A 56,662-nucleotide genomic window follows, 5' to 3' on the forward strand; every position below is an offset into this window, starting at 1 on the left:
GTCGATGCCATGACCGGCCAGGACGCGGCCAACACCGCCAAGGCGTTCGGTGATGCGCTGCCGCTGACCGGCGTGATCCTGACCAAGGTCGACGGTGATGCCCGTGGCGGTGCCGCGCTGTCGGTCCGTGCCATCACTGGCAAGCCGATCAAGTTCATCGGTATGGGCGAGAAGAGCGAAGCGCTCGAGCCGTTCCATCCCGAGCGTATTGCCTCGCGGATCCTCGGCATGGGCGACGTGCTCAGCCTCATCGAGCAGGCCGAGCAGACCCTCGACAAGGACAAGGCCGACAAACTGGCCAAGAAGCTGAAGAAGGGCAAGGGCTTCGACCTCGAAGACTTCCGCGATCAGCTGCAACAAATGAAGAACATGGGCGGCCTCGGCGGCCTCATGGACAAACTGCCGAGCATCGGTGGCGTGAACCTGGCGCAGATGGGCAATGCCCAGGGCGCGGCTGAAAAGCAGTTCAAGCAGATGGAAGCCATCATCAACTCCATGACCCCGGCCGAGCGCCGCGACCCTGAGCTGATCAGCGGTTCGCGCAAACGCCGCATCGCCATGGGGTCCGGTACCCAGGTGCAGGACATCGGTCGCTTGATCAAGCAGCACAAGCAGATGCAGAAGATGATGAAGAAATTCTCCGCCAAGGGCGGGATGGCCAAGATGATGCGCGGCATGGGCGGTATGTTGCCCGGCGGCGGCATGCCGAAAATGTAAAGAATCTGCGCCGGCTGTCATGCCGGTGTTGCCCCGCACGGATGCGGGGATCTCCAGCAAACCCGTGCTGCACGGGAGCTGACCTGCCGTTTTTCATGACGGCTCTATGGCAAATCTTGATCGCATGGCGCCAGGCGCCGGAAAAAGACATTTGCAAAAGTCCGGATATTCCTTAGAATATGCGGCCTTTCGGGCACCTATGCCCGCTGTGCATTTAGATTTGCAGCACCGACTACAGGAACGATGTTCACATGCTAACAATCCGTCTTGCCCTTGGCGGCTCCAAAAAGCGCCCGTTTTACCACCTGACCGTAACCGACAGCCGCAACCCGCGTGACGGTTCCCACAAGGAGCAGGTTGGTTTCTTCAACCCTGTTGCCCGTGGTCAGGAAGTTCGTCTGTCCGTGAACCAAGAGCGCGTAGCCTACTGGCTGAGCGTTGGTGCACAACCTTCTGAGCGTGTTGCTCAGTTGTTGAAGGAATCGGCTAAGGCTGCGGCCTGAGCAATATGAACGCGACGCCAAAAGATGCTGATGATTTGATCGTTGTCGGCAAAATCTATTCTGTTCATGGCGTTCGCGGCGAAGTGAAGGTGTATTCCTTTACTGATCCGATCAAAAACCTGTTGGACTACAAAACCTGGACGCTCAAGCGCGAAGGTAGCGTGAAACAGGTTGAGCTGGTCAGCGGACGTGGGAACGACAAGTTCCTGGTCGCAAAGCTCAAGGATCTCGATGATCGTGAAGAAGCGCGTCTTCTGGCCGGTTTTGAGATCTGCGTGCCACGCAACCTGTTCCCTGAACTGACCGACGGCGAGTACTACTGGTACCAGCTGGTGGGTCTGAAGGTCATCGACCACCTCGGGCAATTGCTCGGGAAAATCGATCACCTGCTCGAGACCGGTTCGAACGATGTCATGGTGGTCAAGCCTTGCGTCGGCAGCCTGGATGATCGCGAACGCCTGTTGCCCTATACCGAGCAATGCGTGTTGGCCGTCGACCTTGCAGCAGGCGAGATGAAGGTGGAATGGGATGCGGATTTCTAAACGTGGCTAATTTGCGCGTTGAAGTCATCACGTTGTTTCCCGAGATGTTTTCCGCCATCAGCGAGTACGGCATAACCAGCCGCGCGGTGAAACAGGAGCTGTTGCAGCTTACCTGTTGGAATCCGCGGGACTACACCACGGATCGGCATCACACTGTGGACGATCGCCCGTTTGGCGGTGGTCCGGGCATGGTGATGAAGATCAAGCCCCTGGAAGACGCTCTGGTTCAGGCCAGAACCGCAGCCGGGGAGGGCGCGAAGGTGATTTACCTGTCGCCCCAAGGCCGTCAGCTGACTCAGTCGGCGGTACGCGAGCTGGCAAATTCGGATGCATTGATCCTGATTGCCGGCCGTTATGAAGGCATTGACGAGCGTTTTATTGAAGCTCATGTCGATGAAGAGTGGTCGATTGGCGACTATGTACTGTCTGGCGGCGAGCTGCCGGCGATGGTCCTGATCGATGCGGTTACACGACTGCTGCCTGGAGCTTTAGGGCATGCAGATTCCGCCGAGGAAGATTCCTTTACGGATGGTCTGCTGGATTGCCCGCACTACACCCGACCGGAGGTGTATGCGGATCAGCGTGTTCCCGACGTGTTGCTAAGTGGCAACCACGCGCACATCCGGCGTTGGCGTTTACAGCAGTCCCTTGGTCGGACCTATGAACGACGCGCCGATCTTCTGGAAAGCCGCTCGCTTTCTGGAGAAGAGAAGAAGCTGCTCGAGGAATATATCCGCGAGCGGGACGATAGTTCACAACGTATCGATGGTAAGTCCGACGACTTGCCTTAGGAGCACAGCATGACTAACAAAATCATTCTTGCACTCGAAGCAGAGCAGATGACCAAAGAAATCCCTACCTTTGCCCCGGGCGACACCATTGTCGTTCAGGTGAAAGTGAAGGAAGGCGACCGTTCGCGTCTGCAAGCGTTCGAAGGCGTTGTTATCGCCAAGCGTAACCGCGGCGTAAACAGTGCATTCACCGTTCGTAAAATCTCCAACGGTGTTGGCGTAGAGCGTACTTTCCAGACCTACAGCCCGCAAATCGACAGCATGGCTGTCAAGCGTCGCGGTGACGTACGTAAAGCCAAGCTGTACTACCTGCGTGACCTGTCCGGTAAAGCAGCTCGCATCAAGGAAAAACTGGCTTAAGTCCAGCTTCCGATGCAAAAAAAGCAGCCTGCGGGCTGCTTTTTTGTTGCCTGCGATTTGGTCTTTGAGCACCCTGCATCTCATCATTTCCATTTCGATGCCGCGTACGCACGCATCCCTCATGAGTTTTTATGCCAGCCATTGATCACCCGCTGATAGACCAGTTTCTCGACGCCCTATGGCTGGAGAAGGGGCTGTCCGACAACACCCGCGATGCCTATCGCAGCGACTTGGCGCTGTTCAATGGCTGGTTGCAGGAACAAGGCCTGGAGCTGGCCAATGCCGGGCGAGAGTTGATCCTCGATCACCTGGCGTGGCGCCTGGAGCAGAACTACAAGCCGCGCTCGACCGCACGGTTTCTCTCGGGTTTGCGTGGGTTTTATCGTTATTTACTGCGGGAAAAGCTGATTGCGGTGGATCCGACCTTGCGCGTGGAGATGCCGCAGCTGGGGCGACCGTTACCCAAGTCCCTGTCTGAAGCTGATGTAGAGGCGCTGCTGGCGGCGCCGGATCTCAGCGAAGCCATCGGTCAGCGCGACCGGGCCATGCTGGAGGTTTTGTACGCATGCGGCCTGCGGGTCACCGAGCTGATCAGTCTCACGCTGGAGCAGGTCAACCTGCGTCAAGGCGTGCTGCGGGTGATGGGCAAAGGCAGCAAGGAGCGTCTGGTGCCCATGGGCGAAGAGGCAATCGTCTGGGTCGAGCGCTACATGCGCGATGCGCGTCATGAACTGCTGGGCGGGCGCCCCAGCGACGTGCTGTTTCCCAGCCTGCGCGGCGAGCAGATGACCCGCCAGACCTTCTGGCACCGCATCAAGCACCAGGCCAAGGTGGCCGGGATCGGCAAGTCACTGTCCCCACACACCTTGCGCCATGCCTTCGCCACGCACCTGCTCAACCACGGCGCCGACTTGCGTGTGGTGCAGATGCTGCTGGGCCACAGCGACCTGTCCACCACTCAGATCTACACCCATGTGGCTCGGGCGCGGTTGCAGGATCTGCACGCCAAGCATCACCCCCGAGGCTGAATGAAGATCCCTGGATTGATGAGTACCCGATAGCCCATGTGGGAGTTGTGGTGAGCGCCAGATATGGGAACCCACGCCAGCACACAGAAAAAAAAGGCATCCATATGCCTTGTATCACCGGCATTCGGCCATGCGGGCCTTATGTGGTAGGCTTTGCCGGTTTGCACAGTGGGCGGTTGGAACCCGAATCTGCCGGTCGGCGTTCCCCGTCCCATTTGTCCGTCTCAGGAGCTCCCATGCGTTTGATCCAGATGTTCACCGCCGCCGCCATTGCGTTGGCCAGTACTGTTGCCATCGCCGACGACGCGGCCGACAAGGCTATCCGCAAGAGCCTGGAAAACCTTCAGATGGAGGTGCCGATCGAAACCATCACCGCCAGCCCCATGTCCGGCCTGTATGAAGTCAAGCTCCAGGGCAGCCGCGTGCTCTACGCCAGCGCCGACGGTCAGTACATCGTCCAGGGCAATCTGTTCGAGCTCAAGGATGGCAAGCCGGTCAACCTCACCGAGAAGACCGAACGCCAGGGCATTTCCAAGCTGATCAACGGCATTCCTGTTGCCGAAACCGTGGTTTACCCGGCGGTCGGCGAAACCAAGTCCCACATCACCGTTTTCACCGACACCACCTGCCCGTATTGCCACAAGCTGCACGCCGAAGTGCCGGAGCTGAACAAGCGCGGCATCGAAGTGCGCTATGTGGCGTTTCCGCGCCAGGGCCTGGGTTCACCGGGTGATGAGCAGTTGCAGGCGGTCTGGTGCTCCAAGGACAAAAAAGCGGCCATGGACAAGATGGTCGATGGCAAGGAAATCAAGGCCGCCAAGTGCGAAAACCCGGTTTCCAAGCAGTTCGCCCTCGGTCAGTCCATCGGTGTGAACGGTACGCCGGCCATCGTTTTGGCGGACGGCCAGGTGATTCCGGGCTACCAGCCGGCGCCACAAGTCGCCAAACTGGCCCTTGGTGCCAAATGATCATGGGCAGTGCGTTTATGAAGATCACGGCTCGGCGAAAACCTTCGTCGGGCCGTTAAACACAAAGTCGCGTTGCTGCGCGGCTGTATTTCACGGCCGACCTTGCGTCGGCCGTTTCATGGGGAGTCAAGAGTGAATCCGGTCAAAGTAGGCATCTGTGGGTTAGGTACCGTCGGTGGCGGCACCTTCAACGTACTTCAGCGCAACGCCGAGGAAATTGCTCGTCGTGCCGGGCGTGGAATCGAAGTGGCACAAATTGCCATGCGCACGCCAAAGCCTCAGTTCCAGACGACCGGTATTGCGATTACCAACGATGTCTTCGAAGTGGCCACGAACCCTGAGATCGACATCGTCATAGAGCTGATGGGCGGCTATACCGTTGCCCGCGAGCTGGTACTCAAGGCCATCGAGAATGGCAAGCATGTGGTCACCGCGAACAAGGCGCTTATCGCTGTTCACGGTAATGAGATTTTCGCCAAGGCGCGGGAAAAGGGCGTGATCGTTGCGTTCGAAGCCGCCGTGGCCGGTGGCATTCCGGTGATCAAGGCGATCCGCGAAGGCCTTTCGGCCAACCGCATCAACTGGGTCGCCGGGATCATCAACGGCACCGGGAACTTCATTCTCACCGAGATGCGCGAAAAGGGTCGCACCTTCGAAGACGTGCTCGCCGAGGCCCAGGCCCTGGGTTACGCAGAAGCCGATCCGACCTTTGACGTGGAAGGCATCGACGCGGCGCACAAGCTGACGATCCTGGCGTCTATCGCCTTTGGTATTCCGCTGCAATTCGACAAGGCCTACACCGAAGGCATCACCAAGCTGACCACCGCTGACGTGAACTACGCTGAAGCCTTGGGCTACCGCATCAAACACCTGGGCGTAGCCCGTAGCACGGCCAGTGGCATTGAGCTGCGCGTGCACCCGACCTTGATCCCGGCCGATCGCCTGATCGCCAACGTCAACGGCGTGATGAACGCTGTGATGGTCAACGGCGACGCCGCGGGCTCCACGCTGTTCTACGGTGCTGGCGCCGGCATGGAACCGACCGCTTCCTCGGTGGTGGCCGACCTGGTGGATGTGGTGCGTGCGATGACCTCCGACCCGGAGAACCGTGTGCCGCACCTGGCTTTCCAGCCGGACTCGCTGTCGGATCATCCGATTCTTCCGATCGAAGCATGCGAAAGTGCCTACTACCTGCGTATCCAGGCCAAGGACCACCCAGGGGTACTGGCTCAGGTGGCGAGCATCCTTTCGGAGCGCGGCATCAACATCGAGTCGATCATGCAGAAGGAAGTCGAGGAGCACGATGGCCTGGTGCCGATGATCCTGCTGACCCACCGAGTGGTCGAGCAGCGCATCAACGACGCGATCACCGCGTTGGAGGCTCTCCAGGGCGTCGTCGGGCCGGTGGTCCGTATCCGCGTCGAGCATTTGAATTGAAGCAGCTACAAGCTCCAAGCTAAAAGCTGCAAGTTAAATCAATACAGCTGCAAGCCATGAGCTGCAAGCTACAAATAAAAGCCCGGCTGCTTTTAACTTGTAGCTTGCAGCTTGACGCTCGAAGCTCAAACCAAAGGTTTGCCCCCATGCGCTATATCAGCACCCGCGGCCAGGCACCGGCCCTGAATTTCGAAGATGTCCTGTTGGCCGGCCTGGCCACGGACGGCGGCCTCTATGTGCCGGAAAACCTGCCGCGTTTCACTCAGGAAGAGATCGCCTCCTGGGCCGGCTTGCCGTATCACGAGCTGGCCTTCCGGGTCATGCGCCCGTTTGTCACCGGCAGCATCCCGGACGCCGATTTCAAGAAAATCCTGGAAGAGACCTATGGCGTCTTTTCCCACAACGCCATCGCGCCGTTGCGTCAGCTCAACGGTAACGAATGGGTGATGGAGCTGTTCCACGGCCCGACCCTGGCTTTCAAGGACTTCGCCCTGCAATTGCTCGGTCGTCTGCTGGACTACGTGCTGCAAAAGCGTGGCGAGCGTGTCGTGATTGTCGGTGCCACTTCCGGCGATACCGGTTCGGCCGCCATCGAAGGCTGCAAGCATTGCGAGAACGTCGACATTTTCATCCTGCACCCGCACAACCGTGTCTCGGAAGTGCAGCGTCGGCAGATGACGACGATTTTCGGCGATAACATCCATAACATCGCCATCGAAGGCAACTTCGATGACTGCCAGGAAATGGTCAAGGCCAGTTTTGCCGACCAGAGCTTCCTCAAAGGTACGCGGCTGGTCGCAGTGAACTCGATCAACTGGGCGCGGATCATGGCCCAGATCGTTTATTACTTCCACGCGGCCCTGCAACTGGGCGGCCCGGCCCGTTCGGTATCGTTCTCGGTGCCTACGGGTAACTTCGGCGATATCTTTGCCGGTTATCTGGCGCGCAACATGGGGCTGCCGATCAACCAGTTGATCGTCGCCACCAACCGCAACGACATCCTGCACCGCTTCATGAGCGGCAACCAGTACGTCAAGGAAACCCTGCACGCTACGCTGTCGCCGTCCATGGACATCATGGTGTCGTCGAACTTCGAGCGCTTGCTGTTCGACCTGCACGGTCGCAATGGCGCGGCAATTGCCGGCCTGATGGACAGCTTCCGGCAGGGCGGTGGTTTCAGCGTCGAGCCTGAGCGCTGGACCGAAGCGCGCAAGCTGTTTGACTCTCTGGCGGTGGATGATGCGCAAACCTGCGAGACCATTGCCGAGGTGTTCGAGCAGAGCGGGGAATTGCTCGATCCGCATACGGCCATCGGTGTGAGAGCCGCTCGTGAGTGCCGTCGCAGTCTGGACATTCCGATGGTGATCCTGGGCACTGCTCATCCGGTCAAGTTTCCGGAAGCGGTGGAGAAGGCCGGTGTAGGAAAAGCGCTCGAACTACCTGCACATCTTTCTGATTTGTTTGAGCGAGATGAGCGTTGCACCGTGTTGCCCAATGACTTGAAAGCCGTGCAGGCCTTTGTCAGTCAGCATGGCAACCGCGGCAAGCCTCTCTGAGCGCTGAAACCTGTCACATTTTGAAGCCCGTCTCCTGACGGGCTTTCTTGTTTCTGCATGCCAAACTGATCGGGTTTTCGCCCTTGGAGGGACGGGCGAGTAATCTCGAAGGATATGCAGATGTTGTTTTTTATCAGACGCAAACCAGCCCTGGGCTGGATGATGGGCCTGGTCCTGGTGTATTGGGCACTGGGGGTGGACGCCGCACAGTTGGCGACCTACGAAACGCCACCGTTCGGCCCCGGCGAACGGTTGGTGCTGGATCCGCAGGAATTGAAATGGATCGAGCAAAACCCGCAGGTCATCGTGGCCTCGATGCAGTTTCCGTTGTACCTGTTCAAGAATGAGCATGGGCAGTGGAACGGCCTGAACAACGACATTCTCCAGCGTATTGCGCGCATGACAGGCCTTGAGTTTGTACATCGGGAGTCGTTCTCCCCTGAACAATTGCTGGCGATGCTGGAAAACGCAGAGGCCGACATGACGACCACGCTGGCGATGAACGACGAACGCAGGGATTTTCTGAGCTTCAGCCACGCCTTTGGCGGTTCCGGCTGGGTATTCGTCGGGCGCGACGGGGAGTCCGTCCCCGATTCGCTGGAGCAGCTCAATGGCAAGATCCTGGCATTGCCGGCACGGCATGCATTGGAGGCGCAGATCCGGCGCGACTACCCGGCCATCGAGTTGCGCACGGTCAAGACTTACGGGGAAGCGAGGGCCCTGGTGGAGAGCCGGGAGGCCCACGCCACCATTGAAAACGAAACCGGGGTGCACCTTTATCCGGCGGGACAATTGCGCGTAGGAAGAAGTCTGGAGGGCAAGTGGGAACCGGACTATCTGGCCGTGCGTCAGGATCTGCTCCCATTGCTGAGTATTCTGAACAAGGCGCTGGAAGCTTTTCCGGCCGAAGAAATGCGGGCGCTGCGTTCCAAATGGATGGCCGGTATCGCCCCTGGCCAGGCGCCATCGGTCTGGTTGCGGATTTCCCGTTGGGGTTATTGGTGTGTGACGGTGGTCGTGTTGTTCGCTCTGCTGTCCCTGCTCTGGAACCGCCGCCTGCAGACACAAATCGACCAGCGCCTCAAGGCCGAGGCTGTCCTCAATGATCAGTTGATGCTCCAGAGGGCCTTGATGGATGCCATCCCCGATCCGATCTTCATTCGTGACCTGGAAGGGCGCCTGATCATGTGCAACAAGAGTTACGAAGAGCAGTTCGCGACGCGCTTTGAAAAGTTGCGGGGGACCCGGCTGACGGATTCCGCGGTGTTCCCGCCGGCGACTGCCGAGCTGCTGCATGGAGAGGTCATGGAGCAACTGCGAACCGGCCAGTCCCGGTTCGTCGATCGTCAACTGATGTTCAGGAGTGGATTACGCAAAATCTATCATTGGTCGGTGCCTTTTTATGGGGCCGATGGGCAGTTGCGCGGTTTGCTGGGAGGCTGGATCGATGTCGGGCGCCGGTGGAACCGCGCTGAGCCATTGCTGGCTTGATGCAGGCTGCTCGTGAGGAAATGTCTTCAAGCGGTAGCTGTTGTTTGCCTGTCATATTGGACGCGCATGCTCGGTTGAACGACGTCGAGGTGTACCGGCTCGGTATGCGAACGAACTTTCTGCTGCGGCCCACGGTCATTTACTGTGAATACGCAGTTGTTTTCGGACTATTGAAGGGTGAGCGAATGGAAAGTATCAGCCTATTGCTGGGTGAGGCTTTGAGCCCGTATCAGGTGACGCTGACTCCCTCTGGCGCCAGGGGCGAGTGTCTGGTAACGCTGAAGAATGCCTCCGGGGCCATCATGGTCGAACGCATGTTCAACCAAGCGCAATTAACCGACAGACGCCAACTGACGGACGTGGTCGATGGCCTGCACCGCGACGTGCTGATTGCCGAGGGCCGGCTTGAGCCCTGTGTGATCGCGGCGCTGCGTAATCTGGCACGTGACAAGGTGATGGCTCTCCCGAATTGAACACTATTTCGTGGGAACCTTCCTACGTCCTGATGAGTCAGACCCTTTACCAGCAAGATCAAGCATTGTGCTCCGGTGCTTGTCGCTTGTTGTACGGACCTGAATGGTCACGTTTAACCCCGAGTTGTCTCCCCACTTCTCGGGGTTTCTTTTTGCCCGGCGTTTAAGGTTTTAGCGTGCTCTGGCGCTGAGCGATGCCGAACCCTTGTGGGAGCGAGCCTGCTCGCGATTGCGGTGTGTCAGTCAATATCAAGTCGACTGAACCGACGCTATCGCGAGCAGGCTCGCTCCCACAGTTGATCTTCAGTGGCCACAGACTTTCGTTCACCGCATCAAATGGCGCCGTCGATGCGCAGTTGGGCGATCTGCTGTGCATCGTAGCCAAGCTCGCCTAGCACTTGGGCATTGTGCTCACCCAGCGTCGGTCCCACCCATTCAGAGCTGCCCGGGGTGTCGGAGAGTTTCGGGACGATGCCCGGCATCTTGAACGCCTTGCCGTCCGGCAGCTTGGCCTGGAGAAACATTTCCCGGGCCAGGAACTGCGGATCGCTGAACATATCTTCGGCGCTGAAAATCCGGCTGGCCGGCACCCCCGCCTGGTTCAAATGCTCGATAACGGTATCGAGCGGGAGTGAATTGACCCAGCGATCAATGACCCCGTACAGCTCATCGCGGCGGCTGTCGCGCCCGTCATTGCTGGCCAGTTGCGGGTCATTGGCCAGATCCTCACGACCGATGACCTGCATGAAGCGCTTGAAGATCGCGTCGCCGTTGGCGCCAATCTGCACGTGCTTGCCATCAGCACTGGTGTGGATCGACGACGGGGTGATGCCGGGCATGATGTTGCCGGTGCGCTCACGGATGAAACCGAACACATCGAACTCCGGCACCATGCTTTCCATCATGGCGAAAATCGCCTCGTACAGCGCCACATCCACCACTTGCCCGGTTCCGCCGTTGACCTCGCGATGACGCAGCGCCATCAGTGCGCCAATCACGCCCCAGAGGGCGGCAATCGAATCGCCGATGGATATGCCGGTGCGCACCGGTGGCCGGTCTTCGAACCCGGTGATGTAACGCAGGCCGCCCATGGACTCGCCCACTGCGCCAAACCCGGGCTGATCTTTCATCGGACCGGTCTGACCGAAGCCCGAGAGCCGCACCATGACCAGTTTCGGGTTCAGCGCATGTAGGACTTCCCAACCCAGGCCGAGCTTTTCCAACACGCCGGGGCGAAAATTCTCGATCAGGATGTCGGCTTCGCCGATCAGCTTTTTCAGAATCGCCAGACCTTCGGGGTGCTTGAGGTTCAGGGTCAGGGATTTCTTGTTCCGCGCCTGGACGAACCACCACAAGGACGTGCCTTCATACAGCTTGCGCCATTTACGTAACGGGTCGCCGCCATCGGGCGATTCGACCTTGATCACTTCGGCACCGAATTCACCGCAGATCCGCGAGGCAAAAGGTCCGGCGATCAAGGTGCCGAGTTCGATGACTTTGACGCCCGCAAGGGGTTTGGCAGTAAGCGACATGACGGATCCTGTAGAACAAAGGCAGAACGAAAGAGCGTTTTATCATAGGCCGGCGTCAGTCGCCGCAGGTTGATGGTCGGCAATTCGTGGAATGCCCGCCTCATCGGTTAGACTTGCCGCCTTTCCTCGTATCAAGAAGCCCGTTCATGGCCCAGCCGTCCACGACCTATAAGTTTGAACTGAACCTCACCGACCTCGACCGCAGTGTGTACGAGAACGTGAAGCAGACCATCGCCCGTCATCCTTCGGAAACCGAAGAACGCATGACCGTGCGCCTGTTGGCCTACGCTTTCTGGTACAACGAGCTGCTGGCATTTGGCCGAGGTCTGTCGGATGTCGATGAACCTGCGCTGTGGGAAAAAAGCCTGGATGACCGTGTGCTGCACTGGATCGAAGTGGGCCAGCCCGACGCCGACCGCCTGACCTGGTGCTCACGCCGCACTGAACGCACCAGCCTGCTGGCCTACGGCAGCCTGCGAGTCTGGGAAGGCAAGGTGATCCCGGCGGTAAAGAACCTCAAGAACGTCAACATCGCCGCCGTGCCCCAGGAAGTGCTGGAGACGCTCGCTAAGGACATGCCCCGCGTGATCAAGTGGGATGTGATGATCAGCGAGGGGACGATTTTCGTGACCGATGATCGCGGCCAGCATGAAGTCCAGTTGCAATGGTTGCTGGGTGAGCGAGGCTGAGCCATTGACCCGGTATTGAGTGAGCCATTGTGGGAGCGGGCTTGCTCGCGAAGGCGGCAGATCAGTTTGCATTGATGTTGAATGTGCCGCCGCTTTCGCGAGCAAGCCCACTCCCACCCAAGCTTTCCTTGCCACAACCTTCACGATTTCCAGAGAAAACTTTGTCACCCCATGCGCATAGAACCCCGCCAGCTACCCGACACCCTGCCATTCCTCGGTGACTTGCCACCCCTGTTGACGCGCCTGTATGCGGCCCGTGGCGTGCAGTCCGAGGCTGAACTGGACAAGAGCCTGGCGCGCTTGATTCCTTATCAGCAACTCAAGGGTATCGACGCGGCCGTGGATCTGTTGGTGGTGGCGCTGGAGCAGCGCCAGCGCATCCTGATCGTCGGCGACTTCGATGCCGACGGGGCGACAGCCAGCACGGTGGGCATGTTGGGCCTGCGTTTGCTCGGTGCGGCCCATGTCGATTATCTGGTACCCAATCGCTTCGAGTATGGCTACGGACTGACCCCGGAAATTGTCGAGGTCGCCCTGACCCGTGAGCCGCAGTTGCTGATCACCGTGGACAACGGCATTTCCAGTGTCGAAGGTGTGGCAGCAGCGAAAGCGGCGGGGCTCAAGGTGCTGGTTACCGACCACCATTTGCCGGGCCTCGAACTGCCGGCGGCGGATGCCATCGTCAACCCGAACCAGCCGGGCTGTGAGTTCCCGAGCAAGGCATTGGCCGGTGTCGGTGTGATCTTTTATGTGCTGATGGCCTTGCGGGCGCGTCTGCGCAGCCTGGGCCGGTATGCCAGCAGCCCCCAGCCAAACATCGGCGAACTGCTGGATCTGGTGGCACTGGGCAGCGTGGCGGATGTGGTGCCTCTGGACGCCAACAACCGGATCCTGGTGCATCAGGGCCTGGAACGCATTCGTGCAGGGCGCGCCCGACCCGGCATCAAGGCGATCCTGGAAGTGGCCAGGCGCGATCATTCTCGTATCACTTCCACGGACCTCGGATTTATCCTCGGCCCGCGCCTGAACGCAGCCGGGCGTCTGGACGACATGAGCCTGGGCATCGAATGCCTGCTCACTGACGATCCGGCCTTGGCGCGGGAGATGGCGGCGCAACTGGACGGCATGAACCAGGATCGCAAATCCATCGAACAGGGCATGCAGCGTGAAGCGCTGGCCCAGCTCAAGGACTTGCCGGTGGAGTCCATGCCGTTCGGTCTATGTCTGTTCGATCCTCAGTGGCACCAGGGCGTTATCGGGATCCTCGCCTCGCGGATGAAGGAGCGGTATTTCCGCCCGACCATTGCTTTTGCCGATGCCGGAGACGGCCTGCTCAAGGGCTCGGGGCGCTCGGTGCCGGGTTTTCATATTCGTGATGCCCTGAGTGTGGTGGCGGCGCAACATCCAACGCTGATCAGCAAGTATGGCGGCCACGCCATGGCGGCGGGCCTGACGTTGGCGCAAGAGAATTTTCCACTGTTCGCCGAGGCGTTCGACGCTGAAGTGCGCCGCCAATTGCGCGAAGAAGACCTGACCGGACGCCTGTTGTCGGACGGCACCCTGGCGGTGGAAGAGTTTCACCTGGAGCTGGCTCGGGCGCTGCGTCACGCCGGGCCCTGGGGGCAGCATTTCCCGGAGCCGATGTTTCACGGTGTGTTCCAGTTGGTCGAGCAGCGCGTGGTGGGCGAACGGCACCTCAAGGTCGTCCTCAAGAGCGAATGCGGCTCGGTGAAACTCGACGGTATCGCCTTCGGCATCGACCGCGATATCTGGCCAAACCCCACCGTGCGCTGGGTGGAACTGGCCTACAAACTCGACCTCAACGAGTTTCGCGGCCAGGAAACGGTGCAGTTGATGATTGCCCATATCGAACCGCGGTAGACACGCCGCCATCTTGCGTTCGTACTCTGTGGCGAGGGAGCTTGCTCCCGCTGGACGCGCCAGCGTCCCCTTGCGATGTGATGGCTGCAATGCCGGGGCTGCTTCGCAGCCCAGCGGGAGCAAGCTCCCTCGCCACAGGGGTACACCATTGCGTCACACCGTCGATTTTTAAGTTCTGAACCCTCCCGCCTCCCAGGTTGTCGACTAGGCTCTAAGCACTGCTTGATAGCCCTTGTGACGTCTTGTCGGATTTCTTTGCCCGCGGGGGCGGGTGTTGCACCTTTTGTCACTCGTCGACTTTTCAAACAGAACCCTGGAGCCTGCCCACTGATTCGAGAGGTGCCCCATGAGTCTGCTGCTGGAACCCTATACCCTTCGTCAATTGACCCTGCCCAATCGCATCGCGGTGTCGCCGATGTGCCAGTATTCGAGCGCCGATGGCCTGGCCAATGACTGGCACCTGGTACACCTCGGCAGCCGCGCCGTGGGCGGTGCCGGCCTGGTGTTCACCGAAGCCACTGCCGTCACTGCCGACGGTCGCATTACTGATCAGGACCTGGGGTTGTGGAACGATGAACAGATCGGCCCCCTGCAACGCATCACCCGCTTCATCACCGCCCAAGGGGCCGTGCCCGGCATTCAACTGGCCCACGCCGGACGCAAGGCCAGCACCTGGCGACCCTGGCTCGGCAAGCATGGCAGCGTAAAACCGGAGGAGGGCGGCTGGGTCCCGGTCGGCCCGTCGCCGATTGCCTTCGATCCGCAGCACACCCAGCCGATCCAACTGGACGAGGGGCAGATCGCCGGTGTCATCCAGGCGTTCGTGGAGGCGGCCAAACGTAGCCTGAAGGCCGGGTTCAAAGTCGTGGAAGTCCACGCAGCCCACGGCTATCTGCTGCATCAATTCCTGTCTCCCTTGAGCAATCAGCGGCGCGATCAATACGGCGGCTCGTTCGAGAATCGCATCCGGCTGGTGCTGCAAGTGACCGAAGCGGTCCGGGCGGTATGGCCTGAGGAATTGCCGGTGTTCGTGCGCGTATCGGCCACCGACTGGGTCGAGGATGGCTGGAACCCGGATGAAACCGTGGAGCTGGCGCGGCGATTCAGGGCGCTGGGGGTGGACCTGATCGATGTGTCATCGGGCGGCACCGCTGTGAATGCGGAAATTCCCACCGGTCCGGGGTATCAGACGCGCTTTGCCGAACGGGTGCGCAAGGAGTCGGAAATCGCCACCGGCACTGTCGGCATGATTACCGAACCGGCCCAGGCCGAGCACATCTTGCGGACCTGCCAGGCCGACATCATTTTCCTGGCCCGCGAACTGTTGCGTGATCCGTACTGGGCGTTGCATGCCGATGATGACCTGGGGGGCCGCAAGGCCACGTGGCCGGCGCAGTATCAGAGAGCCACGCATCGGGACCAGCCGATTCATGAGTCGGATTTGCGCGATTAAGGGTTAGCTTGAAACAAAAAGCCCCGGTCGTTTTGGCCGGGGCTTTTGTTTATTGGGCTGGATGGTACGGCGTCTGTACGTGCCTCATCGCGAGCAGGCTCGCTCCCACAGTGGATTGGTGTTGTTCACAGAATTTGTGATCCACACCCTACCCTGTGGGAGCGAGCCTGCTCGCGATGGCGTCATCCCTGACGCGCAAGGATCAAGGGTATTTACGCTTATCCGGCGCCGGCGGGAAGTACTGGTACAGCCAGGTCTCGCTCAAGGTCCGGTCATTGGTGCGCAGGAACAGGCGCATCTCCACCGGGTCCACGCGATCGTCGGTCGGGTACCAGTCGAAGGTGATGCGGTAACCCTTGATCGCATCGAGCACCAGCACGTTGAAGTCCTTCACCTCGCCGTGGGAGCAGGTCACTACCGGTTCGATACCGGTGCCAGGGGGGAGCTGATCGAGGCCGCCGCCGTTGAAGTCCACGGCAAAACGTCGGGCCCAGACGGTGGGGTAGTGCTCGCCCGGTGCCCAGCCTTCGATGAAGCCGCCCATGCCTGAACGGGTCGCGTTGACCTGGGCCAGCTCGGTGCTCACCGGTGGCAAGGCGCTCCAATAGAGCTTGTAGCCGTAGTTCAGCGATTCACCGGCAGCGACCGGCTTCTTCGGCGTCCAGAAGGCGACGATGTTGTCCAGGGTTTCACCGGTCGTAGGAATTTCCAGCAGATCGACCGAGCCTTCGCCCCAGGCCGTTGTCGGTTCGACCCACAGACTCGGGCGCTTGCTGTACCAGTCCACGGTGTCCTGGTAGCTGGCGAAGTCGTGATCGGTCTGCACCAGGCCGAAGCCTTTGGGGTTGTTGTCGGCGAAGGCGTTGAACTGCAGGGTGGCGGGGTTGTTCAGCGGGCGACAAACCCACTCGCCATTGCCGCGCCACATCGCCAGCCGGTCGGAATCGTGAATTTGCGGGTGGATGGTGTCGCACATGCGCCGCTCAACGGTGCCGCAGCTGAACATGCTGGTCATCGGCGCGATGCCCAATTGCTCGATGGCGGTACGGGCATTGATGTGCGCATCGATTTCCATCACGACGCGGGTGGGCTGACAATCGATGTCAAAACGATAGGCGCCGGTGGCGCTGGGCGAGTCGAGCAGGGCGTAGACCACGAAACGGGTACTGTTCTTGTCCGGGATTTCGAACCAGAACTTGGTGAAGTCCGGGAATTCCTCACGCTTCTTGGCGTAAGTGTCGATGGCCAGGCCCCGGGCCGACAATCCGTACTGGCCGGTGTTGTCCACGGCGCGGAAATAACTGGCCCCCAGAAACGAAACGATATCGTGCCGGTCCAGCTCCGGCGCCTTGAACACCCTGAACCCTGAGAAGCCCAGGTCACCGGTCAACTGCGAAGTGTTGACCGTGGTTTTCTCATAGTTGAACAACTCCGGGCGGAAGTGCACTTCACGGGCCATGCGGGTCTTGGCATCGACACTGTACATGCGCACCGGTTGCTTGAAGCCCATGCCGACGTGGAAAAACTGCACATCCAGCTGACCGTCCAGCTCATTCCACAGCGAGTGGTTGGCGTCGTAGCGGATGGCGTTGAATTGCAACGGGGACATCATCGCCAGTGTCGGCGGCAAAACTTGCTTGGTGTCGACGTAACGGCTCTTGGCCAGTTCCCGGGCCTGTTCTTTCAACCCATTGAAATCGAAAGGACGGGCCTCGCCGTCGGCGGTCCGGTCAGCAGCCCAGGCGCGTGCAGCCATAAGCCCTGAGGCCGAAAGCCCGGTGTAGGCAGCGAAAGCCATGGACGCCTTGAGCAGATTCCTGCGGTGCATAAATACAACCTTTCTGGAAACAATCCCGAGCCTTTCCTGGCAACAGAGACTGGTAAAGAAGTTCGGACATGCCTTTGGCCAAACGCGACGGACGTTAGAACAGATGCCTGAGAGCTGGATCGGTTCACCGAGGCGCAAAATCATAGGGGATACGTGGCACGGGAGAGAGAGGAAAGCGTGGTTTAGTTAAATTTCCTTACAGATATTTCCTTTTTTAACGGGTAACTCTGCATTTTTTGACTAATTACTCTAAAACTCCCTGTTCACGGTGTGAATCCTCCCTATCCTTTAGCGTGATAGAGGTTGAACCCGCGGATTCAGCAGGTGCTATCGGTCAATTCGACGTACAGAAGGACAAGGATCAATGACAAAAATACAGGGCATCACCCAATTGCTGGGGATCCTTCCATGCTTGACGAGCGCGCGCCGGACCCGGCCGCTCAGCATGGACGAACTAAGACTGGTGGAACGCTATCGCGAACTGTCGGAAAACGACCGGATCGCCATGCGTTGCCTGATGGATGCGATGCGCAGTGTTTCGAGGTTTTGAATGAGTGCGGATCTGCTCGTAGAGAGCTCGGATTGCGCCTTTATCCATCTTTCTGGTTTCACATCAGCCAGTAGGAGGCGGAAAAAATAACGTGCTGGCCGATTTTTTTATCGGTGCCCATGCGGCTGTGAATGGCCTGCCTTTGCTCACTCGTGATGCCAAACGCTACCGAAGTTATTTTCCCTCAGTGGCGTTGGTAGTGCCGTCATGACACTTGAACCGCCACGACCAGACTCTGCCGTCCGGCCGTGGTAGTCGTTCTTTGGTTCAATGCTTGAACATCACATGCCGCACTACTGTGTAGTCCTCCAGTCCATACATCGACATGTCCTTGCCATAACCGGAACGTTTCTGACCGCCATGGGGCATTTCGCTGACGAGCATGAAGTGGGTGTTCACCCAGGTGCAGCCATATTGCAGGCGTGCCGCCAAGCGATGGGCGCGGCCGATGTCGGCGGTCCAGACTGAAGACGCCAGGCCGTAGTCCGAGTCGTTGGCCCAGGCCAGCACCTGCGCTTCGTCGATGAACGGTGTGACGGACACCACCGGCCCAAAAACCTCGCGGCGCACGATTTCGTCGTCCTGCTGGGCGTCGGCCAATACCGTTGGTTCAAAGAAGAATCCGTTGCCGTCCACGGCCTTGCCACCGGTAATCAGGCGAATATGCGACTGGGCGATGGCCCGTTCGACAAAGCCGGCCACGCGGTCGCGGTGCTGGGCTGTGATCAGCGGACCCATCTCGGTGTCCGGGGCGGTTTGCAGGCCGTACTTGATGCTGGCCACCGCCGCACCGAGTTTCTCGATGAACCTGTCGTAGATGCCTTGTTGGGCGTAAATGCGGCAGGCAGCGGTGCAGTCCTGGCCGGCATTGTAGAAACCGAAGGTGCGGATGCCTTCCACGGCTGCGTCAATGTCGGCATCGTCGAAAATGATCACCGGGGCCTTGCCGCCCAGTTCCATGTGGGTGCGTTTGACGCTGTCGGCGGTGCTGGAAATGATGTTCGCGCCTGTGGCGATGGAGCCGGTCAGCGAAACCATGCGCACCTTTGCGTGAGTGACCAACGGTTGCCCGACCGTCTGACCACGACCGAACAGCACGTTGAGTACACCCGCGGGGAAAATTTCCGACGCCAGTTCCGCCAGCCGCAACGCCGTCAGCGGGGTCTGCTCCGAGGGTTTGAGCACTACGGTGTTACCGGCGGCCAGGGCTGGGGCGATTTTCCAGGCGACCATCATCAACGGGTAATTCCACGGCGCGATGGAGGCGATCACGCCCACCGGATCGCGGCGGATCATCGACGTGTGCCCCGGCAGGTATTCGCCACCCGCCGAGCCGCTCATGCAACGGCTGGCGCCGGCAAAGAAACGGAACACGTCGGCAATTGCCGGGATCTCGTCGTTCAGCACGGCGTTCAAAGGTTTGCCGCAATTGTCCGATTCGAGCCTGGCCAGTTCTTCGCCGTGGGCTTCGATGGTGTCGGCCAGCTTGAGCAGGAGCAGGGAGCGGTCCTTGGGCGATACCTGGGACCAGCTTTGGAAGGCACTGTCGGCCGCGCGCACGGCGGCATCGACCTGAGCTTCGCTGGCTTCGTTGATTTCCACCAGCACCCGGCCCAGCGCGGGGTTGAACACGGCCTGGCCGGGCCCGTCGCCGTTCACCAGGTGACCATTGATCAGCAGTTTGGTTTGCATGTCCAAGCCCTCGTCAAAGCTGTTTTTGCTGCGGTTTTTCAGTTGATTCGAGTCTATATCGTTTTATCGGGTTCGCCGCAGCCACAGGAAAATTGGCAAGCAACATCTCGAAGCACTCTCACCGACAGACTCGGGCACTTTCGAACTAGGCTGATTGCCTTAATGATCCGGTTACCCGAATGCGTGGAGGCAGCAAATGAACACCCGTGGATTGCTCGATCAGCTTCTCAAGTCCGGTCAGGAAATGTTGCAGAACAAGGCTGGCGGCTCCCAAGGCAAGTCATCCGGAGGCCTGGGTGGTTTGCTCGGCGGTGGTGCTGGCAATTTGGGCGGGATGCTCTCCGGCGCGGGTGGCGGGGCGCTGGCCGCCGGAGCCATGGGCCTGTTGCTGGGCAACAAGAAGGCTCGCCAGTTTGGCGGCAAGGCCCTGACCTATGGTGGTCTGGCGGCATTGGGCGTGATCGCCTACAAGGCCTATGGCAATTGGCAAGCCCAGCAGGGCAGTGCGCCGAAAACTGAACCGCAGACGCTGGATCGTCTTCCCCCGGCCCAGGTCGAGCAGCACAGCCAGGCGATCCTCACGGCCCTGGTGGCGGCGGCCAAGGCCGATGGCCATGTCGACGAGCGTGAAAAGCAGTTGATCGAAGGCGAGTTCACCAAGCTCGACAACGATCAGGAGCTGCAACACTGGCTGCACGCCGAGCTCAACAAACCCCTGGACCCCGCCGACGTCGCCCGGGCCGCCAGCACGCCGGAAATGGCCGCCGAGATGTACATCGCCAGTGTGATGCTGGTGGATGAGGAAAACTTCATGGAGAAATCCTACCTCGATGAACTGGCGCGCCAGCTCAAACTGGAGCCGGGGTTGAAGACTGAGCTGGAGAAGCAGGTACGTCAGGCGTCTCTTTGAGTCAGGCCTGACCCCTGGGTAAACATCACCTCTTGTGGGAGCGAACCTGCTCGCGATAGCGGTATGTCAGTCGACACTATTATTGACTGATGCACCGCAATCGCGAGCAGGTTCGCTCCCATAGAACTTTTGCATCGACTGCCACATTGATGCCTGGCTTGAGCTGTTTGAACAGCTGAGCGAATCACCAAACTCCTTCCTCACCGCCATACAGCCGCAACGTCGCCCTCGGCTATACTCCCCAGCATTTCAAAATGCCCGAGGTTGTACTGTGAAGAACTGGACGTTGCGCCAACGCATCCTGGCGAGTTTTGCGGTGATCATCGCCATCATGCTGCTGATGGTGGTCGTCACGTATTCGCGGTTATTGAGGATCGAGGCCAGCGAAGAAAAAGTACGCGTCTACGCGGTGCCGGGGGTGTATTACAGTTCCATGATTCGCGGTGGCTGGGTCGACAGCTACGTCAAGACCCAGCAGATCGTCGGCCTCTCGGGCCAGCGGGAAATCACTGCCGAGGACAAGGCCCTCTACCAGGGCTACGAGCAGCATCTGCGCGAGGAAATCCAGCACTATCAAAAGCTGATCCAGGACCCTGCCGATCAAGTCTCCTTCGACGAATTCGAGGTCAATCATCAGGACTTCAACAAGGCCCTGGCGAAGGTTCTGGACCTGTATGAACGCAAGGATTTCGAAGGGGCACAGCTGGCGCTGGAGAAGGAGCTGACGCCGGCATGGCTCGACGGTCGCGGGCATTTGAACCAGATCATCGAACGCAACCGGGAGCTGGCGGAAAAAGCCGCCCTGACCATCAGCCAGTCGGTAACCGCCGCTGAAGTTGCCATGGGGCTGTCGTTTCTCGTGGCGGTGCTCATTGCCATGCTCTGTGGCCTGTTGTTGATGCGCGCGATCATGGCGCCGATGAACCGCATTGTGGAAATCCTCGGCATCATGCGCAGCGGCGACCTGAGCGGGCGCCTGAACCTTGCGCGTAAAGACGAGTTCGGTGCGGTGGAAACCGGCTTCAACGACATGATGGCCGAGCTGACATCGCTGGTGTCCCAGGCCCAGCGCTCTTCGGTGCAGGTCACCACCTCGGTCACCGAGATCGCCGCCACCTCCCGCGAGCAACAGGCCACGGCCACCGAAACCGCCGCTACCACTACGGAGATCGGCGCGACCTCTCGGGAAATTGCCGCCACGTCCCGTGATCTGGTGCGCACCATGACCGAAGTTTCCAGCGCCGCCGACCAGGCCTCGGTGGCGGCCGGTTCCGGCCAGCAAGGCCTGGCACGCATGGAAGAAACCATGCACTCGGTGATGGGCGCGGCGGATCTGGTGAACGCGAAGCTGGCGATCCTCAACGAGAAGGCCGGCAACATCAACCAGGTGGTGGTGACCATCGTCAAGGTGGCCGACCAGACCAACCTGTTGTCCCTCAATGCCGCCATCGAGGCCGAGAAGGCGGGAGAGTATGGCCGCGGTTTTGCCGTGGTCGCCACTGAGGTTCGGCGCCTGGCGGATCAGACAGCCGTGGCGACCTACGACATCGAGCAGATGGTGCGCGAGATCCAGTCCGCCGTATCCGCTGGAGTGATGGGCATGGACAAGTTTTCCGAAGAAGTGCGCCGTGGCATGGCCGAGGTGCAGCAGGTCGGCGAGCAACTGTCGCAGATCATCCATCAGGTACAGGCGCTGGCGCCGCGGGTGTTGATGGTCAATGAAGGTATGCAGGCCCAGGCCACCGGCGCCGAGCAGATCAACCATGCCCTGGTGCAATTGGGCGATGCCAGCAGTCAGACGGTGGAGTCCCTGCGCCAGGCCAGTTCTGCCATCGATGAACTGAGCCAGGTGGCCGTGGGGCTGCGCAGTGGCGTCTCGCGTTTCAAAGTCTGATGAGCGAGTTCGAGGCCAGACGTGGCGCCGTGTCGGCGGCCCGTCAGTCGTTGTTCCTGGTGTTTTGCATCGGCAACGAACGCTACGCCCTGCAAGCCATCGATGTGGTGGAAGTGCTGCCGCGCTTGCCCCTCAAACCGATTGCCCAGGCACCGTCCTGGGTGGCGGGGGTGTTTGCCTGGCGCGGCGCGGTGGTGCCCGTGATCGATCTGTGCACGCTGACCTTCGGTCAGAGCGCCCAGACGCGTACCAGTACGAGACTGGTGCTGGTGCATTACCGACCCGACGCGCAGCAGGCGGGGCAGGTTCTGGGGCTGATTCTGGAACAGGCCACCGACACCTTGCGTTGCGATCCGGCGGATTTCCGACCTTATGGCTTGGATAACCCACAGGCGCCGTACCTGGGCCCGGTGCGCGAAGACGCGCAAGGCCTGTTGCAATGGGTGCGGGTCAATGACCTGCTCGACGAGTCGGTCCGTGCCGTGCTGTTTCCCACGCCGCCCTTGAACTTCGATGACCTCGAGGGACGGGCATGAACAGCGACCAGCGGTTTTTCGATTTTCTCAAGGTGCGCATCGGCCTGGATGTCACCTCCGTCGGCACCGCCATCATCGAGCGGGCCGTGCGCCAGCGCATCATTGCCGTGCCTGGGCGTACGGCAGATGAGTACTGGCAATGCCTGCAACATTCTGCCCAGGAGCAACAGGCGCTGATCGAAGCGGTGATTGTCCCGGAGACCTGGTTCTTCCGTTATCCCGAGTCCTTCGCCACCCTCGCCAGGCTGGCCATCAAGCGTCTGGCCGAGATCAAGCACCTGCGTGCGCTGCGCATCCTCAGCTTGCCCTGCTCCACTGGCGAAGAGCCTTACTCCATTGCCATGGCGTTGCTCGACGCGGGCCTGGGACCGCATCAGTTCAAGGTGGACGCGCTGGACGTCAGTCCGCTGTCGATAGAACGTGCCAGGCAAGCGCTTTACGGCAGGAACTCGTTCCGTGGCGCCGACCTCGGCTTTCGCGAGCGATATTTCAGCGCCGAGGCAGAGGGGTATCGCCTCAGCGAGCGGGTGAGTGAACAGGTGCGTCTGCAAGTGGGCAACCTGCTGGATCCGACCTTGCTGGTGAACGAGGTCCCTTACGATTTTGTGTTCTGCCGCAATCTGCTGATCTATTTCGACCAGCCGACCCAGCAGCAGGTGTTCGAGGTGCTCAAGCGCCTGACCCACCAGGACGGCGTGCTGTTTATCGGCCCCGCCGAGGGCAGTTTGCTGGGGCGGTTGGGCATGCGTTCAATCGGGATTGCCCAGTCGTTCGCTTTCAGTCGCCAAGGTGCCCCGCAGCCACAGCCAGTGCCCGCGTTGATGTCGACTCCGCTGCCGCTTGGCCAGGTCGCGCCTCGAGTCATTCCACCGGTGGTCCGGCCCCGGCCGTTCGCAGCAAGCGTGGCTCCGATCACTGAGCCGAAAAACAGCGACGCCACTACCTTACTGGCCAATATCGCGGCGCTGGCCAATGCTGGCAAAAGCGCCGAAGCCCGTGCGACCTGCCAGCAGTACCTGCGCAATCATGCGCCGGCGGCCCAAGTGTTCTACTGGCTGGGGCTGCTCAGTGACATGGCCGGTAGCGCGCTTGAGGCCCAGGGTTTTTATCGCAAGGCGCTCTATCTTGAACCGCAACACGCCGAGGCCCTGGTGCATCTGGCGGCGTTGCTGGCTTCCCAGGGAGACGCGGCCGGTGCCCGTCGATTGCAGGACCGCGCCGCTCGCAACGGGCGCATGGCTGACAGTGAGCGTAAACAATGAGTGGTTCGGCTAATGACAATCTGACCCATGACGATGCCCAGGCCATCGACGATTGCTGGAATCGCATCGGGGTGCATGGCGATAAATCCTGTCCGTTGCTGGCCGAGCATATTCACTGCCGCAACTGCGCGGTGTATTCGGCGGCTGCCACCCGTTTGCTCGATCGCTACACCTTGCAGCACGACGACCGGGATCTGGCCCACGCGCCGCTGGACACCGATATCGTCACACGATCGCTGTTGATGTTCCGACTGGGCGAAGAGTGGCTGGGCCTGACCACCCGCAGTCTGGTGGAAGTGGCGCCGTTGCAGCCGATTCACTCGCTGCCCCACCAGCGCTCGCGGGCCTTGTTGGGCGTGGCGAATGTGCGCGGGGCCTTGGTGGCCTGCCTGTCGCTGGTGGAACTGTTGGACCTGGAACCCGGCGGGGCAGTGGTGGTCGGCGCGCGGGTCATGCCGCGCATGTTGATCGTCGCGGCCCAGGGCGGTCCGGTGGTGGTGCCGGTGGACGAGGTGGACGGCATTCACGCCATCGATGAACGCGTCCTGGGCGCGGCCTCGCAATCGGCGGCCAAGTACACCCGTGGCGTATTGAAGTTCAAGGGCCGCAGCCTGCGCTGGCTGGACGAAGAACAGTTGTTGTCCGCCATGACCCGGAGCCTGTCATGACCCCTGATCAAATGCGTGACGCCTCGTTGCTGGAGTTGTTCAGCCTGGAAGCCGAAGCCCAGACTCAGGTGCTCAGCGCCGGCCTGCTGGCCCTGGAACGCGACCCGACCCAGGCCGATTATCTTGAATCGTGCATGCGCGCGGCCCATTCCCTCAAGGGCGCGGCGCGGATCGTTGGAGTGAACGCCGGGGTCAGCGTGGCCCATGTCATGGAGGATTGCCTGGTCAGCGCCCAGGAGCGCCGCCTGGTCCTGCGCGCCGAGCACATCGACGCCTTGCTGCAAGGCACCGACCTGTTGACGCGAATTGCCACGCCAGGCAACAGCGTCGGAGCCCAGGACGTCGATGCGTATGTGGCGTTGATGGGGCAACTGCTCGATCCTGCCGCTGCGCAGACGCCTGTCGTGTCGCCGCGAATCGAGATGCAAGCGGAGGCTTTTCGCGTTGAGCCGGCCGAGGCAGAACCGCTCGCGGCAACGGAACCGCTGCCCAAGGGTAAGCGGGTCACCGAAGGGGGCGAGCGGGTCTTGCGGGTCACCGCCGAGCGCCTCAATAGCCTGTTGGACCTGTCCAGTAAATCCTTGGTGGAAACCCAGCGCCTCAAGCCCTGGCTGGCGACGATGCAACGGCTCAAGCGCCAGCAGAGCAACGGCTTGCGGGCCTTGGAAGAGCTGAATGTGCACCTCAAGGAACACGCGTTGAGCTTGCAGGCCGAGGAAGCGCTCAACGACGCCCGCCGTTTGCTGGCCGAAACCCAGCAACTGTTGGCGCAGAAAACCGCGGAGATGGACGAGTTCGCCTGGCAGGCGGGTCAGCGAGCACAGGTGTTGTACGACACGGCGCTGGCCTGTCGCATGCGACCGTTTGCCGATGTGCTCTCCGGCCAGGCCCGGATGGTCCGTGACCTGGGGCGCAGCCTGGGCAAGCAGGTGCGCCTGGAAATTGAGGGCGATAAAACCCAGGTCGACCGCGACGTGCTGGAAAGACTCGAAGCGCCGCTGACCCATCTGCTGCGCAACGCCGTGGACCATGGCATCGAATCTCCGGAGCAACGGGTGCTGGCCGGCAAGCCCGCCGAAGGCCTGATCCGCTTGCGCGCCTCCCATCAGGCTGGCCTGCTGGTGCTGGAACTGGCGGACGACGGCGCCGGTGTGGACCTGGAACGGGTGCGGCGCAGCGTCGTCGAACGAGGGCTTTCCCCTGAGCAGACCGCAGCCAATTTGAGCGAAGAGGAACTGCTGACGTTCCTGTTCCTGCCCGGCTTCAGCCTGCGCGACACCGTCACTGAAGTGTCCGGGCGCGGCGTCGGCCTGGACGCCGTCCAGCATATGGTCCGGCAGTTGCGCGGCGCGGTGGTGCTGGAGCAGACAGCGGGCGAGGGCAGCCGCTTCCATCTTGAGGTGCCGCTGACGCTCTCAGTGGTGCGCAGCCTGGTGGTGGAAGTCGGCGGTGAAGCCTACGCCTTTCCCCTGGCTCACATCGAGCGCATGTGCGATCTCGCTCCTGAGGACATTGTGCAGGTCGAAGGGCGCCAGCACTTCTGGCACGAAGGGCGGCATGTCGGGCTGGTCGCCGCCAGTCAGTTGCTCAATCGTCCGGCATCACAGAACAGCAGCCAGGCGCTCAAGGTCGTGGTGATCCGTGAGCGCGAGGCCATCTACGGCGTGGCGGTCGAACGGTTCATCGGCGAGCGCACGCTGGTGGTCCTGCCCCTGGACGAACGCCTGGGCAAGATCCAGGACATCTCCGCCGGGGCTTTGCTGGACGATGGTTCGGTGGTGCTGATCGTCGATGTCGAAGACCTGCTGCGCTCGGTGGACAAGTTGCTCGACACCGGGCGCCTGGAACGCATCGCCCGCCAGGACCAGACGCAGACACCGCGCAAGCGGATCCTGGTGGTGGACGACTCCCTGACCGTGCGCGAGCTGCAACGCAAGCTGTTGCTCAATCGTGGGTATGACGTGGCGGTGGCCGTGGACGGCATGGACGGCTGGAACGCGCTGCGAGCGGAGGATTTCGACCTGCTGATCACCGACATCGACATGCCGCGCATGGACGGCATCGAGTTGGTGTCGCTGTTGCGGCGCGATAACCGTCTGCAGTCGCTGCCGGTGATGGTGGTGTCTTACAAGGATCGTGAAGAAGATCGTCGCCGTGGCCTGGATGCCGGCGCTGACTATTATCTAGCCAAGGCCAGTTTCCATGACGACGCCTTGCTCGATGCCGTCGTCGAGTTGATCGGAGGAGCACGCGCTTGAAGATCGCCATCGTCAATGACATGCCCCTGGCGGTCGAAGCCCTGCGCCGTGCCCTGGCTTTCGAGCCGGCGCACCAATTGGTCTGGGTAGCCGCCAACGGTGCCGAGGCGGTTCAGCGTTGCGCCGAATACACCCCGGACCTGATTCTGATGGACCTGCTCATGCCCATCATGGATGGCGTGGAGGCGACCCGGCGGATCATGGCCGAAACCCCGTGCGCCATTGTGATTGTCACCGGTGACAGCCAGCAGAATGTTCACCGGGTGTTCGAAGCCATGGGGCATGGCGCGCTGGATGTGGTTGATACCCCTACCTTGGGGGTGGGCAACCCCGCGGATGCGGCGGCACCGCTGCTGCGCAAGATCACCAACATCGGTTGGCTGATCGGTGAGCGCAATCACCGTGAGCGTGCTGCACCGGCTGCGCAGCGGATGTCGGTGTCACGCAATAGCCTGATTGCCATCGGGTCGTCGGCGGGTGGGCCGGCCGCGCTGGAGATCCTGCTCAAGGGCCTGCCCCGTCATTTCGCCCCGGCCATTGTGCTGGTCCAGCATGTGGACGAGGTGTTTGCTGCGGGCATGGCCCAATGGCTGAGCAGTGCGTCAGGCCACCAGGTGCGCCTGGCCCGACACGGTGAGCCGCCGCAAAGCGGTACGGTGCTGCTGGCCGGCACCAACCACCATCTGCGCCTATTGAAAAACGGCACCCTGGCCTACACCGCCGAGCCGGTCAACGAGATCTACCGGCCGTCCATCGACGTGTTTTTCGAGAGCGTCGCCCACTTCTGGAGCGGTGACGCGGTAGGCGTTTTGCTCACTGGCATGGGCCGCGACGGTGCCCAAGGGCTTAAACTCATGCGCCAGCAGGGCTATATGACCATCGCCCAGGACCAGCAGAGCAGCGCGGTGTACGGCATGCCCAAAGCGGCCGCGGCCATCGACGCGGCTGCGCAGATTCTAGCGCTGGACCACATAGCGCCACGGTTAGTGGAGATTTTTACCCAATGAAGAACCCCGGCAGCCTTGTCCACCAGCCGTATTCAGGTGAGTTCCCATGAGTGATTTACAGCTCGACGATTTCAAGCGTGACGAGAACGCGGCCATGGTCTTGCTCGTCGACGACCAGGCGATGATCGGCGAGGCGGTGCGGCGCGGGCTGGCCAATGAAGAGAACATCGACGTTCACTTCTGCGCCGACCCACACCAGGCCATCGCCCATGCGGTCCGCATCAAGCCAACGGTGATCCTCCAGGACCTGGTGATGCCCGGTCTTGATGGCTTGAGCCTGGTGCGCGAATACCGTAACCATCCGGCGACCCGGGATATTCCGATCATTGTCCTGTCCACCAAGGAGGACCCGCTGGTCAAAAGCGCGGCGTTCGCCGCCGGGGCCAACGATTACCTGGTCAAGTTGCCGGACAACATCGAACTGGTGGCGCGCATTCGCTACCACTCGCGGTCCTACATGATGCTGCTGCAACGCGATGCGGCCTATCGCGCCCTGCGGGTCAGCCAGCAGCAACTGCTCGACACCAATCTGGTGCTGCAACGGCTGATGAATTCCGACGGTCTGACCGGGCTGTCCAACCGCCGGCACTTCGATGAATACCTGGAGCTGGAGTGGAGAAGGGCGCTGCGGGACCAGTCCCAGCTCTCGCTGTTGATGATCGACGTGGATTACTTCAAGTCCTTCAACGACAATTTCGGCCACCTGGAGGGGGACGAAGCCCTGCGCAAGGTCGCCACGGCGATCCGTGATGCGTGCAGTCGTCCGTCCGACCTGCCGGCCCGTTACGGCGGCGAGGAGTTCGCCCTGGTCTTGCCCAGCACCTCGGCTGGCGGCGCGCGGTTGATGGCCGAAAAGCTGCGCCAGAGCGTCGTTGCCCTGAACATCCCCCACATCACGCCTCATGAGGGGGCGAACCTGACTGTCAGCGTTGGCGTCTCGACCTTCACGCCACAGCAAGGTGGCGATTGCCGCCAGCTGATTTCGGCGGCGGACAAAGGGCTGTACACGGCCAAGCACAATGGGCGTAATCGGGTGGGTATCGAGTAGTGCGTCCGGCCGGCTGGAGAGTTCTTGTGGCGAGGGAGCTTGCTCCCGCTGGGGCGCGTAGCGGCCCCGAAACCAGATAGCTCAGTGAGTCAGGTTGACTGAGCTGTGTTTTTTAGGGCTGCTGCGCAGCCCAGCGGGAGCAAGCTCCCTCGCCACAAGAATTGGTGTCCCTAAAGCCGCCAGGCGGGCTGCCGCTGGCGCTTGATTACGTTATACTCGCCGGCTTTCAAAAGTTCGCCAACGAGTGCTGCCCGCCATGGAAATCAACCCGATCCTGAACACCATCAAGGACCTGTCCGAGCGCTCCGAAACTATTCGGGGGTATCTTTGACTACGATCAAAAGCATGAGCGTCTGACCGAAGTCAATCGCGAGCTTGAAGATCCGAATGTCTGGAACAACCCGTCGTACGCCCAGGAACTGGGCCGCGAGCGCGCTGCGCTGGCGCAGATCGTCGAGACCCTGGATGAAATGTCCAGCGGCCTGGCCGACTGCCGCGACCTGTTGGACATGGCTGTCGAAGAAAACGATGAAGGTGCCGTCGGCGATGTCGTCGCCGAGCTGACACGCCTCGAGGAGGCGTTGGCCAAGCTGGAATTCCGGCGCATGTTCAGTGGTGAGATGGATGCCAACAACGCCTACCTGGACATCCAGGCCGGTTCCGGCGGCACCGAAGCCCAGGACTGGGCCAACATTCTGCTGCGCATGTACCTGCGCTGGGCCGACAAACGCGGCTTCGACGCGACCATCATGGAACTGTCGGCCGGTGAAGTCGCCGGAATCAAGGGTGCCACCGTGCACATCAAGGGCGAATACGCCTTTGGCTGGCTGCGCACCGAGATCGGCGTCCATCGCCTGGTGCGCAAAAGTCCGTTCGACTCCGGTAACCGTCGTCACACGTCGTTCTCGGCGGTGTTCGTTTCGCCGGAAATCGATGACAACATCGAAATCGACATCAACCCGTCGGACCTGCGCATCGACACCTACCGTTCCTCCGGGGCCGGTGGCCAGCACGTTAACACCACCGACTCGGCCGTACGGATTACCCACGTACCGACCAACACCGTGGTCAGTTGCCAGAACGAACGCTCCCAGCACGCGAACAAAGACACCGCGATGAAAATGCTGCGGGCCCGTTTGTACGAGCAGGAAGTGCAGAAGCGCAACGCGGCGTCCCAGGCCCTGGAAGACACCAAGTCGGACATCGGCTGGGGTCACCAGATCCGTTCGTATGTACTTGACGCCTCGCGGATCAAGGACCTGCGCACCAGCATCGAACGCAGCGACTGTGACAAGGTGCTCGACGGCGACATCGACGAATACCTGATCGCCAGCCTCAAACAAGGGCTGTAACGCGACACCCATGCGGCGGGCAGGCGCGCTTCCACCCAGGAGCGAGGCCTGGCCGCAAACTCCGGCCCGGGGCCGGGGGCAACGAACCTGTGATGGAATCTTTAAAGACATGAGCGACCTAGAACTCGACCCGCAAGCCCTGCAACAGGAAGAAAACTCCCTGATCGCCCTGCGCAAGGAAAAGCTTGCTGCCGAGCGCGCCAAGGGCCAGGCCTTCCCCAACGACTTCCGCCGCGACGCCTACTGCGACGTCTTGCAGAAGCAGTATGCGGACAAGACCAAGGAAGAGCTGGCCGAGGCGGCGATTCCAGTCAAGGTGGCCGGTCGTATCATGCTCAACCGTGGTTCGTTCATGGTGATCCAGGACATGACCGGGCGCATCCAGGTCTACGTCAACCGCAAGACCCTGCCGGAAGAAACCCTGGCCGCCGTCAAGACCTGGGACCTGGGCGACATCATTGCCGCCGAAGGCACCCTGGCTCGTTCCGGCAAGGGCGACCTGTACGTCGAAATGACCAGCGTGCGCCTGCTGACCAAGTCCCTGCGCCCGCTGCCGGACAAACACCACGGCCTGACCGACACCGAGCAACGCTATCGTCAGCGTTACGTCGACCTGATCGTCAACGAAGACGTGCGCCAGACCTTCCGCGTGCGCTCGCAGGTCATCGCCCACATCCGCAGCTTCCTGATGAAGCGTGACTTCCTTGAAGTCGAAACGCCGATGCTGCAGACCATCCCCGGCGGTGCGGCGGCCAAGCCGTTCGAAACCCACCACAACGCCCTGGACATGGAAATGTTCCTGCGTATCGCGCCGGAGCTGTACCTCAAGCGCCTGGTGGTGGGTGGCTTCGAGAAAGTCTTCGAGATCAACCGCAACTTCCGTAACGAAGGCGTTTCGACCCGGCACAACCCCGAGTTCACCATGCTCGAGTTCTACCAGGCCTACGCCGACTACGAAGACAACATGGACCTGACCGAGGAGCTGTTCCGCGAACTGGCGCAGCTGGTGCTCGGGACCACCGACGTGCCGTACGGCGACAAGGTGTTCCATTTCGGCGAACCGTTCGTGCGCCTGTCGGTGTTCGACTCGATCCTCAAGTACAACCCGGACATCACCGCGGCCGACCTGCAGGACATCGAAAAGGCCCGCGCCATCGCCAAGAAGGCCGGCGCCAAGGTGCTCGGCTTCGAGGGTCTGGGCAAGCTGCAAGTGATGATTTTCGAAGAGTTGGTCGAGCACAAGCTGGAGCAGCCGCATTTCATCACCCAGTACCCGTTCGAAGTGTCGCCGCTGGCCCGTCGCAATGACGAGAACCCAAGCGTGACCGACCGTTTCGAGCTGTTCATCGGTGGTCGCGAAATCGCCAACGCCTACTCCGAGCTCAACGACGCAGAAGATCAGGCAGAGCGTTTCATGGCCCAGGTGGCCGACAAGGACGCCGGCGACGACGAGGCCATGCACTACGATGCCGACTTCGTTCGCGCCCTTGAGTACGGCATGCCGCCGACGGCCGGCGAAGGCATCGGCATCGATCGCCTGGTGATGTTGCTGACCAACTCACCGTCGATCCGGGATGTCATTCTTTTCCCGCACATGCGGCCCCAAGCGTAAGTGTTTCAATTAAAAAGCCGCCTCGAACAGGCGGCTTTTTATTGCCTGTCTGGTACAAACGTATCAATTGGTTAATTTTGAAATAGCGAGGAAAGACCTGTCGTGAATCGTGTAATGGCTCCAGAAGGTGCGGCGGGCGTCGCCACTGCTGTCGCTGAAAGTGTTCAGTACCAGGGTCGCAAGGCCAGCCGGCAGGGCAGTGAACAGCGTCGCCAGGAGATTCTCGATGCGGCCATGCGCATTGTGGTGCGTGATGGTGTGCGGGCGGTACGCCACCGCGCCGTGGCCGCCGAAGCGGGTGTGCCGCTGTCGGCCACGACTTATTATTTCAAGGACATCGATGACCTGTTGACCGATACCTTCGCCCAGTACGTGGAGCGCAGCGCGGCGTTCATGGCCAAGTTGTGGACCAACAATGAAGGCCTGCTGCGGGAGATGGTTGCCTACGGAGACGGCAGCGCCGAATCCCGCTCGCAGCTGGCGGACGACATCGCCCGGATGACTGCCGACTACGTGCAGCATCAATTGCACAGCCGGCGCGAATACCTGATGGCGGAACAGGCTTTTCGTCAGGAAGCGCTGCTCAACCCGCGCCTGGCGGAGCTGGTGCGCTCTCACCAGCAGATCCTGTTGCACGGCACTTGTCAGTTTTTCCAGGTTTTGGGCTCGCGTGAACCCCAGCAGGATGCCAAAGTGTTGACGGCGATTATCGGACGGATGGAATATCAAGGCTTGCTCAATGGCGCCGAGCCGGTAGCGGCAGAAGAAATGCTCGGCATCCTGACCCGCTACATGCATCTGGTATTGGCGTCGGTTTAGTTTTTCAGGAGCACCACATGTGGCGAGGGAGCTTGCTCCCGCTGGGCTGCGTAGCGGCCCCTTTTGTGAGCGCTGCGCACTCAAGCGGGAGCAAGCTCCCTCGCCACAAAGGCTCCTCACAAAGACTAGGCGCCGTATGCCATAGGGAGTTCAAATGAAAGCCTGGCGTGCCGTTGTAATGGCCGTGTCGTTGCTGCTGCTCAGTGGCTGCCTGGTGTCCTTCAAGGCGCCGTTGCCCGACAGCGAAGCCGCGCCCCAAGGGCTGGTCGGCCACTGGACCAGTACCAACGCCTGGGGCGAGCCGCTCAATCTGGAGTTGGTCGAAGTGGGCCCGCGCCGTTATCAAGCCGTCACCTACTTCAGGGCCAGGCCTCTGGAGCGCGAAGCCATCCCGGTGACCGTCTCCCGTCACGGCAGCCGTTGGTATCTGTCGGCCAAGGTGCCGGCCCGCTATGGAGGGCATTTCGTGATCGCCGGTTTTGAACTGACCGACAAGCAGGAACTGGTGATCTACAACCTGGATATGGATCAGATCAACCAGGCCATCAGCCAGAAGATCCTCAGTGGCCAGCCGAACCAGAGCGAAGAAGGTGACGGCGTGCTGGTGGACAGCGACATGGGTACGGTTTTCCGTTACCTCGACGACCCGGCCAACTCCGATGTGTTCTCGGAGGCCGTGCGCTACCAGCGGCTGGTCAAATCCCAATAATTGCAACAAGCGGACGTTTTTTCACAGGAGTTCCGGGTGGACGATTACCAGCAGACGATACGCACCTTGTCCGATCGCATTGTGCTGGCGCAAACGCCGATTCGCATTCTCGACGCAGTAAAGTGGGACGAAAGCATCCGCAAGGGTTTCCTCAAGGCCAAGGGCAAGGAAATGCCCGCCGTGGACCGCGACTATTACCTCAACCGGCCCCTGTCGTTCGATTCCAGCAAAGTGAAGCTGGAATTCCAGAACATCGAACGTGACATCACCCGTCAGCTCGGGCAGTTCAACCCGGTCGGCCAGATCATGCGTCGCATGTGCAAGGAATACCGCATGGTGGTGCGCATGCTCGAAGCACGCGGCACCGAGGATTTCGGGCTGATCTCCCAGGAGTTGTACGGGGCCGCTTCCGATGCGTTCCATGCCGGCGACCCGACCCTGGCTGACCTGGGCTTGATGCTGTCCGATTACCTGAACAACATTGATGGCCGTGGCGACCTGAAGGACGAGCCGAAGATTCTGACCGCCCAGGACGCTGTCAGCCTGCTGCAGCATCGCCTCAACCGGGTCTTTGGCGAGGCCGAGGAAACCATCCGGGTGTTCGAGTCCGACGGGATCGTGGCCGATGCGGCGGCTGGCGCCGATTACATCAAGATTCGCACTGATGCGATGTTCAACGACCGTGACGTTCGGGCCCTGGAAGTCCATGAAGGTCTGGTGCACGTCGGCACCACCCTCAACGGCCTGAATCAGCCGATCTGCACCTTCCTGTCCAAGGGGCCACCCTCGTCCACGGTGACCCAGGAAGGCCTGGCGATTCTGATGGAGATCATCACCTTCGCCTCTTACCCAAGTCGCCTGCGCAAGCTGACCAATCGCACCCGGGCCATTCACATGGTGGAGGAGGGGGCGGACTTTCTGCAGATATACGAGTTCTTCCGTGAGCAGGGCTTTGAGATGGGCGAAAGCTACGGCAACGCCAGCCGGGTTTTCCGTGGTTCGGTGCCAACCGGTCTGCCATTCACCAAAGACTTGTCCTACCTCAAGGGCTTCATCATGGTTTACAACTACATTCAGCTGGCCGTACGCAAAGGCAAGCTGGAGCAGGTGCCGCTGCTGTTCTGCGGTAAAACCACCCTTGAAGACATGCGCACGATGCGCCAACTCGTGGACGAAGGCTTGGTCGTGCCGCCCAAATACCTGCCGGAACAGTTCCGCGACATGAACGCGCTGTCGGCCTGGATGTGTTTCTCCAACTTCCTCAACCACCTGAGCCTGGACCGGATCGAAGCGGATTATTCCAATATCCTCTGAATACAATGTGGTTGAAAATGTGGGAGCGAGCCTGCTCGCGATTGCGATGTTCCAGTCAACATTGATGTTGACCGTTCTACCGCAATCGCGAGCAGGCTCGCTCCCACAGGGGACGGTGTTTCATTTATTTTTTGCGAGGTTTCACCGGATGCGAACCCTCGGCATCTTATGCCTGCTGCTGACCCTGAGCGGTTGCAGTTCCCTGCTGTTCTACCCCGAACGCGGCCTGCCCTTTACCCCGGAACGGGCCAAGCTCGACTACCGCGACGTCACCCTGACCACCGCCGACGGTGTCAGGCTCCACGGCTGGTGGCTGCCGGTCAAACAAGGGGTGGAGGTCAAGGGCACGGTACTGCACTTGCACGGCAACGGCGGCAACCTGGCCTGGCATCTGGGGGGGAGCTGGTGGTTGCCCGAGCAGGGTTACCAGGTATTGATGGTGGATTACCGCGGTTACGGCCGGTCCGAAGGCGAGCCGAGCCTGCCGGCGATCTATCAGGACATCGACGCAGCGTTCAAATGGCTCGACCAGGCGCCACAGGTTCAAGACAAGCCACTGGTGCTGCTCGGCCAGAGCCTGGGCGGCGCGCTGGCGGTGCATTACCTGGCCGATCATCCCGAGCGTCAGCCGCAACTCAAGGCCTTGGTGCTCGATGGCGTGCCCGCCAGTTATCGCGACGTAGGGCGTTTCGCCCTGAGTACTTCATGGCTGACCTGGGCATTGCAGGTGCCGCTGTCCTGGCTGGTGCCCGACGGTGACAGTGCAATCGGTTCGGTGGCGCAATTGAAGGGCGTACCGAAATTGATCTACCACAGCATCGATGACCCCATCGTGCCTCTTTCCAACGGCATCCGTCTGTATCAAGCTGCGCCGCCGCCCCGGGTCCTGCAACTGACTCGCGGTGGGCATGTGCAGACATTCGCCGACCCGGTCTGGCGAACGGTGATGCTGCGCTATCTCGACGACCCCTGGCACTTCGACGGCCTGCGCCGCCTGGGCGAGATCCCGAATTATCCGAAATCATCCGTTGAATCTTCAGAGAGCCCGCAATGAGCGAAGAACGTAACGCCATCCCCCTGATCATCACCGGTATCTGCAGCATCCTCGGCACCGTCGCGGTGCTCTGGTACTACGGCTACCTGCACTTCGCCAAGCCCGAGGATGCGTTGCTGCTCAACGAGTTCACCATGCTCAAGACCGTGCCGGGCGAAGACTACAAAGTCGCCCTGGAACCGGCTCCGCAAGTTGCCCAGTGCATCGATGGCGTACTGGTGCTGTTCGACACCGAACAGAAAGGCCTGACCGGCGTGCTGATCAATGAGAAGAAGCGTGCGGTGCGCTGCATGGGGCAGGAGACGCCGCAGAAGCTTGAGCCATAACCCAGCCTCAATTTCCCTGTGGGAGCGAGCCTGCTCGCGATAGCGGTGGACCAGTTGCAACTGCATTGACTGACCCACCGCTATCGCGAGCAGGCTCGCTCCCACAAGGGAAATGTGTTGGCCATGAAAAAGCCCCGCCTGATCACGTCAGGCGGGGCTTTTGCTTGCAGTCAGCCGATCAGTTGGCGCTCATGGTCGAGCGCGGGGCGACTGGCTGGTTGTCGTTGGAGATGGTCACCTCGACCCGACGGTTCATCGCACGGCCCGAGACGCTGGTGTTGTCCGCTACCGGGAATTCCTTGCCGTAACCCTGGGTCACGATGCGCGCCGGGTCGACGCCCATTTTCACCAGTGCCATACGCACGGAGCTGGCGCGGCGCTCGGACAGCGACTGGTTGTAGGAGTCCGAACCGGTGCTGTCGGTGTAGCCTTCGACAATCACCTTACGGTCCGGATTTTCCTGGAGGAACTGGGCCAGTTTGTTCACGTTGACCAGGCCGCTGGAACGCAGCTCGGACTTGTTGGTGGCGAATAGCACGTCACCGAAGGTCACCAGCGTGCCGCGTTCGGTCTGCTTGGCGTTGAGGCTGTCTTGCAGTTGCTTGATCTGCGCGTTACGGGCCTCGAGCAATGCGCGGGCGCGTTCATCACCGGCGTTTTTCAGCTCGGCTTCGGCGGTGCGCAGGGCGATGGTCTGCTTGGCCACCTCCACGCGCTGGTTGGTCAGATAGGCCAACTGGTCGACCTTGGCTTCATCTTCCTTGTCCATGTAAGCCTTTTCGGCTTTGGCCAGGAAGTCGGCGGCGTCCTTGGTTTCCAGAGCCGCAACCTTGGTCGCCGCCGGGTCAGCCTGCAGACCGTTGTAGTTGGTACGGGCCTGTTCCAGATTAGCGTTCGGATCTGTGGAACACGCGGCCAGCGAGACGCAGGCGGCCAGCAGGGCGGGGATCATCAAGTGTTTGTGCATCATAGTCTGTCGTCCTTTTATCAATGAGAAGTACGTCGCGGCGTGAACGGCTTACTGAAGCTTGTTCATGCCTTCCTGACGCAGTTCCTGAACCCCTTTCTGGGAGTCCTTGAGAGCCTGTTCGGCCTTGGCGGCCTGGGCCTTGCGCTCAGCGACGCGGGCGTCCCACTCGGCCTGCTCGGCCAGACGCTTGGCTTCTTCGTAGTTCTTGTCGTGCATCGCGATCTCGGCCTGCTTGAGCTTGTCCTGGGCCGACTTCATTTCCACGGCGGCGAATTCGGTACCGCCGGCGCTGACGGCGCTGTTGACCGCCGATTGGGTCACCGCGTACTGCTCCGAGGGCGGGTTGCCGGCGCAACCGGCGAGGATGAAGCTGCTACCGATCGCCAGGGCAGCCAACTTCAGGCCGCGCAGGCCAGTGGATGAGGGTTTGGCAGTGCAGGTATTCATAGGCTTCAACTCCATTGGAAAACTCCTGAAAAAACTACAGATCCATGCTGGGACCGAAGCCGGGACGTCTGTTTCGGCGCTGGCGCCGGGGCGCGTTTATTTAAACGACCGTTCCAGTATGGTTACTCGGTGTGACCTGAGGCGTTTTTCAAAAGTTCAGCGAGGATGGCCAATCGCCAAAAGTTTTGCTGACTGATTGGTCAGCGCCAGAAAAGCTGAACTTTCAAGGCGCGTAGCGGTATTCCCGGCGTAGGAGGCGTGCGTTTTTTGTGGGGGACGCGTGTAGGAACTGGCGAAGGTTGCGATCTTTTGACCTGGCGTCTGGGAAAGATCGCAGCCCCGCTCCTAAAGAAAATTAGTGCTTGGACTTGTCGTTCTGCGAGGAGAGTTGATGCAGATGACGCCGCGACAGAGCGAGAAAACGCGGTGTCGGGCCAACGTCTTCGTAGAGCGGGTCACCCTCTTCATCGGTGGCCACCACTTGCGAGCCCTTGATGTAAGGGAAGCTGGCTTCCAGTTCTTCCAGCGCCGCCCCGATCAATTCGCCGAGCAGTTCCTCGGGTTGGCGCTTGGGATACATCTCGCAGATCGCCGCCAGTCGTGCGGCGGCCTCCACGTCCAGGTGAATGGTGTAGCCGGTCTGGGTCAGGCAACCCTTGGCGTTTTCTTCCCAGTGTTGGGCGAGCTCACGGATTTTCATGATGGCCTCAATAGCCCGCGGATGGCAGGCGCGCAGAGTGACAAGCCGTTGTGTGGCTTACTGTTAAGACTAGCTTTGTCCGACAAGGTTTAATGTCCCCTCGTCGCTTGTCATAAACGTCTTGCGTCGGCACTCTCTGTAAAACGTCTAACCCAAGAGCTGTCCGGACCTTTTGCTGGAGAACTGCTGATGACCGATATCGATGCACGCTTGCGCGAGGATGTTCACCTGCTCGGCGAGCTGCTGGGCAACACCATCCGCGAACAGTACGGGGACAGGTTTCTCGACAAGATCGAGCAGATCCGCAAGGGTGCCAAGGCCGATCGACGCGGCTCCATGGACGCCGAACTGAGCGCCAGCCTCAATCAGTTGGGCGAGGACGAACTGCTGCCGGTGGCGCGGGCGTTCAATCAGTTCCTCAACCTGGCCAACATCGCCGAGCAGTATCAACTTATCCACCGACGCGAAGAGTCCAAACCGGCACCGTTCGAGGCGCGGGTGTTGCCCGAACTGCTTGCTCGATTGCGGGCCGAGGGCCATGGCGCCGAGTCCCTGGCGCGGCAATTGGGACGGCTGGAAATCGAGCTGGTGCTCACCGCCCACCCCACGGAAGTGGCCCGGCGCACGCTGATCCAGAAATACGATGCCATCGCCGCGCAACTGGCGGCCCAGGACCACCGCGATCTCACCAGCGCCGAGCGTGCGCAGATCCACGAGCGTCTGCAACGGCTGATCGCCGAAGCCTGGCATACCGAAGAAATACGCCGCACCCGGCCGACCCCGGTGGACGAGGCCAAGTGGGGCTTTGCGGTGATCGAACATTCGCTGTGGCAAGCCATTCCCAACTACCTGCGCAAGGCCGATCAGGCCCTGCATGCCGCCACCGGCTTGCGCCTGCCGCTGGAGGCTGCACCGATCCGCTTTGCCTCGTGGATGGGCGGCGACCGGGATGGCAACCCCAATGTCACCGCTGCGGTAACCCGCGAAGTGCTGTTGCTGGCGCGGTGGATGGCGGCAGATCTGTACCTGCGCGACGTTGATCACCTGGCGGCTGAGCTGTCCATGCAAAAAGCCAGCGAGGCTTTGCGCGCCCAGGCCGGTGATAGCGCTGAACCCTACCGTGCCGTGCTCAAGCAATTGCGTGAACGCCTGCGCGCCACGCGCAATTGGGCGCACGCGTCCCTGAAAGTCACCACCCCAGCCTCTGCCGATGTGTTGCAGAACAACCGCGAACTGCTGGACCCGCTGGAGCTTTGCTACCAGTCCCTGCACGAGTGCGGTATGGGCGTGATCGCCGACGGGCCGCTGCTCGACTGCTTGCGCCGGGCGGTGACGTTCGGGTTGTTCCTGGTGCGCCTCGATGTACGCCAGGACTCCACGCGCCACAGCGCAGCCATGACTGAAATCACTGACTACCTGGGCCTGGGCCGCTATGAGGACTGGAGCGAGGAGCAGCGCATCAGCTTTCTGCTGGAGGAGCTGAACAACCGGCGTCCGCTGCTGCCCGCACATTTCAAACCGTCGGCCGATACGGCGGAAGTCCTGGCCACGTGCCGGGAAGTGGCGGCGGCGCCGGCGGCGTCCCTGGGCTCGTACGTGATCTCGATGGCGGGCGCCGCTTCCGATGTGCTCGCGGTGCAGCTCTTGTTGAAAGAGGCCGGCGTGTTGCGACCTATGCGGGTGGTGCCGCTGTTCGAGACCCTGGCCGACCTGGACAACGCCGGGCCGGTGATCGAGCAATTGTTGCTGCTGCCGGGCTATCGCTCGCGGCTGCAAGGGCCTCAGGAGGTGATGATCGGCTATTCCGATTCGGCCAAGGATGCCGGCACGACAGCGGCGGCCTGGGCACAGTATCGAGCCCAGGAACGGCTGGTGGACATTTGTCGCGAACAGCAAGTCGAACTGCTGTTGTTCCATGGCCGCGGAGGCACCGTGGGGCGTGGCGGCGGTCCGGCTCACGCGGCGATTCTGTCGCAACCGCCGGGTTCGGTGGCCGGGCGGTTCCGTACCACTGAGCAGGGTGAAATGATTCGTTTCAAATTTGGCCTGCCGGACATCGCCGAACAGAATCTCAATCTGTACCTCGCCGCCGTGCTGGAAGCGACACTGCTGCCACCGCCGCCGCCCACTCCTCAGTGGCGTCATCTGATGGATGAACTGGCGGCCGACGGGGTCAAGGCTTACCGCGCCGTGGTGCGGGAAAATCCGCAATTCGTCGAGTACTTCCGCCAGTCCACACCGGAGCAGGAACTGGGCCGTCTGCCGCTGGGCAGCCGGCCGGCCAAGCGCCGGGCCGGAGGCATCGAAAGCCTGCGGGCGATCCCGTGGATCTTCGGCTGGACCCAGACGCGCCTGATGCTGCCGGCCTGGCTCGGTTGGGAGACCGCCCTGGGCAAGGCGCTGGAGCGCGGCGAGGGCGAGTTGCTGGGGCAGATGCGCGAGCAATGGCCGTTTTTCCGCACCCGCATCGACATGCTGGAGATGGTGCTGGCCAAGGCCGACGCGGACATCGCGCGCTCCTACGATGAGCGTTTGGTCGAACCTGGGTTGCTACCGTTGGGCGAGCATTTACGCGACCTATTGTCGCAGGCGTGCTCGGTGGTCCTGGGGTTGACCGGTCAGTCGCAGCTACTGGCACATAGCCCTGACACTCTGGAATTCATTCGCCTGCGCAACACCTACCTCGACCCGTTGCACCTGTTGCAGGCTGAACTGCTTGCCCGTTCGCGGCAGCAGGAAGTTGCCCAGGGCAGCCCCGTGGAACAGGCGCTTCTGGTGTCTGTGGCGGGGATTGCCGCCGGTTTGCGCAACACCGGCTAAGGTTAAGCGGCGTACCGAAACGGCCCGCCCGGTATCCCCCGGGCGGAGGCCGGGTGGGCAGGGAGGAGGTCGGTCGGGCGACAGTTTGTTGTCCGGTTGCGACGATCGCCACCTCCTCCCAAGGTCGCGTCAGGCGCGGGTTCCTTCGACTTTCGGCGGCTTGTGTGGGTCGGGCCTGCTGTGTATCTTGATCAGCCTTTGGCCGTTTGGGCGGTCACGATCCTGTTTTCCGAGATTGGCCCCACGAGGCGAATCCGAGCGTTTACATAAAAAAATTGAGGAGCACATCGATGCGCGTCATTCTGCTGGGAGCTCCCGGGGCCGGTAAAGGTACTCAGGCAAAGTTCATCACCGAAAAATTCGGTATCCCGCAAATCTCCACTGGCGACATGCTGCGTGCCGCGGTCAAGGCCGGCACCGAGCTGGGCGTCAAGGCCAAGAGCATCATGGATGCCGGCGGCCTGGTGTCGGATGACCTGATCATCGCGCTGGTCCAGGATCGCATCGCTCAAGCCGATTGCGCCAACGGCTTCCTGTTCGACGGTTTCCCGCGCACCATTCCGCAGGCCGAAGCCTTGGTTACGGCTGGCGTGGAGCTGGATCACGTTGTCGAAATCGCCGTCGACGACGAAGAGATCGTTCAACGCATTGCCGGTCGTCGTGTCCACGAGCCGTCCGGCCGTGTCTACCACACCGTCTATAACCCGCCGAAACTCGCCGGCAAGGACGACATCACCGGTGAAGCACTGGTGCAGCGCAAGGACGACACCGAAGAAACCGTGCGCCATCGCCTGTCGGTCTACCACTCCCAGACCAAGCCGCTGGTGGAGTTCTACCAGAAGCTGTCCGCCAAGACCCAAGGCAAGCCCAAGTACAGCTACATCGCCGGCGTTGGTTCGGTTGAAGCGATCACCGGCAAGGTGCTTGAAGCACTGAGCTGACAAGTCTGCTGTGCAGCAAATAACAACGGCCCGCTTGCGGGCCGTTGTTGTTTATACTGGCGCACTTTTCCCCATCTGATTTACGGACACACCGATGAGCACCTTGCTGGCCCTGGATACCGCGACTGAAGCTTGCTCCGTTGCCTTGCTGCACGACGGCAAGGTCACGAGCCATTACGAGGTGATCCCGCGCTTGCACGCCCAGAAGCTGCTGCCGATGATCCAGCAATTGCTCAGCGATGCTGGGACCACCTTGCAGGCGGTGGATGCGATTGCCTTTGGTCGTGGGCCGGGAGCGTTCACTGGCGTGCGCATTGCCGTCGGCGTGGTGCAGGGCCTGGCGTTTGCCCTGGAGCGGCCGGTGCTGCCGGTGTCCAACCTGGCGGTACTCGCCCAGCGCGCCTTGCGTGAACAGGGCGTCAGCCAGGTCGCGGCGGCGATCGATGCGCGCATGGATGAGGTGTATTGGGGCTGCTACCGCGAGTCCGAGGGTGAGATGCGCCTGGTGGGCGCCGAAGCGGTGCTCCCCCCCGAAGCGGCGGCGTTGCCTGCCAACGCCAGCGGCGACTGGTTCGGCGCCGGTACCGGTTGGGGCTACGGCGAGCGGATTGCCGTCCCCCTCAGCGGCCAGGACGCCTCGATGCTGCCCCATGCCGAAGACCTGCTGACCCTGGCCCGCTTCGCCTGGGAGCGCGGCGAAGCCATTCCGGCCGACGATGCACAACCGGTGTACTTACGGGACAAGGTTGCAACACCCAAATCCGAACGGTAGACCCAGGCGTTGTGAGAGCAAAGCTTGCTCGCGATACGGGGGCCCCGGTTCTCCGGCGGACCGCGTCATCTTCATCGCGGGCAAGCCTTGCTCCTACAAAGTCATTTGCTCCCCCAAAAGTCACGCCCAATATTACCAGTCGTCATTTTTTCGAGCCGGTTTTAAACCTTTTTGACTTTATGTGCTCTAGTTATCACTTGCGCATTTGCGCGGCTGTGAAAGTGCCGCTAAATTGCCATCATTGATACCGAGCATTCTGTTATGCGTATAGACGGCGTTTCATCCCAGTCCTACCCCATCAAACGCAGGCCTCGTGCAGGCAAAGTTGCTGCGGATGAGTCCTTCGATGACATCGATGGCGAACTGGAATTTCCGTCCGAAGAGCAGTTGGCCGCTCGCGCTGCCAAAGCCTCGGCGCAACGCCTGAGCAATCTTCCGGCCCGTCAGCAAGACATGCTGTATCACCGCGCCATGAGCCGCAGCGTATCCGCGGCCCTGGCCAGCTACCTGAGCACTGCCGGTTTCGTTGACTGGGATATGGAAGTGCTGGGACTCGATCTCTACATCTGATGGGGTTGCCTTACTACCTGGGCTGCCCGTCCTGGAGCGAAAACGCCTGGCGCGATTATCTTTATCCGCAAGACGCCAGAAGCTCCGATTTCCTGAACCTCTATTCTCAAGTGTTCAATGCCGTGGAAGGCAATACGACCTTCTACGCCAGCCCCCCTGCGGCTATCGTTCAGCGCTGGGCGCAGACCATGCCCGAGCAGTTCCGCTTCACCGCCAAGTTGCCCGGTGACATCAGCCACAATGGCGATTTGCGTGAGCACCTGACGGCCATCGAAACCTTCGTGCAATTGCTCAGCCCCCTGGGCGAACGGGTTTCACCGTTCTGGTTGCAGTTATCCAAGGCCTTTACCCCGAATCGCTTGCCGGAGTTGGCGGGCTTCATTGATGCCTTCGAGCGACCCTTGGCCGTGGAGGTCCGTCACGGTGACTTCTTTGCCAAGGGCGATGCCGAACGACAGCTCAACCGCCTGCTCCTTGATCGCGGGGTAGAACGCATCTGTCTGGATCCCCGGGCATTGTTCAGTTGCACCTCGACCGATCCTGCCGTGCTCCATGCTCAATCGAAGAAACCGCGTGTACCGCCCCGGCCGACCGCGTTTACCCACTGCCCGCAGGTGCGTTTCATCGGCCATCCAGTGCTGGAGGCCAACGAACCGTTCCTGACCCCCTGGGTGGAAAAAATCGCCGGGTGGATCGAAGAGGGGCGCACGCCTTATATCTTTCTGCACACCGCCGACAACGTGCTGGCGGCCAAACTCGCGCAACACTTTCATCGCCGATTGATGAGCCGTTTGCCTGGCTTGCCGGCCCTGCCTGAGCTATACAGAGAGCCCGCCGCCGAGCAACTGGGTTTGCTCTGAGGCAAAATTTCTCTGCCCAGGAGTGATTTCCATGGATGCGCAAACCCGTCGAGCCCAGGCCTTCAAAGCCTTGCATGAACGCGAAGGCGCGTTCGTCATTCCCAACCCGTGGGACGCCGGTTCGGCAAAGATGCTTGCCAGTCTCGGCTTCGAGGCCCTGGCCACCACCAGTGCCGGTTACGCTTTTTCCTTGGGACGGCCCGATGGTGCCGCGGGGCTGGATGACACCCTGGCCAATGTCCGGGCGATTGTGGCGGCCACTGACTTGCCAGTGGCGGTCGATTTGGAGAACGGCTTCGCCGATGCCCCCGAGGCGTGCGCCAGCAGCCTGATCCGCGCGGCGCAGGCCGGCGCGGTGGGTGGCTCGATCGAAGATGCCACAGGGCGCGAAGACAGCCCGATCTATGGCTTCGAGCATGCCGTGGCGCGGGTTAAAGCTGCGGCTGACGCGGTGCGCAGTCTGCCGTATCCCTTTGTGCTGACCGCCCGGGCGGAGAATTTTCTGCATGGCAAGCCCGACCTGGATGACACCCTTGCCCGCCTGAAGGCGTTCGCCGATGCCGGTGCCGACGTGCTGTATGCCCCAGGCTTGAGCTCGGCCGAACAGGTGCTGGCGGTGGTCCGGGCGGTGGCGCCGAAACCGGTGAATGTGTTGATGTCCGGGGCGCTGGACCTGACGGTTGCGCAGCTGAGCGAGATGGGCGTCAAGCGCATCAGTGTCGGGTCCGCGCTGGCCCTGGCGGCGTATGGCGAGTTTTTCCGCGCCGCCGAGGAAATCCGCGAACAGGGCTCGTTCACCTTCACCCGTCGTTCGATGCCCTTCAACCAGGCCAACCAATTATTCAAGGGTTGAGGCCCGAGGCATTGTCGTGCGGGTTTTGAAAGGTTTTACGCTATTGGTGCTGGTTGTTGGCGTCGCAGTGCTGGGGGTATGGCGCGGTTGGCTGGCGGTGCCGCCACAATGGAATCCCTGGGCGCCCCTGGACGTCAATGCGCCGCCGAACCTGCTGACCCGTTACAAACTCATGGCCCTGCGCAACGATCCGCAGTTATGCGACCAGGCGCTCGCGACCTCGGGGCTGCGGGCCACTCGCCAGGCCGACAGCAGTCCCCAGGCCAGTTGCCCGCTGAGCAATGTGCTGAGGGTGCAGGGCGGCGAGGTGGCGTTGAGCAGCAGCTTCCTGGCCAGTTGCCCGCTGGCGGTGGCGTTTGCCTTGTTTGAACGGCATGCGCTGCAGCCGGCGGCGCAGGCGACCTATGGGCAGAAAGTGGTGCAGGTCGATCATCTGGGCAGTTTCGCCTGTCGCAATATGTACGGTCGGGAGAGCGGGGCGCGCAGCCAGCATGCCACGGCCAGTGCGCTGGATATCGCCGGGTTTCGCCTGGCGGACGGCCGTCGTGTGAACGTGCTCAAGGACTGGCCGAAGGACAACACCCACGCCCAATTCCTGCGCCAGGTGCGCGACGGTGCCTGTGACGTGTTCAATGTGGTCTTGAGTCCGGATTACAACGCGGCGCACCGCAACCATTTTCATCTGGATGTCGGGCCGTGGTGGATTTGCCGTTGATTCAGGCGGCGATGCGCAGGTTCTGCAACACGATCGGGCGTGCCCAGCGGGTATCGAAGTCCAGTTGCTTCTGCTGTGCCACCAGTTCCTCTTCCGGGAACGGCGGGAACGGCTTGTCCAGCAGGTCCAGTTCGAATTCGGCAATCGGCAGGTGCAGTGGACGTGGCTGAGGCGCAGGTCCCGGTTCTGGCAGCGGTTGGCCGGCGGCAAGCACCAGAGGGCGAACCCAGTTGCTTTCGAAGGTCTGCTGTTTTTGCTGGGTGGCGATTTCTTCCGGCGGGAACGGCGGGAAGGGTTTGTCCAGCAGGTCGAGTTCAAATTCAGCGATTGGCAGGAACAGCGGCTCAGGCGGTTTGACTTGGGTTTCAGTCACTTGGCAGTTGCGCTGGCTGACAATGTGCTCGAGCAATTCGGCGCCGAGGGTCGGTTCAACAGCCTCATCGAGGGCAACTGGCTGGTAGCTGCCAGGGGCCGGTGCGTTATCACCCAGTTGATCGGCCAGGGCCCGGGCAAAAAAATCCTGCCACAGGTGACTGACGCCGCTCAGGGCTTGGGTGTTGCGCAGGCTGTAATCGCCGTAAGGGGAGATGACGCCTATCGATGTGGATTGAATGTCTGACATTTTTCTCGGTCGACGCTCAGCTCTGGCAAAATGCCGTTCACCGTTGTTATCGGCCGTTTTTGCCGATCCTTAATTTTTTGAGCATGTTTCCAAGAATGAACAACTTCCATGAGTGATCAACCCGCGGCCTGCCGCATCCATGTTGAGGCCCTGGCCCCGGCCTTCCAGCCGCAGGCCGAGCACTGGGCACAGCGCCTTGACCTGCCGTTGCAGGTGGACGATGGCGAGTTTGCCTTGCAGGTCGGTGAGCAGGGGTTGCAATTGCAGCAACTGGGGCCGGATGCGCCGGGACCGGTGCGGGTGGACTTCGTCGAAGGCGGCGCGGCCCATCGCCGCTTGTACGGCGGCGGTAGCGGCCAGATGATCGCCAAAGCCGTCGGTGTGGCCCAGGGCGTACGTCCGCGTGTGCTGGATGCCACGGCCGGGTTGGGCAAGGATGCGTTTGTGCTGGCCAGCCTGGGCTGTGAAATGAGCCTGATCGAGCGCCAGCCGCTGATCGGCGCATTGCTTGAGGATGGCCTGGCCCGAGGCGCGGAGGACTTCGACGTGGCGCCGATCGTCGCCCGCATGCGGTTGCTCAAGGGCAATTCCATCGAGGTGATGCGCAACTGGCAAGGCGAGCCGCCCCAGGTGATCTACCTGGACCCGATGTTCCCTCATCGTGAGAAAACGGCCCTGGTGAAGAAGGAAATGCGCCTGTTCCGGCCGCTGGTGGGCGACGACCTGGACGCTCCGGCGTTGTTGGCCGCGGCCCTGGCCCTGGCGACTCACCGCGTCGTGGTCAAGCGCCCGCGCAAGGCACCGTGCATCGAAGGGCCAAAACCCAGCCACGGGCTCGAGGGTAAATCCAGCCGCTACGACATCTACCCCAAGAAGGCGCTCAAGGCCTGAGACCGCGTCGCCTCCATCGCGAGCAGGCTCGCTCCCACAGATGTGTGTTGTGTTAACTACACCTTACCCTGTGGGAGCGAGCCTGCTCGCGATGAGGCCCGCCCAGCCGGCGAGAATCTATCAGATGATCTGCGGCCGATAAGCCCGCATAAACAACCCCACCACTTCCTCGACATGAGCCTCGGCCGCTGCGGCTTCCAACGGTGCGCCGCAGCCATACAGCAAGCGGAAATTCGCCGCACCCTTGATGAGGCAGAAGAAGTGTTCCGCCGCATTGCGCGGTTTGTCGATGCTCAGGGCGCCGCTCTGGTTGACCTTGTTCAGCAGCCTTTCCATGCCTGAGAGCATCCGTTGCGGGCCTGCTTCGAAGAAGATCGTCGACAGCTGCGGGTCCTGACTGCCCAAGGCCATGATCAACCGATGCAGGTTCACCGATTCGTCGCTGTTGATCAGTTGGTGAAAACCACGGGCAATGTTCAGCAACACATGTTCGATCGGCACGCCGTCAGGCCATTCGAAGAAAAGCGGCGGCACTTGCTCTTCACACTTGGCCACCACGGCAGCGGAAAACAGCGTTTCCTTGTCGTTGAAGTGGCTGTAGACCGTCAGCTTCGACACACCGGCCTCGGTGGCGACCGCGTCCATGCTGGTGTTGGCATACCCCAGGCTGACGAAGAGTTTTTTTGCCGCGTCGAGAATGGCCTGGCGCTTGGCCAGATCCTTCGGACGGCCTGGGCCGTTGGGAGGTGAAAGATTGTTCGACATTATTCGCTTTTAATACTGGACTGGTGAGTTTGCTATTAATAACATACTCGTCAGTATAATTATTCCAAGCACCATTAGCGAAAGGTCACTCGCCATGTTCCGCTATGCCTTGCCCCTCGCCCTGCCAGTGAGCCTGGTTTTTTTATTGTCTGCGTGTGGTCAGGACGAACCCGTGTCCCTTGCCGTGCGCCCCGCCATGGTGGTGCAGCCAGAGCCTTCGGGCCAGGCGATGGAAAGTTATCCGGGGGAAGTCAGGGCGCGATTCGAGCCAGACCTGGCCTTTCGCATCGGCGGCAAAGTAAGCCGACGACTGGTCGAAGAGGGCCAGCGAGTCAAGGCCAACCAGGCCCTGGCCGAGCTCGATCCCCAGGACGTGCGCCTGCAGCTGGAAGCCACCCGTGCCCAAGTCGCCGCCGCCGAAGCCAACCTGAACCTGGTGCGCGCTGAACGTGATCGCTACAAAACCTTGATGGAGCGGCAGATGGTCAGCCGCTCCCAGTACGACAACGCAGAAAACCTCTACCGCTCCGGTGCCGCGCGGCTCAAGCAGATCAAGGCTGAATTCGATGTCGCCAGCAACCAGGCCAGCTACTCGGTGTTGCGTGCGCCACAGGATGGCGTGGTTGCCCGGCGTTCCGTGGAGGTCGGGCAGGTGGTGTCGGCCGGTCAAACGGTCTTCACCCTCGCCACTGACGGCGAGCGTGAAGTGCTGATCAGCCTGCCGGAGCAGGGCTTTGGCCGGTTCAAGATTGGTCAGCCGGTTTCGGTGGAGTTATGGAGCCAGCCCGATCAGCGTTTCAGCGGACGCATCCGCGAACTGTCGCCAGCCGCCGATCCCAGGTCCCGCACCTTCGCCGCTCGCGTTGCCTTCACCGCCGGCAGTGTTCCGGCTGAGTTGGGCCAGAGTGCCCGAGTGTTTATCCAGACCGGCGACCAGGTGTCGCTGTCTGTTCCGCTGTCTGCACTCACCGCCGAGAACGGCGCCACTTACGTGTGGGTAGTCAACGGCAATAACACCCTGAAAAAAGTCCCGGTGCGCGTCGGCCCGTTTGGCGAAAAGACCGTTCCGGTGCTTGAAGGGCTGAGCCCCAATGACTGGGTCGTCGCAGCCGGTGTGCACGTGCTCCTCGACGGCCAGCAGGTGCGGCCGGTGGATCGCTCCAACCGCGTGGTCAATCTGGCGGCCAAGGAGTAATCCCCGATGGGCTTCAATCTTTCCGAATGGGCGCTGCGTAACCGCCAGATCGTCCTGTTCCTGATGTTGCTGCTGGCAATCGTCGGCGCGCTTTCCTACACCAAGCTCGGCCAGAGCGAAGACCCGCCGTTTACCTTCAAGGCCATGGTCATTCGCACCAACTGGCCGGGGGCTACGGCCGAGGAGGTTTCTCGCCAGGTCACCGAACGCATCGAAAAGAAACTGATGGAAACCGGCGATTACGAAAGAATCGTCTCGTTCTCCCGCCCGGGCGAATCCCAGGTGACTTTCATGGCTCGCGATTCCCTGCATTCGGCGCAGATTCCCGAGTTGTGGTACCAGATCCGCAAGAAGGTCAGTGACATCCGTCACACCTTGCCGCCGGGCATCCAGGGGCCGTTTTTCAACGATGAGTTCGGCACCACCTTCGGCAATATCTATGCGCTGACTGGCGATGGTTTTGACTACGGCGTGCTCAAGGATTACGCCGATCGCATCCAGATCCAGCTGCAACGGGTCAAGGATGTGGGCAAGGTCGAACTGCTGGGTTTGCAGGACGAGAAAATCTGGATCGAACTGTCGAACGTGAAGCTGGCGACCCTCGGCGTGCCGCTGGCGGCAGTCCAGCAGGCGTTGGAAGAGCAGAACGCAATATCGACCGCAGGTTTTTTCGAAACCGGCAGCGAGCGAGTCCAACTACGGGTATCGGGAAATTTTCAGACAGTAGAAGAGATCCGCGACTTTCCCATTCGTGTCGCTGATCGCACGTTCCGTATCGGCGATGTCGCGGATGTTCATCGCGGTTTCAACGATCCGCCAGCCCCGCGCATGCGCTTTATGGCCGAAGATGCCATTGGTCTGGCCGTGGCGATGAAGGACGGCGGCGACATTCTGATTCTGGGCAAGGCCCTGGAGGCGGAGTTTGCCCGTATCCAGAACAACCTGCCGGCCGGCATGCAATTGCGTAAGGTCTCGGACCAGCCGGCGGCGGTGAAAACCGGTGTTGGCGAGTTCGTCCAGGTGCTGGTGGAGGCCCTGACGATCGTGTTGCTGGTGAGCTTCTTCTCCCTCGGGCTGCGGACCGGGATGGTGGTCGCCCTGGCGATTCCGCTGGTGCTGGCGATGACCTTCGCCGCGATGTATTACTTGGGCATCGGCCTGCACAAGATTTCCCTTGGCGCGCTGGTGTTGGCGTTGGGTCTGCTGGTGGATGACGCGATCATCGCGGTCGAGATGATGGCGATCAAAATGGAGCAGGGCTTCGACCGGATCAAGGCCGCCAGCTATGCCTGGACCAGCACCGCATTCCCGATGCTCACCGGTACGCTGATCACCGCTGCGGGTTTCCTGCCGATCGCCACGGCGCAGTCAGGCACCGGCGAGTACACCCGTTCGATTTTCCAGGTCGTCACCCTGGCGCTGCTGGCCTCCTGGGTGGCCGCGGTGGTGTTCGTGCCGTACCTGGGGGAGAAACTGTTGCCGGACCTGGCGAAAATTCATGCCGCCAAACACGGCACCGCTGATGGCCAGTTCGACCCCTACGGCACGCCGTTCTACCAGCGTGTCCGGCGCTTGGTGGAGTGGTGCGTGCGGCGGCGCAAAACCGTCATCGTGCTGACCGTGCTGTTATTTGTGGGCTCGGTGGCGCTGTTCCGTTTCGTGCCACAACAGTTCTTCCCGGCCTCGGGGCGACTTGAGCTGATGGTCGACCTGAAGCTGGCCGAAGGCGCGTCCCTGAGCAACACCGCCGAGCAGGTCAAGCGCCTTGAAGCGCTGCTCAAGGACCACGCGGGCATCGACAACTACGTGGCTTATGTCGGCACCGGTTCACCGCGTTTCTACCTGCCGCTGGATCAACAACTGCCGGCACCCAGCTTCGCCCAGTTCGTGGTGCTGGCCAAGACCATCGAAGACCGCGAGCCCCTGCGCAGCTGGTTGATCACCACGTTGAACGAGCAGTTCCCGGCCCTGCGCTCGCGGGTCACGCGCCTGGAAAATGGCCCGCCAGTGGGTTATCCGGTGCAGTTTCGCGTGACCGGTGAGCACATCGAACAAGTCCGGGCCCTGGCGCGGAAAGTGGCGACCAAGGTTCGTGAAAATCCCTACGTGGCCAACGTGCATCTGGATTGGGAAGAGCCGAGCAAGGTGGTGTACCTGAACGTTGATCAGGACCGCGCCCGAGCGTTGGGCGTGAGTACGGCTAACCTGTCGAGCTTTTTGCGCAGTTCCCTCACCGGCTCCAGCGTCAGCCAATACCGGGAAGACAACGAACTGATCGAGATTCTGCTGCGCGGCACGGTGCATGAGCGCACCGAATTGTCCCTGCTGCCGAGCCTGGCGGTGCCGACCGACAATGGCACAAGCGTTGCGCTGTCGCAGATCGCGACGCTGGAATACGGCTTCGAAGAAGGCGTGATCTGGCACCGCAATCGCCTGCCAAGTGTGACCGTGCGGGCTGATATCTATGGCAAGGAACAACCGGCGACCCTGGTGCAGCAGATCTTCCCGACCCTGGCCCCGATTCGTGCCGAGCTGCCGGACGGTTATCTGCTGGAAGTGGGCGGTACGGTAGAGGATGCCGCCCGTGGCCAGCAATCGGTGAACGCCGGCGTGCCGCTGTTCATCGTCGTGGTGCTGACGTTGCTGATGCTGCAACTGCGCAGTTTTTCCCGCACGGCCATGGTGTTTCTCACCGCGCCCCTGGGGCTGATCGGTGTCACGCTGTTCCTGCTGGTGTTCCGCCAGCCGTTCGGTTTCGTTGCCATGTTGGGCACCATCGCCTTGTCGGGGATGATCATGCGCAACTCGGTGATTCTGGTGGACCAGATCGAACAGGACATCAAGGCGGGGCTCGCCCCGTGGCAGGCGATCATCGAAGCCACTGTGCGACGATTTCGCCCGATTGTGCTCACCGCGCTGGCGGCGGTGCTGGCGATGATTCCGCTGTCACGTAGCCTGTTCTTTGGCCCGATGGCGGTGGCGATCATGGGCGGGCTGATCGTGGCGACGGCGTTGACGCTGTTGTTCCTGCCGGCGTTGTATGCGGCGTGGTTCAGGGTCAAGAAGACCTGACACGATCCTGATAGCACTGAAGATCGAATGTGGGAGCGAGCCTGCTCGCGATGGCGGAGTATCAGTCAACACAGATGTTATGGCTGATACCGCTATCGCGAGCAGGCTCGCTCCCACAGTTGTTTTGCGCTGAATCTCAGAGCGTACCAAACACCTTCTTGGCCAAACTGCTCGCCGCCGCCGCAGGGTTCTGGCGGATGGTGGCTTCCTGTTTACCGATCATCTCGAACAAACCGTCCAGCGCCTGTTCGGTCACGTAGTTTTCGATGTTGGCGCTTTTGGCGTCCAGCACGCCGAAGGTCGCCGCTTGGCCTGCGAACGTGTTGTATTTCTGCGCCAGGCCAACCTTGTCGGTGGCTTGCTTGACGATGGGCAGGAACTTGGCGCGGATCTGCTCGCGGCTGCTCTTGTTCAGGTACTGCGTGGCGGAATCGTTGCCGCCGCTCAGGATCCCCTTGGCATCGCTCACACTCATGTTCTTCACGGCATTGACCAGGATCGGCTGGGCCTGGACCACAGCGGCTTCAGCGGCCTGGTTCATGCTGGTTTCCAGTTGTTCGACCTGATCGCCCATGCCAAAGGCTTTCATCTTGCTGGCGACTTTACCGAGCTTGCCCGGCAGTTCGATCTTCACCTCGGGGTTGTTGCTGAAGCCACCGGGTGTGCCCAACTGCTTGACGGCTACTTGGGCGCCCTGGGTCAGTGCGTCCTTGAGGCCGCCGGTGGCGTCCTTCTGCGAGAGGTCGGCCAGGGACAGGGCCATGGTGTTGGCGCAGAACAACAGGCCGGCGCACAGGCTGGTGAAACGGAGCGTAGAGCGGAGCATGGCAGCTTCCTTGAAAAAATTAGAAAGAGAAATCAGCGGGCGGCGTTGACGCGGATCTTCAGCGGCTGTGGATCTTTGCCATCGAGCTGCACGGTGTGTTGTTCGGTGGTGATGAACATCAACTGGCCGTCCACTTCAATGCGCGCGCTCACGGCATAGCGATGGCCGGGTTTGACCTGGGCCGGATCATAGCGGAGGTGAAACGGCAGCGGGACCTGGCCCTTGACCGGACCGCTCTGTTCATCGAGCACCACCGCGGGGGCGTCGGCCAGGGACACATCCTGCAGGCTCACGCTTAAGACAGCGGTGGGCGGCAGGGCAATGCGCTGCAGGTAGAACACTTCACCGTCGAGACTGTTTTTGCTCGCCAGCGGTGCGCTGGAGCAGGCACTGAGTAACGTGGCAACGGCGACGAGAAGAAGCTTTTTCATTGGGGGCATTTCCATATTGAGGGCGCCAGAGAGATGGCGCCTGTGGGGTCAGTCCGCAACCACCGGGATGACCTGATCTGCCGCATCTTCACTGCGATGCAACGCCACCTGACGGATCGACAAACGGATCTCCGCCGGCAGGACCCGCTTGGCCGCACCTTCGGCCAGTTCACCCAGCAGCTCGTGATAGCTTAGCTTGCCCGCTTCGTCCCGGCGTAGTACGTCCAGGTCCAGCATTGTCTGGATGAAATGCCGGAACAGGCTCTTGTCGAAGAATTCCGGTGCGTTCAAGCCGTGCAGGATCGACAGGCGCTGGGCCATGACCGTGCAGAGGTCTTCCAGTTCTTCGGCGCTGATGCTGTTCTGGCCGCTGTTGAGCAGCAGGGAGACGGTCATGTAGAAGCGCTGTAAGGTCTGCGCGATGCTCTTGGACAACAGGGTCAGCAGCACGAAATGCCGCGAACTTGGGGCCGGGCGCAGGTACAGGTCTTTTTCGAAACGCAGCAGCCCTTGTTCGACGAACGCTTCGAGCCATTGGTCGACCACGGCGTCCAGTTCTTCCAGTGACCAGCGAATGAACAATTCCGATTGCAGATAGGGATACAAGGCGCGGGTGTAGCGCAGGATCTGTTCGCGGCTCATGCGCGAAGTGCTTTGGAAGAAACTCGCCAGCAACGCCGGCAGGGCGAAGATGTGCAGCACGTTGTTGCGGTAGTAGGTCATCAGGACGGCATTCTGCTCGTCCAGATACAGAATCTTGCCCAAGGCATCGCTCTGTTCCGACAGCAGGTGCATGCCTTTGACGTGCTCGATCAGCGCTCGACCATCGCCCTCGGGCAAGGTGGTGTGAGGCGAGTACGGCACTTTGCGCAACAACGCCAGGTACAGGTCCAGCACCCGGGCCATGGCACGGTCGTCCAGAGCCAGGCGGCTGGTGGACAGCAGCGCCAGGGCGACCAGGTTGACCGGATTGATGGCCGCCGCTTCGTTCAGGTGCCGGGCCACCCGCTCGCCGAGGCGGTGGGTGGTTGCGTTGAGCCAGGCCGGCTTGAATTGCGGGCCCAGCTCCTGTTGGCGCCAACCCGGCTGTTCGCCGTCGAGAAACTCCGCCAGTTTGATCGGCTCACCGAAGTTCACCGCTACTTGGCCGAAGCGCTGCTTGAGGGCGCCGATGACCTTGAAAATGTCGAAGATCGATTCTTTCTTCTTGCTCGCCCCACGCAGTTCACCCAGGTAGGTGCGGCCTTCCAGGACGCGCTCATAGCCGATGTAGACCGGCACGAACACGATGGGCATGCGCGATGAGCGCAGGAAGCTGCGCAAGGTGATGGCGAGCATGCCGGTCTTGGGTTGCAGCATGCGTCCGGTGCGCGAGCGACCGCCCTCGACGAAATACTCCACCGGAAAGCCTTTGGTGAACAGTGTGTGCAGGTACTCGTTGAACACCGCGGTATAGAGCGGGTTGCCCTTGAAGGTGCGACGCATGAAAAACGCCCCGCCCCGACGCAGCAGGCCGCCGATCACCGGCATGTTGAGGTTGATGCCGGCGGCGATGTGCGGCGGGGTCAGGCCGTTGCGAAACAGCAGGTACGACAGCAGCAGGTAGTCGATATGGCTGCGGTGGCACGGCACGTAGATGACTTCGTGGCCCTGGGCGACCTTCTGCACGCCTTCGATGTGGTTGACCTTGATGCCGTCGTAGATCTTGTTCCAGAACCAGCTCAGCACCACTTCCAGGAAACGGATCGCGGTGTAGGTGTAGTCCGAGGCGATTTCGTTGCCGTAACGCAGCGCCTGGGCCTTGGCTTTTTCCGGGGTGATTTTTTCCCGCTCGGCCTCGTCGGCAATCGCCTGTTTGACCAGCGGCTGGTTCAGCAGCCCCTTGACCAGATTGCGTCGGTGGGAAATGTCCGGGCCAATGACCGCCGCTTTCAAGTTGCGAAAATGTATCCGCAGGATCCGCTGGGCCATGCGCACGGTGCGTTCGTGGCCCTTGTCGTGCTCGATCAGTTCGCGCAAATGGATCGGCGCGGAAAACTGCACGCGGGTCTTGCGCCCCAGGATCATGATGCTCAGCAAGCGCCGCAGCCGGCCAGTGACGGCCCAGCTGTCGGCGAACAACAGTTTCCACGGGCTGGATTCGCTGTCGGGCGACTGCCCCCAAAACACGCTGACCGGGATGATCTGTGCGTCTTCGGCGGCGTTGTGGGTCAGGGCATTGACCAGTCGCGTCAGGGTCGGCGGCGCGCCACGTTTGTCCTGCCGGCCGAGCCAGTCCGGCTCCGGGGTCAGGTAGAAAAACGCCGCCGGTTCCAACAGGTTGCCCACGGACACCGGCAGTACCGGGCGGGGCAGACCAGCCTTGGTGCACTCGGTGTCGAGCACCGCCAGGTCGGTGAGCGAAGGGTTTTGCAGGACGTAGAACACCGGACGACTGCGGTCGAGGTTGAGGGTGAAGGACGACTGATTGATCGTCTCGGAGCGAACCCAGAGGTACAACAGTCGGCGCAGGGTGCCAAACACAAGACGGCGGAACGGGGAACGGGTCATACGGCTTCTGCATGAGTGGATAAGATAAAGCGGCGGCTAGTGTGCCGGATTCGTCGAAAATCGGCAAAAAAGCGCCGAAGTAAAGTCAGTTGAGAGTTTTTACGTCTGTCATATACTCGGGCAGCTGACTGCCTCTGCCTTCCTCGTGGACGGCCGGACGGCGGCGAAGATCGTACGGCTTTCTATCGAAAGGCCGACTTAAAAATAAAAATGGGAGTGAGCAATCATGGCAGCACGCGAAACCGGCAATGTGAAGTGGTTCAACGACGCCAAAGGCTACGGCTTCATCCAGCGTGAAGGCGGGGCGGATGTATTCGTGCATTACCGCGCGATCCGTGGCGAAGGCCATCGTTCTCTGACTGAAGGCCAGCAGGTCGAGTACGCGGTGGTGGAAGGGCAGAA

Annotated in this window: 52 protein-coding genes (2 of these 52 cut by a window edge); 41 read left to right on the top strand and 11 right to left on the bottom strand. The window is 61.1% G+C overall.

Features of this window, described 5'->3' with window-relative positions; all coding sequences use genetic code 11:
* The 11 genes from ffh to QOM08_RS05225 all read left to right on the top strand — a co-directional run.
* Positions 1 to 717, top strand: partial view of a signal recognition particle protein gene (ffh, locus tag QOM08_RS05175; protein ID WP_047227501.1) — the 3' portion only. The gene continues 660 nt to the left of window position 1, outside the view; 717 of the gene's 1,377 nt are visible here — the last part of the coding sequence; its start codon lies beyond the left edge, outside the window; the stop codon is at positions 715 to 717.
* Between the two features lie 251 nt (positions 718 to 968).
* Positions 969 to 1,220: a 30S ribosomal protein S16 gene (gene rpsP, locus QOM08_RS05180; RefSeq protein WP_003198088.1), complete on the top strand. Its 252-nt coding sequence runs from the start codon at positions 969 to 971 to the stop codon at positions 1,218 to 1,220.
* Positions 1,221 to 1,225: 5 nt separating this feature from the next.
* On the top strand, positions 1,226 to 1,762 hold the full coding sequence (rimM, locus tag QOM08_RS05185; RefSeq protein ID WP_047227502.1) for a ribosome maturation factor RimM: 537 nt from the start codon (positions 1,226 to 1,228) through the stop codon (positions 1,760 to 1,762).
* Positions 1,744 to 2,553, top strand: a complete 810-nt coding sequence (trmD, locus tag QOM08_RS05190) for a tRNA (guanosine(37)-N1)-methyltransferase TrmD (RefSeq protein WP_171061421.1) — start codon at positions 1,744 to 1,746, stop codon at positions 2,551 to 2,553. The genes rimM and trmD overlap by 19 nt, the downstream gene beginning before the upstream one ends.
* Positions 2,554 to 2,562: 9 nt before the next feature.
* Positions 2,563 to 2,913 carry a 50S ribosomal protein L19 gene (rplS, locus tag QOM08_RS05195; RefSeq protein ID WP_003175895.1) on the top strand — a complete coding sequence of 117 codons (351 nt, stop codon included), beginning with the start codon at positions 2,563 to 2,565 and terminating at the stop codon, positions 2,911 to 2,913.
* Positions 2,914 to 3,044: 131 nt separating this feature from the next.
* Positions 3,045 to 3,941 (top strand): site-specific tyrosine recombinase XerD, encoded by an 897-nt coding sequence (gene xerD, locus QOM08_RS05200; protein WP_047227504.1) that lies wholly within the window; start codon positions 3,045 to 3,047, stop codon positions 3,939 to 3,941.
* A gap of 236 nt (positions 3,942 to 4,177) precedes the next feature.
* Positions 4,178 to 4,909: a bifunctional protein-disulfide isomerase/oxidoreductase DsbC gene (gene dsbC, locus QOM08_RS05205; protein WP_076386216.1), complete on the top strand. Its 732-nt coding sequence runs from the start codon at positions 4,178 to 4,180 to the stop codon at positions 4,907 to 4,909.
* A gap of 132 nt (positions 4,910 to 5,041) precedes the next feature.
* Entirely contained in the window at positions 5,042 to 6,346 is a 1,305-nt protein-coding gene (locus tag QOM08_RS05210) for a homoserine dehydrogenase (protein WP_047227506.1), read from the top strand.
* 146 nt (positions 6,347 to 6,492) lie between these two features.
* Complete coding sequence (gene thrC, locus QOM08_RS05215; protein WP_047227507.1) at positions 6,493 to 7,902, top strand: threonine synthase; 1,410 nt, start codon at positions 6,493 to 6,495, stop codon at positions 7,900 to 7,902.
* A gap of 120 nt (positions 7,903 to 8,022) precedes the next feature.
* Complete coding sequence (locus QOM08_RS05220; protein ID WP_316912658.1) at positions 8,023 to 9,393, top strand: transporter substrate-binding domain-containing protein; 1,371 nt, start codon at positions 8,023 to 8,025, stop codon at positions 9,391 to 9,393.
* 185 nt (positions 9,394 to 9,578) lie between these two features.
* On the top strand, positions 9,579 to 9,866 hold the full coding sequence (locus QOM08_RS05225; RefSeq protein WP_047227509.1) for a DUF3509 domain-containing protein: 288 nt from the start codon (positions 9,579 to 9,581) through the stop codon (positions 9,864 to 9,866).
* Between the two features lie 332 nt (positions 9,867 to 10,198).
* On the opposite strand, the gene QOM08_RS05230 is transcribed toward QOM08_RS05225, so the two are convergent.
* On the bottom strand, positions 10,199 to 11,398 hold the full coding sequence (locus QOM08_RS05230) for a CaiB/BaiF CoA-transferase family protein (protein ID WP_316912659.1): 1,200 nt from the start codon (positions 11,396 to 11,398) through the stop codon (positions 10,199 to 10,201).
* A 146-nt stretch (positions 11,399 to 11,544) separates the two neighbouring features.
* On the opposite strand from QOM08_RS05230, the gene QOM08_RS05235 reads away from it, so the two are divergent.
* The 3 genes from QOM08_RS05235 (at position 11,545) to QOM08_RS05245 (ending at position 15,421) form a co-directional block, all read left to right on the top strand.
* Positions 11,545 to 12,087, top strand: coding sequence for a YaeQ family protein (locus QOM08_RS05235; protein ID WP_047227511.1), 543 nt, complete (start codon positions 11,545 to 11,547; stop codon positions 12,085 to 12,087).
* 171 nt (positions 12,088 to 12,258) lie between these two features.
* Complete coding sequence (gene recJ, locus QOM08_RS05240) at positions 12,259 to 13,968, top strand: single-stranded-DNA-specific exonuclease RecJ (RefSeq protein WP_047227512.1); 1,710 nt, start codon at positions 12,259 to 12,261, stop codon at positions 13,966 to 13,968.
* Positions 13,969 to 14,314: 346 nt separating this feature from the next.
* Positions 14,315 to 15,421: an NADH:flavin oxidoreductase/NADH oxidase gene (locus tag QOM08_RS05245; RefSeq protein WP_316912660.1), complete on the top strand. Its 1,107-nt coding sequence runs from the start codon at positions 14,315 to 14,317 to the stop codon at positions 15,419 to 15,421.
* A gap of 202 nt (positions 15,422 to 15,623) precedes the next feature.
* On the opposite strand, the gene QOM08_RS05250 is transcribed toward QOM08_RS05245, so the two are convergent.
* Positions 15,624 to 17,249: a glucan biosynthesis protein D gene (locus tag QOM08_RS05250; protein WP_139051083.1), complete on the bottom strand. Its 1,626-nt coding sequence runs from the start codon at positions 17,247 to 17,249 to the stop codon at positions 15,624 to 15,626.
* 364 nt (positions 17,250 to 17,613) lie between these two features.
* On the opposite strand from QOM08_RS05250, the gene QOM08_RS05255 reads away from it, so the two are divergent.
* Positions 17,614 to 17,799, top strand: a complete 186-nt coding sequence (locus QOM08_RS05255; protein WP_047227515.1) for a hypothetical protein — start codon at positions 17,614 to 17,616, stop codon at positions 17,797 to 17,799.
* A 267-nt stretch (positions 17,800 to 18,066) separates the two neighbouring features.
* Here QOM08_RS05255 and QOM08_RS05260 read toward each other — a convergent pair whose 3' ends face one another.
* Positions 18,067 to 19,491: a gamma-aminobutyraldehyde dehydrogenase gene (locus QOM08_RS05260; RefSeq protein ID WP_288912115.1), complete on the bottom strand. Its 1,425-nt coding sequence runs from the start codon at positions 19,489 to 19,491 to the stop codon at positions 18,067 to 18,069.
* Positions 19,492 to 19,687: 196 nt separating this feature from the next.
* Between QOM08_RS05260 and QOM08_RS05265 the strand changes: the two genes are divergently transcribed.
* The 15 genes from QOM08_RS05265 (at position 19,688) to QOM08_RS05335 (ending at position 36,260) form a co-directional block, all read left to right on the top strand.
* Positions 19,688 to 20,401 (top strand): tellurite resistance TerB family protein, encoded by a 714-nt coding sequence (locus QOM08_RS05265; protein ID WP_047227517.1) that lies wholly within the window; start codon positions 19,688 to 19,690, stop codon positions 20,399 to 20,401.
* A gap of 271 nt (positions 20,402 to 20,672) precedes the next feature.
* Positions 20,673 to 22,295 (top strand): methyl-accepting chemotaxis protein, encoded by a 1,623-nt coding sequence (locus QOM08_RS05270; RefSeq protein ID WP_076386211.1) that lies wholly within the window; start codon positions 20,673 to 20,675, stop codon positions 22,293 to 22,295.
* Positions 22,295 to 22,831: a chemotaxis protein CheW gene (locus QOM08_RS05275; RefSeq protein ID WP_076386210.1), complete on the top strand. Its 537-nt coding sequence runs from the start codon at positions 22,295 to 22,297 to the stop codon at positions 22,829 to 22,831. The genes QOM08_RS05270 and QOM08_RS05275 overlap by 1 nt, the downstream gene beginning before the upstream one ends.
* Positions 22,828 to 24,093 carry a protein-glutamate O-methyltransferase CheR gene (locus QOM08_RS05280; RefSeq protein ID WP_316912661.1) on the top strand — a complete coding sequence of 422 codons (1,266 nt, stop codon included), beginning with the start codon at positions 22,828 to 22,830 and terminating at the stop codon, positions 24,091 to 24,093. The genes QOM08_RS05275 and QOM08_RS05280 overlap by 4 nt, the downstream gene beginning before the upstream one ends.
* Positions 24,090 to 24,761 (top strand): chemotaxis protein CheW, encoded by a 672-nt coding sequence (locus QOM08_RS05285; RefSeq protein ID WP_316912662.1) that lies wholly within the window; start codon positions 24,090 to 24,092, stop codon positions 24,759 to 24,761. The genes QOM08_RS05280 and QOM08_RS05285 overlap by 4 nt, the downstream gene beginning before the upstream one ends.
* On the top strand, positions 24,758 to 27,019 hold the full coding sequence (locus tag QOM08_RS05290) for a hybrid sensor histidine kinase/response regulator (protein ID WP_316912663.1): 2,262 nt from the start codon (positions 24,758 to 24,760) through the stop codon (positions 27,017 to 27,019). The genes QOM08_RS05285 and QOM08_RS05290 overlap by 4 nt, the downstream gene beginning before the upstream one ends.
* A complete protein-coding gene (locus tag QOM08_RS05295) occupies positions 27,016 to 28,026 on the top strand; it encodes a chemotaxis response regulator protein-glutamate methylesterase (RefSeq protein WP_316912664.1) in 1,011 nt (336 codons plus the stop codon). Before QOM08_RS05290 ends, QOM08_RS05295 begins: the two co-directional genes overlap by 4 nt.
* Positions 28,027 to 28,072: 46 nt before the next feature.
* A complete protein-coding gene (locus QOM08_RS05300; RefSeq protein ID WP_047227524.1) occupies positions 28,073 to 29,074 on the top strand; it encodes a diguanylate cyclase domain-containing protein in 1,002 nt (333 codons plus the stop codon).
* A 256-nt stretch (positions 29,075 to 29,330) separates the two neighbouring features.
* Positions 29,331 to 30,426 (top strand): peptide chain release factor 2 gene (prfB, locus tag QOM08_RS05305; RefSeq protein WP_107321555.1). Its coding sequence is split into 2 segments (ribosomal slippage): positions 29,331 to 29,402 and positions 29,404 to 30,426, totalling 1,095 coding nucleotides; the frame shifts between segments, so codons are not numbered across the junction.
* Positions 30,427 to 30,535: 109 nt separating this feature from the next.
* The gene (gene lysS, locus QOM08_RS05310; protein ID WP_047227526.1) at positions 30,536 to 32,038 is read left to right on the top strand and encodes a lysine--tRNA ligase; all 1,503 of its coding nucleotides are present in this window, start codon (positions 30,536 to 30,538) and stop codon (positions 32,036 to 32,038) included.
* A gap of 102 nt (positions 32,039 to 32,140) precedes the next feature.
* A complete protein-coding gene (locus QOM08_RS05315; protein ID WP_047227527.1) occupies positions 32,141 to 32,857 on the top strand; it encodes a TetR/AcrR family transcriptional regulator in 717 nt (238 codons plus the stop codon).
* Between the two features lie 154 nt (positions 32,858 to 33,011).
* Positions 33,012 to 33,566: a hypothetical protein gene (locus QOM08_RS05320; protein WP_316912665.1), complete on the top strand. Its 555-nt coding sequence runs from the start codon at positions 33,012 to 33,014 to the stop codon at positions 33,564 to 33,566.
* 36 nt (positions 33,567 to 33,602) lie between these two features.
* Positions 33,603 to 34,880 carry a flavohemoglobin expression-modulating QEGLA motif protein gene (locus tag QOM08_RS05325; protein ID WP_047227529.1) on the top strand — a complete coding sequence of 426 codons (1,278 nt, stop codon included), beginning with the start codon at positions 33,603 to 33,605 and terminating at the stop codon, positions 34,878 to 34,880.
* Positions 34,881 to 35,028: 148 nt separating this feature from the next.
* Positions 35,029 to 35,934, top strand: coding sequence for an alpha/beta hydrolase (locus QOM08_RS05330; RefSeq protein ID WP_316912666.1), 906 nt, complete (start codon positions 35,029 to 35,031; stop codon positions 35,932 to 35,934).
* Positions 35,931 to 36,260 carry a hypothetical protein gene (locus QOM08_RS05335; protein WP_047227531.1) on the top strand — a complete coding sequence of 110 codons (330 nt, stop codon included), beginning with the start codon at positions 35,931 to 35,933 and terminating at the stop codon, positions 36,258 to 36,260. The genes QOM08_RS05330 and QOM08_RS05335 overlap by 4 nt, the downstream gene beginning before the upstream one ends.
* A 178-nt stretch (positions 36,261 to 36,438) precedes the next feature.
* Here QOM08_RS05335 and QOM08_RS05340 read toward each other — a convergent pair whose 3' ends face one another.
* The 3 genes from QOM08_RS05340 to QOM08_RS05350 all read right to left on the bottom strand — a co-directional run bounded on the left by QOM08_RS05340 (position 36,439) and on the right by QOM08_RS05350 (position 38,377).
* Positions 36,439 to 37,227: an OmpA family protein gene (locus QOM08_RS05340; protein ID WP_047227595.1), complete on the bottom strand. Its 789-nt coding sequence runs from the start codon at positions 37,225 to 37,227 to the stop codon at positions 36,439 to 36,441.
* 51 nt (positions 37,228 to 37,278) lie between these two features.
* Positions 37,279 to 37,692, bottom strand: coding sequence for a DUF4398 domain-containing protein (locus QOM08_RS05345; protein WP_047227532.1), 414 nt, complete (start codon positions 37,690 to 37,692; stop codon positions 37,279 to 37,281).
* A gap of 340 nt (positions 37,693 to 38,032) precedes the next feature.
* A complete protein-coding gene (locus tag QOM08_RS05350; protein WP_047227533.1) occupies positions 38,033 to 38,377 on the bottom strand; it encodes a hypothetical protein in 345 nt (114 codons plus the stop codon).
* 189 nt (positions 38,378 to 38,566) lie between these two features.
* On the opposite strand from QOM08_RS05350, the gene ppc reads away from it, so the two are divergent.
* The 7 genes from ppc to QOM08_RS05385 all read left to right on the top strand — a co-directional run bounded on the left by ppc (position 38,567) and on the right by QOM08_RS05385 (position 45,908).
* The gene (gene ppc / locus QOM08_RS05355) at positions 38,567 to 41,197 is read left to right on the top strand and encodes a phosphoenolpyruvate carboxylase (protein ID WP_274090890.1); all 2,631 of its coding nucleotides are present in this window, start codon (positions 38,567 to 38,569) and stop codon (positions 41,195 to 41,197) included.
* Positions 41,198 to 41,487: 290 nt separating this feature from the next.
* The gene (gene adk / locus QOM08_RS05360; protein ID WP_047227535.1) at positions 41,488 to 42,138 is read left to right on the top strand and encodes an adenylate kinase; all 651 of its coding nucleotides are present in this window, start codon (positions 41,488 to 41,490) and stop codon (positions 42,136 to 42,138) included.
* A 94-nt stretch (positions 42,139 to 42,232) separates the two neighbouring features.
* Positions 42,233 to 42,910: a tRNA (adenosine(37)-N6)-threonylcarbamoyltransferase complex dimerization subunit type 1 TsaB gene (gene tsaB, locus QOM08_RS05365; protein WP_047227536.1), complete on the top strand. Its 678-nt coding sequence runs from the start codon at positions 42,233 to 42,235 to the stop codon at positions 42,908 to 42,910.
* Positions 42,911 to 43,171: 261 nt separating this feature from the next.
* A complete protein-coding gene (locus QOM08_RS05370) occupies positions 43,172 to 43,480 on the top strand; it encodes a hypothetical protein (RefSeq protein ID WP_047227537.1) in 309 nt (102 codons plus the stop codon).
* On the top strand, positions 43,480 to 44,340 hold the full coding sequence (locus QOM08_RS05375; protein WP_139051072.1) for a DUF72 domain-containing protein: 861 nt from the start codon (positions 43,480 to 43,482) through the stop codon (positions 44,338 to 44,340). The genes QOM08_RS05370 and QOM08_RS05375 overlap by 1 nt, the downstream gene beginning before the upstream one ends.
* 31 nt (positions 44,341 to 44,371) lie before the next feature.
* Positions 44,372 to 45,193 carry an oxaloacetate decarboxylase gene (locus tag QOM08_RS05380; protein ID WP_076386202.1) on the top strand — a complete coding sequence of 274 codons (822 nt, stop codon included), beginning with the start codon at positions 44,372 to 44,374 and terminating at the stop codon, positions 45,191 to 45,193.
* Between the two features lie 16 nt (positions 45,194 to 45,209).
* Complete coding sequence (locus tag QOM08_RS05385) at positions 45,210 to 45,908, top strand: extensin family protein (RefSeq protein ID WP_139051071.1); 699 nt, start codon at positions 45,210 to 45,212, stop codon at positions 45,906 to 45,908.
* Position 45,909: 1 nt separating this feature from the next.
* On the opposite strand, the gene QOM08_RS05390 is transcribed toward QOM08_RS05385, so the two are convergent.
* The gene (locus QOM08_RS05390; protein ID WP_107321564.1) at positions 45,910 to 46,530 is read right to left on the bottom strand and encodes an energy transducer TonB; all 621 of its coding nucleotides are present in this window, start codon (positions 46,528 to 46,530) and stop codon (positions 45,910 to 45,912) included.
* A gap of 108 nt (positions 46,531 to 46,638) precedes the next feature.
* On the opposite strand from QOM08_RS05390, the gene QOM08_RS05395 reads away from it, so the two are divergent.
* A complete protein-coding gene (locus tag QOM08_RS05395) occupies positions 46,639 to 47,421 on the top strand; it encodes a class I SAM-dependent methyltransferase (RefSeq protein ID WP_047227542.1) in 783 nt (260 codons plus the stop codon).
* Between the two features lie 120 nt (positions 47,422 to 47,541).
* Here the strand turns inward: QOM08_RS05395 and QOM08_RS05400 are convergent, their stop codons facing one another.
* Positions 47,542 to 48,186, bottom strand: coding sequence for a TetR/AcrR family transcriptional regulator (locus tag QOM08_RS05400; RefSeq protein WP_047227543.1), 645 nt, complete (start codon positions 48,184 to 48,186; stop codon positions 47,542 to 47,544).
* Positions 48,187 to 48,280: 94 nt separating this feature from the next.
* On the opposite strand from QOM08_RS05400, the gene QOM08_RS05405 reads away from it, so the two are divergent.
* Positions 48,281 to 49,381: an efflux RND transporter periplasmic adaptor subunit gene (locus tag QOM08_RS05405; RefSeq protein ID WP_316912667.1), complete on the top strand. Its 1,101-nt coding sequence runs from the start codon at positions 48,281 to 48,283 to the stop codon at positions 49,379 to 49,381.
* Between the two features lie 6 nt (positions 49,382 to 49,387).
* Entirely contained in the window at positions 49,388 to 52,453 is a 3,066-nt protein-coding gene (locus QOM08_RS05410; RefSeq protein ID WP_047227545.1) for an efflux RND transporter permease subunit, read from the top strand.
* A 136-nt stretch (positions 52,454 to 52,589) separates the two neighbouring features.
* Here the strand turns inward: QOM08_RS05410 and QOM08_RS05415 are convergent, their stop codons facing one another.
* The 3 genes from QOM08_RS05415 to plsB are packed head-to-tail and all read right to left on the bottom strand — an operon-like array spanning position 52,590 to position 56,260.
* Complete coding sequence (locus tag QOM08_RS05415; RefSeq protein WP_139051070.1) at positions 52,590 to 53,279, bottom strand: DUF4197 domain-containing protein; 690 nt, start codon at positions 53,277 to 53,279, stop codon at positions 52,590 to 52,592.
* 32 nt (positions 53,280 to 53,311) lie between these two features.
* Complete coding sequence (locus QOM08_RS05420) at positions 53,312 to 53,710, bottom strand: YbaY family lipoprotein (protein ID WP_139051069.1); 399 nt, start codon at positions 53,708 to 53,710, stop codon at positions 53,312 to 53,314.
* Between the two features lie 48 nt (positions 53,711 to 53,758).
* Positions 53,759 to 56,260: a glycerol-3-phosphate 1-O-acyltransferase PlsB gene (gene plsB / locus QOM08_RS05425; RefSeq protein ID WP_047227548.1), complete on the bottom strand. Its 2,502-nt coding sequence runs from the start codon at positions 56,258 to 56,260 to the stop codon at positions 53,759 to 53,761.
* 226 nt (positions 56,261 to 56,486) lie between these two features.
* On the opposite strand from plsB, the gene QOM08_RS05430 reads away from it, so the two are divergent.
* A protein-coding gene (locus QOM08_RS05430; RefSeq protein WP_003184959.1) for a cold-shock protein crosses the window boundary here: on the top strand, positions 56,487 to 56,662 show its 5' portion. The gene runs 34 nt beyond the window's last position; 176 of the gene's 210 nt are visible here — the first part of the coding sequence; it begins with the start codon at positions 56,487 to 56,489; the stop codon falls past the right edge of the window.

The sequence above is a fragment of the Pseudomonas sp. P105 genome (assembly GCF_032614175.1).
Classification (GTDB): Bacteria; Pseudomonadota; Gammaproteobacteria; order Pseudomonadales; family Pseudomonadaceae; genus Aquipseudomonas; species Aquipseudomonas rhizophila.

Bases quoted from the DNA above. Each gene is read 5' to 3' on its own strand.
- ppc (WP_274090890.1), top strand. From the start codon at position 38,567: ATGACCGATATCGATGCACGCTTGCGCGAGGATGTTCACCTGCTCGGC.
- QOM08_RS05250 (WP_139051083.1), bottom strand. From the start codon at position 17,249: ATGCACCGCAGGAATCTGCTCAAGGCGTCCATGGCTTTCGCTGCCTAC.
- trmD (WP_171061421.1), top strand. From the start codon at position 1,744: ATGGGATGCGGATTTCTAAACGTGGCTAATTTGCGCGTTGAAGTCATC.
- QOM08_RS05220 (WP_316912658.1), top strand. From the start codon at position 8,023: ATGTTGTTTTTTATCAGACGCAAACCAGCCCTGGGCTGGATGATGGGC.
- QOM08_RS05375 (WP_139051072.1), top strand. From the start codon at position 43,480: ATGGGGTTGCCTTACTACCTGGGCTGCCCGTCCTGGAGCGAAAACGCC.
- QOM08_RS05320 (WP_316912665.1), top strand. From the start codon at position 33,012: ATGAAAGCCTGGCGTGCCGTTGTAATGGCCGTGTCGTTGCTGCTGCTC.
- QOM08_RS05335 (WP_047227531.1), top strand. From the start codon at position 35,931: ATGAGCGAAGAACGTAACGCCATCCCCCTGATCATCACCGGTATCTGC.
- QOM08_RS05265 (WP_047227517.1), top strand. From the start codon at position 19,688: ATGAACACCCGTGGATTGCTCGATCAGCTTCTCAAGTCCGGTCAGGAA.
- QOM08_RS05290 (WP_316912663.1), top strand. From the start codon at position 24,758: ATGACCCCTGATCAAATGCGTGACGCCTCGTTGCTGGAGTTGTTCAGC.
- QOM08_RS05395 (WP_047227542.1), top strand. From the start codon at position 46,639: ATGAGTGATCAACCCGCGGCCTGCCGCATCCATGTTGAGGCCCTGGCC.
- rimM (WP_047227502.1), top strand. From the start codon at position 1,226: ATGAACGCGACGCCAAAAGATGCTGATGATTTGATCGTTGTCGGCAAA.
- QOM08_RS05370 (WP_047227537.1), top strand. From the start codon at position 43,172: ATGCGTATAGACGGCGTTTCATCCCAGTCCTACCCCATCAAACGCAGG.
- tsaB (WP_047227536.1), top strand. From the start codon at position 42,233: ATGAGCACCTTGCTGGCCCTGGATACCGCGACTGAAGCTTGCTCCGTT.
- QOM08_RS05420 (WP_139051069.1), bottom strand. From the start codon at position 53,710: ATGAAAAAGCTTCTTCTCGTCGCCGTTGCCACGTTACTCAGTGCCTGC.
- QOM08_RS05260 (WP_288912115.1), bottom strand. From the start codon at position 19,491: ATGCAAACCAAACTGCTGATCAATGGTCACCTGGTGAACGGCGACGGG.
- QOM08_RS05330 (WP_316912666.1), top strand. From the start codon at position 35,029: ATGCGAACCCTCGGCATCTTATGCCTGCTGCTGACCCTGAGCGGTTGC.
- rplS (WP_003175895.1), top strand. From the start codon at position 2,563: ATGACTAACAAAATCATTCTTGCACTCGAAGCAGAGCAGATGACCAAA.
- dsbC (WP_076386216.1), top strand. From the start codon at position 4,178: ATGCGTTTGATCCAGATGTTCACCGCCGCCGCCATTGCGTTGGCCAGT.
- plsB (WP_047227548.1), bottom strand. From the start codon at position 56,260: ATGACCCGTTCCCCGTTCCGCCGTCTTGTGTTTGGCACCCTGCGCCGA.
- adk (WP_047227535.1), top strand. From the start codon at position 41,488: ATGCGCGTCATTCTGCTGGGAGCTCCCGGGGCCGGTAAAGGTACTCAG.
- lysS (WP_047227526.1), top strand. From the start codon at position 30,536: ATGAGCGACCTAGAACTCGACCCGCAAGCCCTGCAACAGGAAGAAAAC.
- xerD (WP_047227504.1), top strand. From the start codon at position 3,045: ATGCCAGCCATTGATCACCCGCTGATAGACCAGTTTCTCGACGCCCTA.
- QOM08_RS05280 (WP_316912661.1), top strand. From the start codon at position 22,828: ATGAACAGCGACCAGCGGTTTTTCGATTTTCTCAAGGTGCGCATCGGC.
- QOM08_RS05230 (WP_316912659.1), bottom strand. From the start codon at position 11,398: ATGTCGCTTACTGCCAAACCCCTTGCGGGCGTCAAAGTCATCGAACTC.
- QOM08_RS05255 (WP_047227515.1), top strand. From the start codon at position 17,614: ATGACAAAAATACAGGGCATCACCCAATTGCTGGGGATCCTTCCATGC.
- QOM08_RS05345 (WP_047227532.1), bottom strand. From the start codon at position 37,692: ATGGAGTTGAAGCCTATGAATACCTGCACTGCCAAACCCTCATCCACT.
- QOM08_RS05350 (WP_047227533.1), bottom strand. From the start codon at position 38,377: ATGAAAATCCGTGAGCTCGCCCAACACTGGGAAGAAAACGCCAAGGGT.
- rpsP (WP_003198088.1), top strand. From the start codon at position 969: ATGCTAACAATCCGTCTTGCCCTTGGCGGCTCCAAAAAGCGCCCGTTT.
- QOM08_RS05390 (WP_107321564.1), bottom strand. From the start codon at position 46,530: ATGTCAGACATTCAATCCACATCGATAGGCGTCATCTCCCCTTACGGC.
- QOM08_RS05380 (WP_076386202.1), top strand. From the start codon at position 44,372: ATGGATGCGCAAACCCGTCGAGCCCAGGCCTTCAAAGCCTTGCATGAA.
- QOM08_RS05235 (WP_047227511.1), top strand. From the start codon at position 11,545: ATGGCCCAGCCGTCCACGACCTATAAGTTTGAACTGAACCTCACCGAC.
- QOM08_RS05245 (WP_316912660.1), top strand. From the start codon at position 14,315: ATGAGTCTGCTGCTGGAACCCTATACCCTTCGTCAATTGACCCTGCCC.
- QOM08_RS05415 (WP_139051070.1), bottom strand. From the start codon at position 53,279: ATGCTCCGCTCTACGCTCCGTTTCACCAGCCTGTGCGCCGGCCTGTTG.
- QOM08_RS05400 (WP_047227543.1), bottom strand. From the start codon at position 48,186: ATGTCGAACAATCTTTCACCTCCCAACGGCCCAGGCCGTCCGAAGGAT.
- thrC (WP_047227507.1), top strand. From the start codon at position 6,493: ATGCGCTATATCAGCACCCGCGGCCAGGCACCGGCCCTGAATTTCGAA.
- QOM08_RS05405 (WP_316912667.1), top strand. From the start codon at position 48,281: ATGTTCCGCTATGCCTTGCCCCTCGCCCTGCCAGTGAGCCTGGTTTTT.
- QOM08_RS05410 (WP_047227545.1), top strand. From the start codon at position 49,388: ATGGGCTTCAATCTTTCCGAATGGGCGCTGCGTAACCGCCAGATCGTC.
- QOM08_RS05300 (WP_047227524.1), top strand. From the start codon at position 28,073: ATGAGTGATTTACAGCTCGACGATTTCAAGCGTGACGAGAACGCGGCC.
- QOM08_RS05225 (WP_047227509.1), top strand. From the start codon at position 9,579: ATGGAAAGTATCAGCCTATTGCTGGGTGAGGCTTTGAGCCCGTATCAG.
- QOM08_RS05285 (WP_316912662.1), top strand. From the start codon at position 24,090: ATGAGTGGTTCGGCTAATGACAATCTGACCCATGACGATGCCCAGGCC.
- QOM08_RS05275 (WP_076386210.1), top strand. From the start codon at position 22,295: ATGAGCGAGTTCGAGGCCAGACGTGGCGCCGTGTCGGCGGCCCGTCAG.
- QOM08_RS05340 (WP_047227595.1), bottom strand. From the start codon at position 37,227: ATGCACAAACACTTGATGATCCCCGCCCTGCTGGCCGCCTGCGTCTCG.
- recJ (WP_047227512.1), top strand. From the start codon at position 12,259: ATGCGCATAGAACCCCGCCAGCTACCCGACACCCTGCCATTCCTCGGT.